Origin of the sequence: Rhodococcus triatomae (assembly GCF_014217785.1) — a bacterium.
Taxonomy (GTDB): domain Bacteria; phylum Actinomycetota; class Actinomycetes; order Mycobacteriales; family Mycobacteriaceae; genus Rhodococcus_F; species Rhodococcus_F triatomae.
Genome location: NZ_CP048814.1, coordinates 4,286,775 through 4,344,445, shown reverse-complemented (window position 1 = coordinate 4,344,445; position 57,671 = coordinate 4,286,775). Strand labels below are relative to the sequence as shown.

Below are 57,671 nucleotides of genomic sequence, written 5' to 3'. Positions count from 1 at the left end.
GAACCTGCACACCGTGTTGCGTGCGTATGCGGCGCTGCGGGACGAGGGCCTGATCGACCTGCGCCGCGGCCGCGGTGCCGTCGTCCGCCCGGACAGCGCACCGCAGCACACCCGCGCCGTCGAAGCGGCGCGGACGTTCGTGGCCGAGGCACGCCGACTCGGACTCGACACCGACCAGATGCTCGACCTCGTCCGCCGGACCACAGAGGAGAACACTCGACCATGACGTCATCGACCCGCCCCGGCCCCGCGCCGAACCGCGTTCGCCTCGTCGCCGCGGGCCTGGCGACCGCCGCGCCGCTCCTGGCGCTGCTCGCTGCCCGCGCGGCCTGGGGCGATTCCGTCCCCGGCACCGTCGCCACCCACTGGTCCGGAGTCGAGCCGGACGGATTCACGTCGGGCGCCACGTTCTTCGTGATCACTCTCGCCGCCTGCCTGCTGAGCACCGCCGTCGCCGCCCTGGTCGTCGTGCGGGCGAGCTCGGCCGGCCACGACGCCGACGCCGCGCTGTGGCTTCCCGGCACCGCACTGGTGTCCTGGGTCGCGGCGAGCACCTGCATCACGTCCGTGGCGTTGACCATGCGGGCCGGCAGACCCGAGGACGCCCACCTGAGCTGGTGGATCCTGATCCCCCTCCTGGGCGTGCCCTGGGCGATCGGGACATTCCTCCTGACGCCCCGCGGACCTGCCACCAGCTACGGCCCGGCGCCGCAGCTCGACACCCCGATCGCCCCGGGCGAGACCGCCGTATGGATCAGTCACGCGCGCGGGCGATGGGCCGGCGCACTGGTCGTCGCGATGGTCGTGACGGCACTGGTGACGGCGTTCCTCGGTAGGCCGTGGATGGTCGTCCTGTTCGCGGTACTCGCAATCCTCGCCGCCGCCTTCGCGTCGATCACGGTGCACGTGGATCGCCGAGGACTGTGGCTCTCCTCGTGGGGACTGCGCTGGCGCACGATCCGGCTCGACGACATCGACAGCGCGGAGGTCGCGCATCTGCGCCCGGTGGAATGGGGTGGGTACGGCTACCGGCTCAGCCCGCGGGGCACCGCGGTGATCGTCCGCGGTGGAGACGGCCTCGCTCTGCGACGTCGCGGAGGCGGCGTGTTCGCCGTCTCGGTCGATGATCCGGGAACCGGTGCCGCCCTGCTCAATTCGCTGGTGGCCGCGGAGCGGAACGCGTGAGGGGCCGGTAGGCGCGCCCGACCGGCGGCAGCGTTCCCGGACGAGGTCAGCGTTCCCGGACGAGGTCGACGAACAACTCGTGGACGCGGCGGTCACCGGTGACCTCGGGGTGGAAGGACGTGGCGACGACCGCCCCCTGCCGCACCGCGACGATGCGCCCGTCGGCCGCTCCCCCGCTCTCCGGGACGCGCGCCAGCACCTCGACCCCGTCGCCGACCCGCTCCACCCAAGGTGCCCGGATGAACACCGCACGTACGGGATCTCCGGCCACCCCCGCGAAGTCCAGATCGGCCTCGAACGAGTCGACCTGACGTCCGAACGCGTTGCGGCGCACGGTCATGTCGATGGCATCGAGATGCTGCGCATCGGGCCGGGTGTCGAGGATCTCGCTCGCGAGCAGGATCATGCCCGCGCAGGACCCGTAGGCCGGCATCCCCTCGGCCAGTCGGGTCCGCAGCGGCTCGACGAGGTCGAAGATCTTCAGCAGTCTGCTCATCGTGGTCGATTCACCACCGGGCAGCACCAAGCCGTCGACCTTCCCGAGTTCCTCGGGCCTGCGCACGCCGATCGCATCGGCACCGGAATCCTGGAGGGCATGCAGGTGTTCCCGGACGTCTCCCTGCAGCGCCAGCACACCGATGAGAGGTCGGGTCATGCCATGTTTCCTGTCTCGATGTCGCGTCTGCTCTGGTCCCGCTGGATGCGCTGGAGGCCCTCCTGGACCACCGCGGCAACCATGTTTCCGTCGGCATCGAACATACGCCCCTGGGTGAGGGCGCGCCCGAACCCCGCAGACGGCGAGGTCTGATCGTAGAGCAGCCATCCGTCGGCGCGGAATGGCCGCAGAAACCACATGGCGTGGTCGAGGGAGGCGGTCTGGGTGACGACACCCGGGTGCGGAACCTTCGCCGCCCCGAGCAGCGTCATGTCACTGAGGTAGGCGAGGGTGCAGATGTGCAGGATCGGATCGTCCGGCAACTGTTCGCGGTAGCGCATCCAGACCCGCTGCTGCGCGGCCAGGCCCGGGACCTTGGCCGTCTCCTCCGCCGGCACGATCCGCAGGTCCCAGTTCTTCCACTCGCGATACAACTCGCTCGCGGCCAGGACCTCGTCGGCCTGTGCATCGGGCAGTTCGGCGGGCGCGGGCACCTTCGGCATCCGGTCCTCGTGCTCGATCCCCTCGTCGCCGTCCGCATGGAAGGACGCCGACATCGTGAAGATGGCCTCCCCGTCCTGGATCCCCGTCACCCGCCGCGTGACGAACGATCGCCCGTCACGCACGCGGTCCACGAGGAAGACGGTGGGGATCGTCGGGTTGCCGGGCCGGAGGAAGTACCCGTGCAGCGAGTGCACGGAGAACGCCGCATCGACGGTCCGGACCGCCGACACGAGAGCCTGCCCCGCCACCTGGCCGCCGAAGGTGCGCTGGAGCACCGTCGGATGCACCGAACCGCGGAACATGTCGCGTTCGAGACGCTCGAGCTCGAGGATCTCTTCGATACCGGCCACGTGGCCTCCTGTTCTCGTCGTCTCCTGCCCCCAGAGAATCCTGCCCGGAGAACCCTGGTCAGCGAAGCCTAGCCAGCGACGCCCGGCCAGCTCCCGCCGACTGCCGGAAACCCGACCTCCGGTCTCGATCGCCACATGTTAGCTATGCTCATCAACCCCCGCGGAAGTCTCCGGACCGACACCCGTTCGCAGAGCGGTGGATACCAGTTACCTCGGGTAGCAGTTTCCTTTGCCGATCAATTGCTCTAACTTGGTGACAGCTCGCCCCGGCTTTCGGGCCCGGTGGACACTTTCAGCCCCTCCGGGGTGGCACGGTCGGGAGCCTGCCCCTCGAACCGAGAGCTCGTTTCCATGCCGTCCCTCGACGACCTCATCCTCGACGCCGTGCTCGATCTGCTCCAGACCCGCAGTTCGACCGATCCGGCGTTCCGGGATCGTGCATGCGCCCAGCTCCTGCGACTCCTCCAGGCCCGGCAACAGCAGCGGGAACCGATCTCGGCTGCACGCACCGTCACACTCGCCACCGGCACCGACCTCAGCCCGCTCGGCCGAGACGCACTGCGCCGATCCGCCGCCAGGTACAACGACACCGTGACGGTCGATCTCCTGGCCGCCCTGGAGGCGACCCTCACCGAGCGGGACGAACTGTCCTCGGCGCTCGCCGTCACAGCAGCGGCCCGGCACCCCACCGTCCAGCCGTGACAGGACCGATCTCACCACCGTGGTGACCTTCCGGCCGGTGAGCCCCGACCTCCTGATCACGACCGTCGCCGCGTTCTGCCGGGCGACGGCGGGACGCGTCGTCGTCGCGGTCGACGGCGCGGACGCCGCGAACCCCGTCACGCTCGCCACGGCCGTTGCCGCAGACCTGCGCGCCGCCGGCCGGCCCGCCGCGGTCGTCGATCTGCACGACTTCGTCCGGCCGGCATCCGTGCGTCTCGAACACGGCCGCCACGACCCGCACGCCTATCGCGACGCCTGGTTCGACTACTCCTCCCTGCACCGGGAGGTTCTGGCCGGGCTGCACACGCGCGGCGCCTATCTGCCGCGACTGTGGGACGAGCACACGGATCGCTCGGCGCGGGCCCGCGTCCGCCCGGCGGCACCCGACCACGTCGTCCTGGTTGCCGGCCCGATGCTGCTGGGGCGGAGCCTGCCGTTCGACGTCACCGTGCTCCTGGAGACGAGCACGGCGGCGCTGCGCCGACGCACACCCGCGGAGGACGGATGGACCGTTCCCGCGCTCGCCGAGCACGGGAGAACCGTCACCGAAGCGCCGGACGTCGTGGTGCGCTACGACCACCCGGACCGGCCCGCGATCCTCGTCGCCCGCTGACCCTCACGAGTCAGTCACGCTGATAGCGGGTGAGCCCCTCCTGCACGACGGCGGCGACGAGGTTGCCCGTGCGGTCGAAGATACGGCCCTGCGTCAGGGCGCGGCCGAAGCCGGCCGACGGCGAGAGCTGGTCGTAGAGCAGCCACTCGTCCGCGCGGAAGGGACGCAGAAACCACAGGGCATGGTCCAGCGAGGCCGACTGGAGGTGCTCGCAGGGATGCGGAACACTCGCCGAGCCGAGCAGCGTCATATCACTCATGTAGGCGAGGGTGCAGACGTGGAACACCGGATCGTCCGGCAGGACGTCCCGGGAACGGAACCACACCTGCTGGCGCGCAGCATTTCCCGGAAACGGAGCGACGTCCTCCCTGCGGACCAGCCGCAGGTCCCAGTCCGACCACTCGTGAGCCAGCCACGCCGTCACCGGATCCTCTGCCTCCGTGGCGGACGGGACCTCGTCCGGATCCGGCACCTGCGGCATCTCGTCCTGGTGCTCGATGCCCTCGTCGCCGGAGTGGAACGACGCCGACATCGTGAAGATCGCCTGCCCCTGCTGGATGGCACTGACCCTGCGGGTCACGAAGGAACGTCCGTCCCGGATGCGGTCCACCAGGTACACGATGGGCAGCACCGGGTCCCCCGGACGCAGGAAGTACCCGTGCAGGGAGTGGACCGTGAACTCCGGGTCGACGGTGCGCACGGCGGACACCAGCGCCTGCCCGGCCACCTGGCCCCCGAAGGTGCGTTGCAGCATCGTCTCCGTCGCAATGCCGCGGAAGATGTCCTTCTCGAGCCGTTCGAGCTCGAGGATCTCCGTGATGGACGCCATCGACTCCCTTTCCGCGGTGGGACGGCACGTGCCCCGGGACGACGAACGCCCCGGTCGCCGCGCTCAGGCTAGCAACCGGGGCGTCCCCGTCAGACCGGAAGGTGCCGGACCGTCACCACCCGCGCTCGGCGAGCCGGTGCGGCTGCGGGATGTCGTCGACGTTGATACCGACCATCGCCTCACCGAGACCGCGCGAGACCTTGGCCAGCACGTCGGCGTCGTCGAAGAAGGTGGTGGCCTTGACGATCGCGGCCGCACGCTCGGCCGGGTTGCCGGACTTGAAGATGCCGGATCCGACGAACACGCCCTCGGCGCCGAGCTGCATCATCATGGCGGCGTCGGCAGGGGTGGCGATGCCGCCCGCGGTGAACAGGGTGACGGGAAGCTTGCCGGCCTTGGCGACCTCGACCACCAGGTCGTACGGCGCCTGCAGTTCCTTCGCGGCGACGTAGAGCTCGTCCTCGGGCAGCGAGGTCAGGCGCCGGATCTCCTGGCGAATCTTCCGCATGTGGGTGGTGGCGTTGGAGACGTCGCCGGTGCCGGCTTCGCCCTTGGAACGGATCATCGCCGCGCCCTCGTTGATCCGGCGCAGCGCCTCGCCGAGATTGGTCGCGCCGCAGACGAACGGAACGGTGAACGCGAACTTGTCGATGTGGTTGTCGTAGTCGGCCGGGGTGAGGACCTCGGACTCGTCGATGTAGTCGACTCCGAGGCTCTGCAGGATCTGTGCCTCGACGAAGTGCCCGATCCGGGCCTTCGCCATCACCGGGATGCTGACCGCCTCGATGATGCCGTCGATCATGTCCGGATCGCTCATCCGGGAGACCCCGCCCTGCGCACGGATGTCGGCAGGCACCCGCTCGAGCGCCATGACCGCGACCGCACCGGCGTCCTCGGCGATCTTCGCCTGCTCCGCGGTGACGACGTCCATGATCACACCGCCCTTGAGCATCTCGGCCATGCCGCGCTTGACCCGAGCGGTGCCGGTGGTGGGGGTGGTGTCGGGCGTGCTCACAGCGAACTCCTCGGTGGAAACGTCGATGACGGTGTGACGGTGGTCGGGTGTCTGTGCGCGGTGGACCGCGCTCACGCCCCGATTCTAGGCGGGACCGGCCGCAGTCTCCGTATCCAGTCCAGACCTTCCGGACTGGACTGCTCGTGCCGGACGCTCGCCGGCCTCACCCGGCCGACGATCAGTGCACCGACCGGACCTCGACGTCACGGACGCCGTCCGCGACCGCGGCCGCTTCGTCGAGCAGCTCGGGGAGTTGTTCCGGGTACACCGTCTCACCCGCCTCGGCGAGCTCGCGCATCTCCTGTGGACCGCACCAACGGTATGCGGTGACGGCCTGCTGCTCGAGCTCGGTGAACCCGTCGTGGTGCGGTTCGAACTCCTCGGTGCGCAACGCATAGAACAGTTCCTCGGAGCGGATGAGCCGACCGCACCAGTTGAACACCGCCACCCGGCGCCACATCGGCCCCCGCAGATCGTCCTCACCGACGGCGAGCCCGGTTTCCTCGCGCACCTCGCGCACGGCGGCCGCGCGCAGCGACTCCCCCTTCTCCACCGCGCCGCCGATCGTGAACCAGAAGTGCACGTCCGGCACCGACGGATCGTGGCCGCGCAGCAACAGCACCCGTCCCGCGGAATCGAGCAGCACCACCCGCGACGACGTGCGGGTGGCATCGGCGACGGGGCCGTGCGCGCGATCACCCGCCGCACGCTCGGTGATCTCGAAGTACGTGGGCAGTGCGGCGGTTCCGCCGAGATGCAGCCAGCGCACCGGCCGCCGGGTGCGCAGCGCCAGGGTGTCGCGGACGGCGTCGTTGTGGAAACGCCGGGCGATGAGCACGCGCGCCTCCGCGTCGGCGAGTTCGGCGACCAACTGCGGGCGCACCCGGGTGATGTCCACCGTCGACACGGCCGAGGACAATGTGTTCTCGGCGACCTCGCGATCGCCGCGATCCGCGCGCTCGGCGTGGTCGGCGAGCGCAGCCAGGGGTTTCGCCTCGGCGGCCGGCAGGTCGACCGCGATGGCACGGACCACGACCGCGCGTCGCGCGAGCGCCGAGTCCAGCGCCTGCCAGGACAGATCGGACCGCACGTGCAGCCGGTCGAGCCGATTGGCGGTGCCGTACGCCCACAGGCCGATCAGCAGGATCGCCAGGGCCACCAGCGCGATGACCGCGATGGTGAGCGCGGAGAACGTCACGAACGCACCTCACGGACGTGGACCTTGCGGCCGCCGACGGCCACCGTCTCGTAGACCCGCAGGATCTGTTCGGCAACGACGGGCCAGTCGTACCGGGTGACCAATGAGCGTCCCTCGGCGACGAGGGCATCGCGGCGCGCGGTGTCGGACAGCACGGTGTCGAGGGCCTCGGCGAGCGCCTCCCCGTCTCCGATGGGGACGAGTATTCCGGCGCGCCCGTCCTGGAGGACCCGACGGAATGCATCGAGCTCGCTGGCGACCACCGCGGTGCCCGCGGACATCGCCTCGACCAGCACGATGCCGAAGCTCTCGCCGCCGAGATTGGGAGCGCAGTACACGTCGGCGCTGCGCAGCGCCGACGCCTTCTCCTTGTCGTCGACCTGACCGAGCAGGGTCAGGTGTCGTGCCGTCGGCCCGGCTTCGCGCCGCAATCGCTCCTCGTCGCCGCGCCCGATCACCAGGACCTCGAGATCGGGGTGGCGTTCCACCAGTGCCGGCAGCGCCCGGAGCAGCACCGCCATCCCCTTGCGGGGTTCGTCGTAACGGCCGAGGAACGCGATGGTGCCGCCGGCACGGGGATAGCCGGGCAGCGGCGGTGCATCCGCGAACGAGGCGACGTCCACGCCGTTGGGGATCTCGACGGCGTCCGACCCGAGCGCCTCGACCTGCCACCGGCGCGCCAACTCCGACACCGCGATGCGACCCGAGATCTTCTCCAGGTACGGCTGGAGGACGCTCTGGAACGTGCTCAACACCAGCGACTTCGTCGTCGAGGTGTGGAACGTGGCCACGATCGGCCCCTCCGCGACCCGCAACGCGAGCATCGACAGGCTCGGCGCGTTGGGCTCGTGGATGTGCAGTACGTCGAAGTCCCCGTCCGAGATCCACCGCCGGACACGCGCGTTCGCGGTCGGGGTGAAACTCAGCCGCGCCACCGATCCGTTGTACGGCACCGGGAGCGCTCGGCCTGCCGACACCACGAAGTCGGGGAGTTCCATGTCCTCGGAGGACGGCGCGAGCACACTCACCTGATGGCCGCGTTCGATGAGGACGCGGGCCAGGTCGACCACGTGTGCCTGGACACCGCCCGGTACGTCGAGCGAGTACGGGCAGATCATCCCGATCCTCACCGCCCCTCCCCTCGCTCCTGTCCTTCCGCGGGTTCCTGTGTTTCCGTACGTCCTTCCATGCGGGCGAGGCGCGCCTGCGAGAGGTCGGACAACCACAGCGGCTGCAGCATGTGCCAGTCGGCGGGGTGGGCGGCGATGTTGGCGGCGAACCGATCGGCCAGCGCCTGGGTGGCCGCTGCCACCCCCACCGAGGTGTCGACGGCCGGGTCGATCCGGAAACCCCAACCGCCGTCGACGAACCAACAGTGCACCGGCAGCAACGCGGCCCCGGTCTCCTCGGCCAGTTTCGCCGGGCCCGCCGGCATCCGGGTCGGCTCGCCGAAGAAGGTGACCGGAACACCCTTGGCGGCGAGGTCTCGTTCACCGAGCAGCGTGACGATCTTGTTCTCGCGCAACCGCTGTGCCAGTACCGGGAAGGGAGGCGCCTCGCCGCCGCTGAGCGGGATGATCTCGAACCCGAGGCTCTCCCGGTACGCCACGAACCTGCGGTACAGGGACTCGGGCTTCAGACGTTCGTTGACGGCGGTGAGCCCGCCCCAGTGCTGTACGCACCAGACGCCCGCCATGTCCCAGTTCCCGCTGTGCGGCAACGCCAGTACCGCGCCCTTGCCTGCCGCCTTGGCCGCTTCGAGGTGCTCGGCACCCTCGATGAACGGATCGAGAGCCTCCCCCGTCTTCGTCAGGTCCATCGACGGGAGCCGGAACGCCTCGCGCCAGTACCGCGCGTACGAGCGCACCGAGTCCCGGACCATCGCGTCGGGGACCTCGTCGGCATCCACGCCCAGCACTCGGGCCAGGTTCTTCCGCAGTTGCTCGGGGCCGCCCTTGCGGACCGCCAGATCCGCGCCGAGGTCGAACAACCGGGTGGCCACCGACTCGGGGAGGGCACGCACCAGCCGCCACCCCGCCGCGTACCCGGCGTCGGTGAGTCGTCCGGAGAGGTTCACTGCTCGGTCGCCTCGCCGTCGGGGGTGCGGGTGTCAGCGGGCGCCAGCGGCAGCAACTCACGGGCACCGTCCGCGCTGCGGACTGCCCACACTCGCTGGAACACCGTGACCACGCTGCCGGCCGCGAGCAACCACATGGCGATGTGAACGGCCCACCCCAGACCGAGCCCGGTGAGACCGGCACCGACCAGCACGATGACCAGCCGATCCGGGCGCTCGATCAGGCCGCCGTCCGCCGAGAGCCCGCTGGCCTCCGCCCGCGCCTTCGCGTAGGAGATGACCTGCGAGGTCACCAGGCAGACGAGCGTGGCGATCAACAGGGGCTTGCTGTCCTCGTGATAGACCGCCCACCACGCCAGGCCCGCGAAGATCGCGCCGTCGGCGATGCGGTCGCACGTGGCGTCGAGCACGGCACCGTAGCGGGTGCCCCCACCACGCGCCCGGGCCATCGCGCCGTCCAGCATGTCGAACATGACGAACATCCAGATGACGATGGTGCCCCAGAACAGATGACCGCTGGGGAACAGCGTCAGCGCCGCGACCACGGTGGCGATCGTGCCGATCACGGTCACCGCGTCCGGGGTGAGTCCCGTCTTGATCAGGGCACGCCCCAACGGCGCCGTCACCTTGGCCACCGACGCCCGGCCGAAGAAGCTCAGCACCTCGGAAACCCCATCCTCACCGAGACGCAGGCACCGCGTCGTCGAGTCCTCGGTTCGTTCATGCCCCTGCCTCGTTCTTCACAGCTCGGCGTTCTCCAAAGCTCGGCGTTCCTTCACCGCTCAACCAAGTGGCTGATGGTACCGCCCCGGCGCGGGCCGATCCTCGTCCCACGCCTTCGCCAGCAGGCTACGGGTCTCGCGCAGCAACTGCGGCATCACCTTCGTCCCGCCGAGCACGGTGATGAAGTTCGCGTCGCCGCGCCACCGGGGCACGACGTGCTGATGCAGGTGCTCGGACAGCGATCCCCCGGCCTCCGCGCCGAGGTTGAGGCCGACGTTGAACCCGTTCGGATTCGACACCCGCTTGATCACCCGTAACGCCTGCTGCGTGAACGCCATGAGCTCCGCGCTCTCGCCGTCGGTGAGGTCCTCGAGCGCCGCCACCTTCCGGTACGGCACCACCATGAGATGTCCCGGGTTGTACGGATACAGGTTGAGCACCGCGTACACGTGCTCACCCCGCGCGACGACCAGGCCGTCCTCGTCGCTCATCCGGGGGATGTCGAGGAACGGTTCGCCGGTACCGCCCTCCGGCTTGGGCGCCTCGGTGATGTAGGACATCCGGTGCGGAGACCAGATCCGCCGCAGACGGTCCGGATCACCCGCACCGACGTCCACCATCTCGGCGGTTCCGGGCAGCTGATCGTCGTGACGAGTCATCCGGTCACGCCCGTTCCGACGAGGCGATGGTTCCGGACGGGCGGACGAGTTCCGCCGTCGGGCTGGCGTTCTCGCGGCGCGAGATCCACTCGGTGACCACCGCGACGGCGTCGTCCACCGGCACCCCGTTGACCTGGGTGCCGTCGCGGAATCGGAAGCTCACCGCGCCCGCCTCGACGTCCCGCTCCCCAGCGAGCAGCATGAACGGCACCTTCTGGGTGGTGTGCGTGCGGATCTTCTTCTGCATCCGGTCGTCGCTGACGTCCACCTCGGCGCGGATTCCGGCTGCCTTCAACTTCTTCACGACGGCGAACAGGTGATCCTCGAAGGCCTCGGCCACGGGGATCCCGACCACCTGCACCGGCGCGAGCCAGGCAGGGAACGCGCCGGCATAGTGCTCGGTGAGCACGCCGAAGAACCGCTCGATCGAGCCGAACAGGGCCCGGTGGATCATCACCGGACGCTTCTTCGTGCCGTCGGAGGCCGTGTATTCGAGGTCGAACCGTTCGGGCAGGTTGAAGTCGAGCTGAATGGTCGACATCTGCCACGTGCGTCCCAGTGCGTCCTTCGCCTGCACCGAGATCTTCGGGCCGTAGAACGCGGCCCCACCCGGATCCGGGACCAGGTTCAGGCCCGACGCCTCCGCGACCTCGGCGAGTGTGGCGGTCGCTTCCTCCCACACCGCGTCGTCGCCGACGAACTTCTCCTCGTTCTTCGTCGACAACTCCAGATAGAAGTCGTCGAGACCGAAGTCCTTCAACAACTCCAGCACGAACTGCAACAGACTCGCGAGCTCGTCGCGCATGTCCTCACGGGTGGTGTAGATGTGCGCATCGTCCTGGGTCATGCCACGGACACGGGTCAGCCCGTGCACCACACCGGACTTCTCGTAGCGATAGACCGACCCGAACTCGAACAACCGCAGCGGCAGTTCCCGGTAGGACCGGCCGCGGGCGCGGAAGATCAGGTTGTGCATCGGGCAGTTCATCGGCTTCAGGTAGTAGTCCTGACCCGGTTTGCGAACCGTGCCGTCCTCGTTCAGCTCCTCGTCGACGTGCATCGCCGGGAACATTCCGTCCCGGTACCAGTCCAGATGGCCCGACACCTCGTACAGGTGCCCCTTGGTGATGTGCGGGGTGTTGACGAACTCGTAGCCGGCCTCGATGTGGCGCCGACGCGAGTAGTCCTCCATCTCGGTGCGGATGATCCCGCCCTTCGGATGGAACACCGGCAGGCCCGAACCGAGCTCGTCCGGGAAGCTGAACAGGTCCAGTTCCGAACCGAGTTTGCGGTGATCGCGGCGCTCGGCCTCGGCGAGCAACTCGAGATGCTCGTCCAACGCCTCCTTGGACTCCCACGCGGTGCCGTAGACGCGCTGGAGATCGGCGTTGTTCTGATCGCCACGCCAGTACGCGGCGGAACTGCGGGTGAGCTTGAACGCGGGAATGAACTTCGTGGTCGGGATGTGCGGGCCACGGCACAGATCGCTCCACACGCGCTCCCCGGTGCGCGGATCGAGGTTGTCGTAGATCGTCAGCTCCTTGCCGCCGACCTCCATGATCTCGGGGTCGTCGGAGAGCGAGGAGTCGGCGACCGACTTGTCACTGATCAGCTCGAGCTTGAACGGCTCCTTTGCGAGCTCGATCCGCGCGTCCTCGACGTCGTCGACGACCCGGCGGGAGAACCGCTGCGCGCCCTTGACGATCTGCTTCATCCGCTTCTCGAGCTTGGTCAGATCCTCCGGGGTGAAGGGGCGCTCCACCTGGAAGTCGTAGTAGAAACCGTCCTTGATCGGCGGGCCGATTCCCAGCTTCGCGTCCGGGAACTCCTGCTGAACGGCCTGGGCGAGCACATGGGCGGCCGAATGCCGGATCACGGACCGGCCCGCCTCGGTGTCGGCCGCGACCGGCGCCACCTCGACGTCCTCGTCGGGCGTCCACGAGAGATCGCGCAACTGCCCCTCGGCGTCCCGGACGACGACGACGGTCTCCGGGCCCTTCGTCGGGAACCCTGCCTCACGGACCGCGGTGCCCGCCGTGGTTCCCGCAGCCACCCGGACGAGTACGGTCGGTGCGTCGGGTGCAGGCGTCGTCACGACGGTCTTCTCCTTCATGTGTGAGACCCGGAGGGGGCCGGGCGCCGATGAGGCTGGGCACCGGGAGGTGCCAGACCATGCTATCGGCACGGAGCTGCCCCATCTCTCGCGGCACTCTCGCGCCCCGGGCGGGAACGGGGCGGTGCGGATCAGAGCGCGCGGATCCCCGCGAGGACACGCTCGAGGAGCTCACGTCCGGGCCCCGCATCGCCGGCGGTGTCGTGGAGACGGACGGCGCCGTCCGCGACGAGATCGCCGACCAGGACCCGGGCCACTCCGATCGGCATCGAGGTCAACGCCGCGAGTTCGGCCACCGAACGCGGGCGAGCACACAGCACATACACCGAACGATGATCGTCGTCGTCCCGGGCGGTGGGCGGATCGGCGACGGCCGAGACCAACGTCTCGAATTCGAGTTGGACCGCGGGGCGCGTCCGTCCGCCGCTGCGGACGAACGGCCGGACGAAGGAGATCGCCGAGCCGTCCGGGTCGTCCGGCGCAGGAATCCCGTCCGGGTCGCCCGGCGCCGCTGTCACAGCGGACGCCGGAGCACGAACCTCGTCCACCGCGGCGGAGACGCGAGTGGCCGAGCCGGGCTCCCGATCACCACGCTGCGGCGAGTTCTCGCCGTCCGCGAGATGGCGCGGACCGGCCTCGCCGGAACGCTCGGCACGGGTGCGTCTGCGGCGGCGGGCGCCTGATCCGAACCGTGCTCCGGTCGCGCCGATCACCGGCCAGTCGTCGTCGGCGACAGTCATCCGCTCGCTACCTCCTCACACGTCCCGGGTGCGCGTGGAGAAATCGTTCCACCTCCATGTTTCCGGAGGATGACATCCCGGGAGGGTGTCGGAAAGCACAGGGACCGCGCCTGAGTCGGGGCCGGCGTCGGCCGACTACGAGAACGGGCTGCGCAACCAGTCGTGATCGAGGCCCACCCAGGGGCCGACCAGGCCGAACGTGCCGAGTACCCACAGCGTCACCACCACGACGAGCGCGGTGAAGAGTGCGCCCGCCACCCGGATCACCAGCGACTGGGCGACGTACCAGCCCATGAACCGGTCGTAGCGGACCCGTACGAATCGCAGGACACGATGGGCCCACGCGAACTCGGACGAGAGGATGCCCAGACCGGCGAAGACGATCAGCCATCCCGGCCCGGGGTAGGGAATGGCGATGACGCCGACCACGAGCACGATCGTGCCGACCACACCGACCGCGGTCCGGTAGGCCAGGTTCAGGGACCGGTTTCCCGCGACCCGCATCCGCCACCGCATCCACCGCCCGGCACTTTCCGGATCGGCGACGTCCGCACGATCCGCGCGGCGCGGGTCGTCGCGGTCCTCTGCGTCGTATGCAGTCACGTGGGTTCCGTCCCGGGATCGTTCCACTGGCTCACTTCGACAGTACCGACTCGATCGTCCGGGTCGTCCGGCACCACGACAGCACGCTCGGGCAACATAGAAACGACAGAAGGCGCGATCCGGACAGTGTCCGGATCGCGCCTTCGGTGGTGGTCCCGGCTGGGATCGAACCAGCGACCTCCCCGGTGTGAACGGGACGCTCTTCCACTGAGCCACGGGACCGCGAGGACGCGACGAGCACGCCCTCGAACGAGTTGGAACACTAACACGTACCCGGGGCACGGACAAAAAACACCGCGTGAACCCCCCGAGGGTGGAGCGTCCGGCCCGAGTCGGCGGTGCCACGGAGCCGCACGTGCCTCCACGACCCGCTCGTGACCTGCGGATTTGTGGATGCGAGTTGCGGTCGGCTAATGTTCTCAACCGCACCAGGGAGAACAATTGCGCTCTCCGGTCGAACGGTGCAATGCGGATGTAGCGCAGTGGTAGCGCATCACCTTGCCAAGGTGAGGGTCGCGGGTTCGAATCCCGTCATCCGCTCGAGAGGTTGGACTCAACCTTCGCGGTGGAGTGGCCGAGTGGTGAGGCAACGGCCTGCAAAGCCGTGTACACGGGTTCGATTCCCGTCTCCACCTCGCGCGATTAGCTCAGCGGGAGAGCGCTTCCCTGACACGGAAGAGGTCACTGGTTCAATCCCAGTATCGCGCACCATGATCGACAGCGGGACCGGGCGACGGGAGACCGTCGCCCACATGCGGATGTAGCGCAGTGGTAGCGCATCACCTTGCCAAGGTGAGGGTCGCGGGTTCGAATCCCGTCATCCGCTCCACCTCTCCACCCGGCGCGATTAGCTCAGCGGGAGAGCGCTTCCCTGACACGGAAGAGGTCACTGGTTCAATCCCAGTATCGCGCACCACAGGTACACGAGGGCGGCCCCCGGCACTTGCCGGGGGCCGCCCTCGTCTCCCCCCTCCCCTTCGTTCGCCACCCTCCCTCGCCACCCTCCCCTGCCTCCCGCCCCGTGGGTGAAGGTGCCCTACGCCTCCACAGACCGGGCGAACGGTCCCTTCACCCGGGGCGGGAGAGCAGAGGGGTGCGGGAGATGCGGGGTGCCGGGAGCTCGGGTGCGGGCCGGTGCGCGGGACGCTCAGCCGTGCAGGCGGTTGGCCGCGGCGACCATCGCCCGCAACGCGGATTCGGTGGTTCCCTCACCGAGACCGAATGCCCAGCCACTTCGACCGCCGGCCTCGCACAGGACCAGGGTGGCCGTCCGGCCGTCCCACTGCTGCTGATGGAAGCCGAGGATCTCGATGGGACATCCGCTGTCGTGCAGCAGGGCGGTCAGCGCAGACATCGGACCCGGCGCGACGGCCTCGGCCCGCCGGATCGACGTGCCGACCCCGAACGTGGTCCGGAACTCCCACTGCCCCAGGCCACACTTGCGTGCCGACCACGAGCCCAGGCGGATCGGCCCGCCGGTCGGCGCATAGGTTGCGGTGAACTCCGCCCAGGACATACCCGCCGCCTCCTCGCGCAGGCCCCGCGGCAGGCGCAGTCCGGCCGTCTCGACCGAGGTAGGGGCGAACGAAGCAGAGGCATCGGCGGACGACGCGTGAGAGGTGAAGGAATCAGAAGCAAAAGTGGTGGTCATCGTCGTGGTCTTCCAGATGTAGCGGGGAGGACCAACACGTAGCAGAACGACCCGCAGCGAGGGGTCGGTCCGAATCAGACCCCGCTACGGCGGCGAACTACTACGAGGATGCGCTTCATGATTCCGCCACTCTAGCGCCGAGCACCCGCGGCGGCAAACTCGAACCCGATTCGAATATGAGGTTTTCCTCATGTATTGTTCGTGGCAGTCATCCGCTCCCCGGATGGCGTCGGAGCCCCAGCCGTGACCCCCCATCCTCGGCTGGGGCTTTCCCATCCCCACGAGCCGTCCCACGACCCACGACGGGTCGGCGAGCTCCCCGAAGGCGGCATCCCCGTCGCCACCGCTCCCGTGGCCTATCCTTCGAGACGACCGGAACACACACGGGACGCGAAAGAACGGTGAGGCCGTGACTGTCCAGATCGACGCCGCGGGGATCTGGGATTCCGAGACGATCGCCGACGTCGCCGCCGCGACGTTTCCTCTCGCGTGCCCACCGGAGGCATCGCAGGACGACATCGCCGCATTCATCGACGAGATGCTCTCCGCGGAGCGCTTCTCGGAATATCTCACCGACCCGAATCGCACGGTCCTCAAGGTCACCGAGAACGGTGCGATCGTCGGCTACGCGATGCTCGTCGACGGCGAGCCCACCGATCCGGACGTGGCCGAGGTCGTCACCCTGCGGCCCACCACCGAGATCAGCAAGCTGTACGTCGTCCCCGGGCACCACGGCTCCGGGGTGGCCGCTGCACTGATGGACGCCATCGTCGAACGTGCGCGGGCGGCCGGACGTGCCGGGATCTGGCTCGGCGTGAACCAGAAGAACGTTCGGGCCCAACGTTTCTACATCAAGCACGGCTTCGCGCAGGTCGGGACGAAGAGCTTCGTCGTCGGCACGCAGCGCCACGACGACTTCGTGATGGAGCGTCCGGTCGAGGCCTGATCCCACCGGCGAGGCTCGCCCCACCGGGCAGGGTCAGCTCGCGGTGACCTCGAAGCGGGACAGCGCGAGCAGACGCGACGTGGCGCGCAGGTACTTCTTCTTGTAGCCGCCGGCCAGCATCTCCGGGGTGAAGATCTCGTCGAGCTTCGCGCCGGAGACCGTGACGGGGATGCTCTCGTCGTACAGGCGGTCCGCGAGGACCACCAGCCGCAGGGCGACCGACTGATCCGGCGCCGCGTGCACGCCGTCCAGGTAGACGGCGGTGACGCCCTCGACGAGCTTCTTGTAGCGCGAGGGATGCAGGGTGCCGAGGTGGCGGCACAGCTCGTCGAAGCTGTCCAGCGTGGCACCGTCCACGGTGTCCGCGAGCTCGTGCAGTTCGTCCGACGGGATCGGGTCCGGCGCGGGCGGGAGGTCGCGGTGCCGGTAGTCCGGGCCGTCCACCCGCAGCGTCTCGAAGATCGATCCCAGCTTCTTGATCTCGCGGAGGAAGTCCTGCGCCGCGAAACGCCCCTCACCGAGCTGTCCGGGAAGCGTGTTGGACGTGGCGACGATGGACACGCCACGCTGCGAGAGTTCGGCCAGCAGTCGCGAGACCAGCATCGTGTCGCCCGGATCGTCGAGCTCGAACTCGTCGATACAGAGCACCGAGTGGTTCGACAGCTGTTCGACCGCCTGATTGAAGCCGAGTGCGCCGACGACATGGGTGAGCTCGACGAACGTCCCGAACGCCTTCGGCGACGGGGAGCTGTGGTAGATCGACGCGAGCAGGTGCGTCTTGCCGACACCGAAGCCGCCGTCCAGGTAGAGGCCCGCACCGGTGGCGGGAGCCTTCTTGCCGAACAGCCCGCGGCGGCCGCCGCCGCGGATCTTGGCGACCTTCTGCGCGAACTCCTCGGCCTTCGCGACCGCCACCGCCTGACTGGGCTCGTTCGGGTCGGGGATGTACGACGCGAAACTCACCTCGTCGAACATGGCCGGGGGCACCATCTGAGCTGTCAGCTGATCCGCCGGTACCACAGGAGTGCGATCGACGAGGCGTGAATGCATACAAACAGAGTATCCACGTGCTGTGATCTTCTCTGTGTACCTGCTGGATAATGCGACCCACCTCACACCCGCGTCCCCGGCGACCTCCGGGAATGCCACCGAGTACGGCCGAGGAGAACTCACCCGCGACGAGCTGACCAGGCTGTACGCCTACCCCGACGTCACCCGCCCCTGGCTGCGGATCAACTTCGTGGCGAGCATCGACGGGGCGATCGCGGTCGACGGTTCCAGCGGCGGGCTGGGCACCCCCGCGGACAAGAGCGTCTTCGGGCTCCTGCGGCAGCTCGCCGACGTGGTCGTGGTCGGAGCGGGCACCGCCCGCGCGGAGAACTACGGCGGCGTCCGTACGAGCGCGGCGGCGCGCGACCGTCGCGTCACCGGCGGCCTGGCGCCGGTCCCGCCGGTCGCCGTCGTCTCCGCCCGGGCGATGATCGATCCGGACTCGAGGCTGTTCACCGATACGGCCGTCCCGCCGATCGTCGTCACGAGCGACGATGCCGACCCCGTCCGGGTCCGCCGGCTGACCGAGGCAGGCGCGGACGTCGTCGTCGCCGGGGAGCGCACGGTCACCAGCGCCGGGCTCGTCGACTTCCTCGCCGAGCGCGGGTTCACCCGGGTGCTGTGTGAGGGTGGCCCCGGTCTCGTCGGCCAGCTCATCGCCGACGACGTGGTGGACGAATTGTGCCTGACCACCTCGCCACTGCTGGTCGGTGGCGGGGCCGCGCGGCTGGCCGTCTCGGACCACACCGCCCGGATCTCGATGGCTCCCGCGCACGTCCTGGCGGACACGGACGGCACGATCCTCACCCGATGGGTGCGTGTGGCTGCGGGGTGATCGAACCTGGCAGGCTGTGCTGCATGCGCAGACCGGTGTTGCTGGCGATCGTCCTGGCGGTGTGCTGTGCGTGTGGGGCCGGCCCGTCGGTGCGCCCGCACGTCGCGGTCGAACGGGAACCCGGCCCGGTGGCACCGGAGGAATCCGTCGACGATCCCGCCGTGGACACGCCTGCACCGCTGGGCGTTCCGGAGCAGGATCTCGCCTGGGGACCGTGCGACGCGCAGCTGCCCGCGCCGCAGGGCGTGACGCTCGAGTGCGCCCAGTACGAAGCACAGATCGACCCCGGTGGTGCCCTGCCCGGATCGTTCACGATGGGCGCATTGCGGGCGCGCGCGGCGAACACCCCAGAGGACGCCGCGCCCCTGGTGTTCACCTCGGGCTCCGACCGGCCGTCGACGGAGCTGATCGGCGAACTGGCCGCGGGCGGTCTCGGACCGCTCCTGGCCGCGCATCCGATCGTCGCGGTCGATCGCCGCGGCACCGGCTCGTCCACCGAGATCGACTGCCTGCCGGTCCAGGATCGGCACGACCTCGCCGATCTGGGGCAGTTCACGATCGGCAGCAACGACCGCGTCGAGCGCCTGTCCGCGATCTCGATCGAGGCGACGGTGGCGTGCACCGACTATCTCCAGCCTCAGGAACTGACGTTCGACACCGCCCATGCCGCGGACGACATCGAGGCCTTGCGCCTGCTGTGGGGCGTGGACACCCTCGGACTGATCGGCTCCGGGAACGGGGCCTCGGTCGCGCTGGCCTTCGCGGCGAAGTACCCCTCGAACATCGGCCGGCTCGTGCTCGACTCGCCCGAGGCCGTCGCCGTCGACGCCGGGACCGCGGCGGAGCATCGCGTCCGCGGCGCCGAGGCGGCACTGGACGCGTTCGCCGCGCAATGCGTGGCGCTGGCCTGCTCCCTCGGACCCGACCCACGAGCCGCGCTGACCGACCTGGTCGTCCGCGCCAGGGAGGGACGGATTCCGGCGACGTCGTCCAACGCGGTGCTGACCGCCCTCACCGGCACTCTCGCGGGCGGAGCCGGCGATCGCGCCGCGCGGGTCCGCGGACTCGCCGACGCTGCCTCGGCGGCCCTCGCCGGCGACCCGACACCGATCGGTGCCCTCGCGAACGCCGCGGGGGCCGACGGGGACGGCCGGTTCGTGGCGCGCTGCACCGATGCCCAACAGCTACCGTCCGGCGATCGGGTGCGCGAGTTCCAGGCCGAGTGGGCCGAGCGCTATCCCGTGTTCGGTCCCGAGGCCGCGCTCGAACTCGTCTCCTGCACGGCATGGCCGGCCACGCCGCCGCCCGCCATGCCCGCGGAACTGGACGTTCCCGTGCTCTTCCTGGTCGGTACCGGGGATCCGGTGGCCGGTGGCGAGGGCCTTCCGGCCGTCACCGGGGCCGTCGGCAACGCGGGCGCCCCGCACTCGACGATGACGTGGCACGGCAGCGGCCATCCGGCGATCCAGTCCGAATGTGCCCAGCGTGCCGTCGTCACCTATGCCGCGGACGGCACGCTCCCGCCGGGCGGCAGCGCCTGTCCGGCGTGACCGCGCGCATACCCGGAGGTGACCGGCACGCGAACAAGCAGGGGCAGGTCACCGCGGTCCGGTCCGCGCCGGTGTACCGTGCCGTAGTGTTCCTTCGACGTCTCGAACCGCGCACGGCGCGAACCACCAGCGAAGTGGTCAACTTCGTGTTGTGGCCGATCGCTATCCTCACCGCGCTCAACCGCGTGGTCATCAAGGCGGTCAACGGTCACTACATCACCGACGACTTCCGCCCGGTCTACGACGCGGCGCTGGCCTTCCTCAATCGCCGGCCGGTGTACACCGCGGACTTCGGTTCGGTGGACCCGCACTATCTGTACCCACCGTCGGGCACCCTCCTGATCGCTCCCATCGCAATCCTGGACCCGGAGCGGTCCCGCTGGCTGTTCATCCTGGCCAACGCGATCGCCATCCTCATCGCCCTGTACCTGCTGCTGCGCCTGTTCGACCTGGCGATCACGTCGATCGCGGCGCCGATCCTGCTGCTGGCGACGTTCAGTTCCGAGACGGTCACGAACACTCTCATCTTCACCAACATCAACGGTCTGGTGTTCCTCGGCGAGATGGTGTTCCTCACGCTGTTGATGAAACGCAAGGACCTCTGGGCGGGCGCGGCGATAGGCCTCACGTTCGCGGTGAAACCGATCCTCGCCCCACTGCTGCTGTTACCGCTGGTACGGGGCCAGTGGAAGGTGTTCGTCACTGCCGCGGGCATCCCTCTGGTTCTCACCGCGGTCGCCTGGCCGCTGTCGGTCGACCCGATGGACTTCGTACGCCGCACGGTCCCGTACCTGAGCGAGTCGCGGGACTACTTCAACAGCGCGATCGTCGGCAACGGGATGTACTACGGGCTGCCCACCGCGCTCATCTGGGGCATGCGTCTCGGCTTCCTGGCCATCGTCGTCGCGTCGCTGTGGCTACTGTGGCGCTACTACCGCAAGGACGAGCTGTTCTACGTCGCCACCACCACCGGCGTGCTGTTGACGGCGTCGTTCCTGCTCGGGTCGCTCGGCCAGGGGTACTACTCGATGATGCTGTTCCCGCTGCTGATGACGGTCGTCCTGCGGAACTCGGTGATGCGGAACTGGCCGGCATGGCTCGCGGTGTACGGGTTCATGAGCTACGACAGCTGGCTGTCGAGCCGCTTCCTCACGTCGGGCCGGGCCGCAGAGTACATGCGCACCACGCTCGGCTGGAGTCTGCTGCTCCTCGTCGTGTTCGCGGTGCTGCTGTACCGCTATCTCGCGGCGCGGCGCGACGGACGCCTGGACGAGGGTATCGATCCACCGTTCCTCCGCGAGGACGCGCCGGCGCGCCGCGACCGTGCCCCCGATGCCCCCGAGCCGGAGGCGACTACCGCACCTGCCGGACGCTGACGCCACCACGTATTAGCGTGGAGCCATGAGTTCCGCACAGCAGGGTCCGGGCGAGCCCGAAGTCGCCTTGTCCGACGAGGAGTGGCGGGCACGTCTGTCACCACAGGAGTACGCCGTGCTCCGGCAGGCGGGCACGGAGCGTCCGTTCACCGGGGAGTACACCGACACCACCACCGAGGGCGTGTACTCGTGCCGGGCGTGTGGCGCCGAACTGTTCCGCAGCACCGAGAAGTTCGAGTCCCACTGCGGATGGCCGTCGTTCTTCGATCCCGCGGACACGGACGCGGTGATCCTGAGGGAAGACGATTCGCTCGGTATGCGCCGGGTGGAGGTTCTGTGCCGCAAGTGCCACAGCCACCTCGGTCACGTCTTCGAGGGCGAGGGCTACCCGACGCCCACCGATCAGCGGTACTGCATCAATTCGCTGTCGTTACGGCTCGAGCCCGTCGAGAGCTGACAACGCCGCGCCGAAGACCTCCTCCTGGACGGGCCGCCCCTCGCACCACACCACGTTGCACCGGGACGACTCGTACGGGCCGACGCCGAGAAGGATCGCGGCGACGTTCTCCACATCGAGGATGCGAGCCAGGTCACCGGGTTCGCGGACCAGCGGCACCCGCGGATCCTCGATCCCGTAGGGATCGACGAACGGCTCGCCGGGCACATCCACCACGGCCGCAGCGACTCGGCGGAAGTACTCCTTGACGTCCGGATTGGAGGTGCCGGTCAACACCCCGGTGAGGTTCCCCGGGTCGATCCTGGTCGGCACGCCCATGCGGACGATCACCAGATCCCGGCTCGGCACCACCGCGACGAACTGCCCGAAGGCACCCGAGAACGCGTACATGTCCCGCGGTGAACCCGCGAACACGGGATACGGATAGTGGTGGGCATCGGGCACGTTCACCCCGCGGTACGAGTCTCCGGCATTGAGCCACGTGAGGAACCCGTAGCCGCCGTTCGCTTCCGTCGGTGTCCGCAGTTGCCGGAGGTAGCCGGGGTCGATCAGGTTCCGGTCTCCCCAGCTGCCCTCGTTCAGCATCAACTGGCCGATCCGCGCGAGGTCGGAGGGCCGCATCGCCATGCCACCGTTGACGGCGGTGTTCCCGCTCCGGTCGCGGAGCCATACCCACCGGTCCCGCTCCACGCCCAGCGGACTCAGGAGTTCGCTGTGTACGAAGTCCTGGAAGTCACTGCCCGTGGTGACCTCGACGACTCGGGGCAGCAACGTGAGCACCGCCTGTGCGTACTGGAACCGGGATCCCGGCGCATAGTCGAACGGCGCGTTCAGGTTCTGTGACACCTGATCGGTGGCCAGTCCGGCCACGTCCGCCGGCCAACTGAACCGCAGCCCGGTCGTCTGGGTGAGCACCTGCCGCACCGTGAGGGCGGCGTGCTCCGCGTCCGCCTCGGGGAAGAACCGCCCCAGGCGATCGTCGACGTCGAAGTACCCCAGCGTGATCGCACGTCCCACCGCGAGCGCGGTGACGCCCTTGGAGGCGCTGAACAACGGCAGCAGCGCGTCCTCGGCGGACCCGCGGGAACCGACCAGGCACCCGTGTCGATAGATCTGGACGGCATACCCGCCGGACCGCTCCCCCAGGGCCAGTGCGTCGTCGACGGCTGCGGCGTCCATACCCACCGACTCCGCGTCCCGGCCGTCGAACTGCTCCCCCACCCCCGGAACCGCACACGCCGCCGTGTCCGCCACCGGCCCGGCCACCGCCGGTACTCCCGACGACGCCACCACGATCAGCGCGAGCGAGGCCGCCCATCGCACCGCACGCCCACACCTCATCGCCGTGGAACCTCCGTGTCCGTCCGTGCACATGTGATACATGCGCGTCTCAGAAGGGGAGACTATGACGATGTGACGTGAAACACAAGAAGGAGTGGGTCAGCGGGCGCGGATCACCGGCGGGTCATAGGCACGGATCGGAGGAAGATCGCCGGTCCACGGCTCGATCTCGACCAGCACGTGCTGACCCGTGCACCCCTGGGACAGCGAGGAGCTACCCACGTCGGCCGTGAGGACGTTCGGGTTGCCGTGCACGCACAGGGCATCGGGGTCGGACGGATCGAGCGGGTCGTACCAGGCACCGGTGGACAACTGCACCACCGAACGGCGCACTCCGTCGTCGAGAACCAGCCCGGCCAGGCAGGCGCCCCGATCGTTGAACACGCGGACCACCTGCCCGTCGGTGAGACCTCGCGCGGCCGCGTCGTCCGGATGCATCCGCAGCGGCTCGCGGCCCTGCACCTTCGAATCCTGGCTGGTGGCCCCGTGATCGAGCTGACTGTGCAGCCGGGTGCGCGGCTGGTTGGCGATCAGGTGCAGCGGATAGGTTCCGGCACGGTCTCCGCCGAGCCACTCCTGCGGCTCGTACCACTGCGGGTGCGGGCCACAGTCGTCGTAGCCGAATCCGGCGATGTCCTTCGAGTAGATCTCGATCTTCCCGCTCGGTGTCCGCAGCGGATTCCGTTCCGGGTTCTCGCGGAAGTCCTCGAACAGGACGAGGTCGTCCTCGGTCCGCATCCGAACGGAACCGCGGGCACGGAACTCGTCGTAGTCCGGCGCGTCGCCTCCGTCGGCGAGGACGAACTCGCGCCACTGCCCGTAGAGGTGCTCGAGCCACTGCCGCGACGAACGTCCCTCGGTGAACTGGTGACCCACCCCGATCTTGTACGCGATCTCGGCGAAGACGTCGTAGTCGTCGCGCGCGTTCGCGTGCCGGGGCACCGCCGCGTGCATGGCCACGAGCAGCGGATCGTTGCGGGTGCAGCTGAGGTCGTCGCGCTCGAGCGAGGTGGTCGACGGCACCACGATGTCCGCATGCCTGGCCATCGGGGTCCAGTACGGGTCGTGCACGACGATCGTCTCCGGCCGCGCCAGTGCACGGCGCAGCCGAGGAAGGTCCTGGTGATGATGGAAGGGGTTACCGCCCGCCCAGTACACCAACCGGATGTCCGGGTAGGTCAGACGCGTGCCGTCATAGTCGAACTGCTCCCCCGGCTTCAGCAGCATGTCGGAGATCGCCGCGACCGGGATGAAGTCCGGGACCGGGTTGGTGCCCTGGGGAAGGGTCGGCAGCGGATACGGCACGGGCGCCAGGCCGGGTTCGTTCATCGATCCGTAGCCGTGGCCGAATCCGCCTCCGGGAAGCCCGATCTGGCCGAGCATCGCAGCCAGGGTGATTCCGGCCCACGGTGCCTGCTCGCCGTGGCGCACGCGCTGCAGCGACCAGGTCACGGTGACCATCGTCCGGCGCGACGCCATCTCCCGCGCCAGATCCTCCAGGTCACCTGCCGGGATGCCGGAGAGTCCTTCCGCCCACGCGGGGGTTTTCGGGACTCCGTCGGCTGCGCCCAGGAGGTAGGCCTCGAACTCCTCGTACCCGGTGCAGTGGGTGTCGAGGAACTCGCGATCGTGCAGCCCCTCCGTCGCCAACACGTACGCGAGGGCGAGCATGACCGCCACATCGCTGCCGGGCACCGACGCGATCCAGCGGTGCTCGCCGCTCACGTCGTCGCGGAGCGGGCTGAACGAGACGATGCGCCCGCCCCGACGTCGCAGCGCGTCGAGCGCGCCGCGGGTCGGGTGGTTGCTCGTGCCACCGTGATTGATGCCGGTGTTCTTCACCGGGATGCCCCCGAAACACACCAGCAGATCGGTGTTCTCGGCGATCACCGGCCAGGAAGTGGAGCGCGCGAACAGCTTCCAGTGGGTACCGATCACCCGCGGCATGATGACCCCGGTCGCGCCCAGCGAGTAGCTGTGCACCGAGCGCGTGTATCCGCCGAGGGTGTTGAGGAAACGATGGACCTGACTCTGCGCGTGGTGGAATCGTCCCGCGCTCGCCCACCCGTACGAGCCCCCGTAGATCGCGGAGTTGCCGTGCCGGTCGACGACGCGCCGCAGTTCGCGGCCGAGGAGGTCGGTGAGCTCGTCCCACTCGACCGCGACGAACTCGTCGCTGCCCCGCGCGGTGCTCGGTCCGGGCCCGTTCTCGAGCCAGCCGCGCCGCACCACCGGGCCGGTGACGCGCGCTCGGCCGGTCGATCCTGCGATGTTCCCCAGCACCGGCGAGGGGTCGGCGTCACCGTGATACGGGTGCGCCGCGACGACCTCGCCGCCGGCCACCTCCGCCTCGAACATGCCCCAGTGGGACATGTGTGGGACCCGCAGGTTGCCGGTCATGCCTGGGCCGGCCATGTCACTGCCGGCCATGTCACTGCCGGTCATGTCACTGCCGGCCATGTCACGGCAGCGCGCGGACGAGCTTGCCGACGTCGACGCGGGGTCCGGAGTAGAACGGGATCTCCTCACGCACGTGCCGGCGGGCGTCGGTCGCGCGGAGATCCCGCATGAGGTCCACGATGCGGTGCATCTCGGGCGCCTCGAAGGTGAGGATCCACTCGTAGTCGCCGAGCGCGAACGCCGGCACGGTGTTGGCCCGCACGTCCGGATACCCGCGCGCGGCCTTCCCGTGCTCGACCAGCATCGACCGGCGCTCCTCGTCCGGCAGCAGGTACCACTCGTACGAGCGGACGAACGGGTAGACGCAGATGTAGTCGCCCGGCTCCTCACCCGCGACGAACGCCGGGATGTGGCTCTTGTTGAACTCGGCGGGCCGATGCAGTGCCACGGTGCTCCACACCGGGGTACTCGCCCGTCCGACCGCCGTCGTGCGGCGGAAGTCGGCGTAGGCCGCCTGCAGTGCCTCGAGGCTCAGCGAGTGCGTCCAGATCATGAAGTCGGCGTCCGCACGCAGGCCGGCGACGTCGTACAGACCCCGCACCACGACGTCCCTGTCGGCGAGACCCTCGAAGAAGAGGCGGGCCTGCTCGATCGCCGCCTGCCGATCGTCGCCGAGTATCCCCGGCCGGGCCTGGAATACGGAGATCATCGAGTAGCGGACTTCGGAGTTCAGCTTGTCGTAGTCGAGGCGTGCCATGGGTCTATCGTGCCACCTGGGCCAGCAGACGAGTTGTGGCAGTGGTCGCACTCGCGACGCAGGCCGGGACACCGACTCCGTGCATCCATGCTCCGGCGACCTCGAGCCCGTCGAGTTCGGCCACGGCGGCTTCGACGGCACCCACCTTCTCGTCGTGCCCCGGACCGTACTGCGGCAGTCCCTCGTGCCAGCGCTGGACGAACGAGGCGACCGGCTCCGGCCGTGTCCCGGACACCACCGCGAAGTCCCGGATCGCGGACGCCACCAGCGCCTCGTCGGAGTCGTCGACGACGGCGGAATCACCGAATCTGCCGTACGAGGCGCGCACGAGGGTGACGTCCCGCCGGGCGAGGTGCGGCCACTTCCGGCTCGACAGGGTGAACGCCTTCGCCGTCGCGCCCGGGCCGAGTGGTGAGTCGGTGGCGACGAGGATGCCGGAGTTGTCCGGCACCCGCGCATCGGCCGGCAGCGCCAGCGCCACCACGACAGAGGACGCCAGTGGGATCGCCGCGGCCGCCGCGGCCGCCTCCGGTGCCACGTCGTCGAGCAGTGTCGCGAGTTGGCGGGCAGGCACCGCGAGTACCACGCCGTCGACGTGGCCCACGGGCTCGACGGACCACCCGCCACCGTCTCGGCGCACTCGACCTGCCTCGTCCGTGACGAGGCGGGCACCGGTCGCCGCGACGAGCTCCTCGAGGAGCACGCCGTAGCCGTCGCGCAGGGTGCCGAACACCGGGGTCGACGAGGGAGCGGGCAGCGCCTGTCGCACCGCGGCCGTGAGGCTGCGAGCACCGCCGTCCAGGGCGACGGCGAGGGTGGGCAACGCGGCGCGCACCCCGATCGAATCGGACAGACCCGAATACACTCCGCCGAGCAACGGATCGACCGAGCGCGCCACGACCTGGTCACCGAACCGCGAGCCGACGAGGTCGGCGACCGACCGGTCCGAGCCGGGCACCCAGTCGAGTGGCTCGGTCTCCTCCCGCGCGATCCGCGCCAGCGTCGCGTCGTCGACCAGCCCGACGAGTGATTCGCCGTCGGCAGGGATCCCCATGAGGGTGTGGCGCGGCATCGGGACCGGCCCACCCTGCGACCAGATCAGCGGACTCGCACCCGCCGGGTGCACCAGTTGCTCGGACAACCCCAACTCGTCCACCAGGTCACGGACCTCGGGACGGCGGGCGATGAACGCCTCGGCACCGACGTCGACGGGCCCCCCGGCGAGGTCCACCGTGCGGAGTTTGCCGCCCACGCGACCCGAGGATTCGATCACGACGATGTCCGCGCTCGCGCCGAGCCTGCGCCGCAACCGGTACGCGGCGACCAGCCCGGCGATGCCTCCGCCGACGACCGCGACGGTGGTCACAGCGAGTGCACCAGCGCCACGAGGTCGGTGAGCACGGTCGGGTCGGTGTCCGGCAGCACTCCGTGGCCGAGGTTGAAGATGTGCCCGGTCGCGCCTGCGGCCACCGCGACGTCGGCCTCGGCGGCGATCCGCCGCGCCTCCCGCTCGACCGCCCCTTCACCGGCGAACAGCACCGCCGGATCGAGGTTGCCCTGCAACCCCTTTCCCGGTCCGACCCGTCGCTGAGCGACGTCGAGAGGAATTCGCCAGTCGACACCGACCACGTCGGCCCCGGCCTCCCCCATCGCACCGAGCAGCTCGCCGGTACCGACGCCGAAGTGGATGCGGGGCACCCCCGCGTTCTCGACCTCCGCGAACACCCGTTCCGAGTGCGGGAGCACGAACTCGCGGTACTCGGCCAGCGACAGCGCACCGGCCCACGAGTCGAACAGCTGGACCGCGTCGACGCCCGCGTGCAACTGCGTCTGCAAGAACGTGATGGTGGTGTCCGCCAGCGTGCCGAGCAACGCGTGCCACGTCTTGGCATCCGAGTGCATGAGCGCCTTGGTGCGCTCGTGGTTCCGACTGGGTCCGCCCTCGACCAGATACGACGCCAGCGTGAACGGGGCACCGGCGAAACCGATCAGCGGGGTGTCACCGAGTTCGGCCGTGAGCAGCTGTACCGCCCGGGAGACCGCGCCCACCTGATCGGGGACCAGCCGCGGCAACTCCGCGACATCGGCGATGGTGCGCACCGGTTCCGCGACGACCGGCCCACGTCCCGCGACGATGTCCAGGTCGATCCCGGCCGCCTTCAGCGGAACGACGATGTCGGAGAACAGGATTGCCGCGTCCACACCGTGCCTGCGTACCGGCTGCAGGGTGATCTCGCAGACCAGCTCCGGATCGAAGCAGGATTCGAGCATCCCCACGTCCGCGCGGATCTCCCGGTACTCCGGCAGCGAACGTCCGGCCTGGCGCATGAACCACACCGGACGGCGCGACGGCGTACGCCCCGTCGCGGCGGCCAGGAACGGCGCATCCGGGAGCCGCCTGCGGGACGGGTATTCGGCCCGTTCGGTCATTCCGGCGTTCGTGCTCTCCAACCCGCTCATCCCAGTCCTCGTGTTCTCCGGTGCCCGCAGGCGCGGGCCCCTGGTGTCGGCCTGGCTTCATGCTGCCACGTCGTTCCCGGGCCCCACGTCGCGCCTGCGAGATCACGCGTCGGCGCGCCTCCGTGTACCCGCAGGAGTTCAGGTCTAACGTCCTGCCCCGTGACGACTTCCGGATCGGCCGCGGAGCCGGCCGAGTTTCGGGCCGCCGTCGATGCGATGGGTACGGCCCGGGTCCGCCGCGAGATCGAGGTGGGCCCCATCCGCCCGCCGCAGCGGCTGGCCCCGTACAGCTATGCCGTCGGCGCCGAGGTCGTCCACCCGGAGTCGGACATCGTGCCCGAACAGACCGAGGGCGACGCCTTCGGACGGCTCATCCTGCTCTACGACCCCGAGGGCGACGACGCGTGGAACGGCACCATGCGGCTCGTGGCCTACATCCAGGCCGATCTCGACGCCGCCGTGGCCGCCGATCCCCTGCTCCCCGAGGTCGCCTGGAGCTGGCTCGTCGACGCGCTCGAATCGCGACCGGAACCGATCACGGCTCTCGGTGGCACGGTGACGGCGACGAGTTCGGTCCGCTACGGCGACATCGCCGGACCGCCGCACGCGTACCAACTGGAGCTGCGTGCGTCGTGGACCGCGCAGACCACCGCGCTGGGCAGCCACGTCGAGGCCTTCTGCGAGGTCCTCGCCTACGCCGCGGGTCTACCGCCCGCCGGCATCACCGAGCTCCGCGCGTTCGGCGACTGACTCCTGCTCCGGCTCGGGCATCTGCCGCGCCCAGTCCAGGAACCGGCCGACGGCCTGGACGACCCCGATGCTCCGAAACGACGGGAACACGTCGAACGCATGCTGGGCACCGGGCAATTCCGCGTAGGCCACCGGCCGCTGCGAGACCTCCCGCAGCGCGCCGACGAAGGCCCGCGCCTCGGCGACCGGGATCAGCGAATCGCTGCGGCCGTGGATGACGAAGAACGGTGGAGCGTCCGGGTGGATCCGGGCCAGTGGCGACGCCGCCCGGTAGTCGTCCGGGTAGCGCGCCGAGCGCCCCAGCACCAGCCGCATCAGCGGGCGTCGTTGCCGCACCGCCTCGAGCCCGGTGTCGCCCGCGATGTCGTAGACGCCGTAGTGCGGCACGCATGCCTGCACCGAGGTGTCGGCCTCCTCGAAGCCGGGTTGCAGAGTGCTGTCCCCGGCGGTGAGCGCCACCATCGACGCGAGATGCCCGCCCGCCGAACCTCCGGTGACCGCGACGAACTCCGGGTCGCCTCCGTACTCGGTCGCGTGCTCGCGCAGCCAGGCGAGGGCCCGTTTCGCCGCGATCAGGTGAGCGGGCCATTTCGAGCGCGGCGCGAGCGGATAGTTGATCGCGACGCACACCCACCCTCGCGAGGCCATTTCCTGCATCAACGGCAGGCCCTGCTGGTCCTTGTTGCCGATCACCCAGCCGCCGCCGTGGATCTGCAGCAGGATCGGAGCGCCGGCGGGCATGTCCCGCCGGTGATAGACGTCCAGGCGGTACCGGCGACCACCCGGCGCGTAGTCGAGATTGCGCACCCGCACCACGTCCTCGTTGCGGATACGGAAGGGGTTCGACAGCTGGCGCCACACGGGCCGCCCCACCCGGGTGATTCCGCCCGCCTCGGCGCCGTAGTCCGGCCCCAGTTCCTCTTCGAGCGCACGCTCGGCGACGGCACCGGCACCGCGGCCGGTGCCGATCACCGCACCCAGGCCCGCCACCGACGCGGCGGCGAGGCCGAGGCCGACGCGAGTGGACGTGTCCTTCACACCGTGCCGGACGAGGTGCTGGCCCGCATCGACCGCGGTGAGTACCGCCAGCTGCGGAGCCAGCTCCGCGGTCAGCCACCCGGACATGAACGTCGCGACCGAGGCCGGGGCACCGGGAAGCGGGCGCAGGGCATTGGCGGTCAGGGCGGCGCCGACCACTTGGCGGAGTACGAATCCTCGAGTCACACCACCAGCCTAGAACGGGTTCATTTCGCACGACGCCGACACCGAGGGAACACACCCTCGATCCGCCCTGTTCCACCAGGGTCATTTATCTGTAACCTGGGGTTCCATCCTGATCATCGGACAAAATCTAGAACATGTTCTAGTATGGATGCATGCAGCGACTCAGCGGACTCGACGCCACCTTCCTCTATCTGGAGACCCCGACGCAGCCGCTCCACGTCTGCGGGCTGATCGTCGTCGACCCCACCACGATTCCCGGCGGATACAGCTTCGAGCGGTTCCGCCGCGACCTCGAACTCCGCAGCAGGAGCATCCCCGGGTTCCGGCGGAAGGTGCGGGATTCGCGATGGAACCTCGACCACCCGGTCTGGGAGGTGGACGACGACTTCGACATCGAACGCCACTGCCACCGGGCCACACTGCCCGCGCCACACGGCGACGCCGAACTGCGTGAGCTGTGCGGCGACATCGCGTCGACGCCGCTCGAACGCGATCGCCCGCTGTGGGAGATGTGGGTGATCGAGGGCCTCGCCGACGGGTCGATCGCGATCATGGCGAAGATGCACCACGCGGGGGTCGACGGGGTGACCGGCGCCGACATGATGGGACGGTTGTGCGGGCTCTCCCCGGACACCGCCTGCACCGAACCGGACGCCGAGGGACCGGACGCCGAAGGGCCCGACGCCGAGGAGCTCGGCGCCGTGGACGAGCGCACACCGGGAACGCTGGACCTCGCCGTCGGCGGGCTGGTCGCACTCGCCGCGCGCCCGCTGCGCCTGGTCCGCATGCTGCCGGGCGGGCTGGCGGTTCTGCCGCGCTGGATCGAACGTGCGCGCCGCGGATGCGCGATGCCCGCACCGTTCACCGCGCCACGCACCTCGCTCAACGGCACCATCTCCGGGGAGCGCACGCTGGCCTATACGCAACTCCCGTTCGAGGACGTCCTGCGGGTGAAGCGGGCGTTCGGGGTCACGGTCAACGACGTGGTCCTCACCCTCTGCTCGGCGGCGTTGCGACGTTATCTGCAGGACCGGGACGAACTCCCGGACCGCCCGCTGGTCGCGGTGGTCCCGGTCTCGGTACACGGCAAGTCCGACCGGCCCGGCACCAACCAGGTCTCCGGCATGTTCGCCCGGCTCGCGACGGACATCGCCGATCCGGTGGAACGGCTGCGGACGGTCGGCGCACACAACTCCGTCGTCAAGGACCACAGCGACACTCTCGGCGCCCACCTCCTCCAGGATCTGTCGCAGTTCTCCGGTCATGCCTTGTTCTCCACGGCGATGCGCGTGTACGGCGGTCTCGGCCTGGCCGAGCGCCATCCGGTGATCCACAATCTGGTCATCTCGAACATCCCGGGACCGCCGGTCCCGCTCTACTTCATGGGCGCCCGCATCCGCGGGATGTACCCGTTGGGGCCGATCTTCCACGGCGCCGCACTCAACGTCACCGCGATGTCGCTGGACGGCCACCTCGACATCGGGCTGGTCGGGTGCCGTCGGCTCCTCGGCGCACTGCCCGACCTCGCCGACGCCTTCGGTGAGGCACTGGACGAGCTGGTCGCGGCGGCACGCGCGGAGGTGCCGGAGGCGGTGGGCGCACGGTGACCGCCCTCGCCGCAGCACCCCGATCGCCGAGGTCGAACCCGGGCCGATCGGCCTCGTCGTAGAGTCGAGTTCCATGCACGACCCCACGACCGCGCCCGACTCCCCCGCGGAGTCCGCCACCACGACCGAGCCCACCGCCGTCCCACTGCTGGCGCCCCGCGACGGGGTGCCCGACGTCGTCGCGACGCCGGAGGCGGTCCGCAGGGCCGCCGCGGCACTCGCCGGAGGAACCGGACCGCTGTCCGTCGACGCGGAACGCGCGTCCGGATTCCGCTACTCCGCGCGGGCGTACCTGATCCAGCTGCGCCGCGAGGGCGCCGGAACCGTGCTGCTCGATCCGATCCCGGTGGCCGGGCAACTGGCGCCGCTCGCGGAGGCGATCAACCCGCTCGAATGGGTGCTGCACTCGGCAGATCAGGACCTGCCGGGACTCGCCGAGGTCGGCTTGCGCCCGTCGGTCCTGTTCGACACCGAGCTCGCCGGACGCCTCGCCGGGTTCGAGCGGGTCGGCCTCGCCGCGATCGTGGAGCGCACTCTCGGATTCGAATTGCGCAAGGGGCACGGTGCCGCGGACTGGTCGAAACGGCCACTGCCCGAGGCGTGGCTCAACTACGCCGCGCTGGACGTCGAACTCCTCGTCGAGTTGCGGGCCGCCATGGTCGACGAACTACGGGCGCAGGACAAACTCGAGTGGGCGCGCGAGGAGTTCGAGCACATCCGGCTCGCCGGACCACCGAAGCCGAAGCCGGACCGCTGGCGCCGGACATCACACGTCACGACACTCAAATCGACCCGCCAGCTGGCCGCGGTGCGGGCACTGTGGCAGGCACGGGAGGACATCGCCCGCAAGCGGGACATCTCACCCAGCCGGATCCTGCCGGATTCGGCGATCATCGACGCCGCAGGCAAGGACCCTCGCAGCATCGAGGCGCTGCGGGCGCTGCCGGTGTTCGGCGGCCCCCGGCAGCGCCGGTACAGCCGCGTCTGGCTCGGGGCCCTCGAATCCGCCAGGACGCTGGACGAGTCCGAGCTGCCGCCGCGTACCCCGCCGATCACGGGCCCCCCGCAGGCGAGCCGGTGGGCCCGTACCGACCCCGAGGCCGCCGAGCGGCTCACTGCCGCGCGCGCCGCTCTCGCCGACCTGTCCGAGGCCGTGGCCGTGCCGGTGGAGAATCTCGTGAGCCCGGAACTCGTGCGGCGACTGTGCTGGGACTGGGATCCTGGTAGCGAGGACGCGGCAGCCGTCGTCGACCAGGTCCTCGCCGCGGGAGGGGCACGCGGCTGGCAGCGGACGCTGGCCGGTCCGGTGCTGGCGAAGGTGCTGGCGGACCACTAAGTTACCCGCGGGTAATGCGGGGGTAAGCTGACGGCAGGCCGGACGCTTTTGGCCGTGATCCGGAACCGAACAGCTCCACCAGGAGGAACTCGCGTGGCTTCACCCACCCAACGCAACGTCGTCTTCGTCGACGGCATCCGTACCCCGTTCGGCAAGGCCGGCCCGAAGGGCATCTACGCCGACACCCGCGCGGACGATCTGGTCGTCAAGACCATCCGTGAGCTGCTGCGCCGCAACCCTCAGCTCGATCCGGCCGCGATCGACGAGGTCGCCATCGCCGCCACCACCCAGACCGGCGACCAGGGACTCACCATCGGCCGCACCGCCGCGATCCTCGCCGGCCTGCCCGAGACCGTCCCCGGCTTCGCCATCGACCGCATGTGCGCCGGCGCGATGACCGCCGTCACCACCACCGCGTCGGGCATCGGCTTCGGCCAGTACGACGTCGTGATCGCCGGCGGTGTCGAGCACATGGGCCACCACCCGATGGGCGAGGGCGCCGACCCCAACCCGCGCTTCCTCGCGGACAAGCTGGTCGACCCGAGCGCGCTGGTCATGGGCAACACCGCGGAGAACCTGCACGACCGGTTCCCGTCCATCACCAAGGACCGCACCGACGCCTACGCCGTCGCGTCGCAGAACAAGTACGAGGCGGCGAAGAAGGCCGGTCACATCGGTGACACCCTCGTACCCGTCGCCACCCGCTCCGAGTCGGGCTGGGGCCTGGCCACCGAGGACGAGCCGCCCCGTCCGGGCACCACGCTCGAGGATCTGGCCAAGCTGAAGACGCCGTTCCGCCCCGCGGGCCGCATCACCGCCGGCAACGCCGCGGGTCTCAACGACGGTGCCACCGCGGCACTGCTCGCCGGCGAGGACACCGCCGCCGAGCTCGGCCTGCCCGTCGGCATGCGGATGGTCGGATTCGCCTTCAAGGGCGTCGATCCCGCCGTCATGGGCATCGGCCCGGTCCCCGCGACCGAGAAGCTGCTCGCCCGCACCGGCCTGAAGATCGAGGACATCGGCCTGTTCGAGATCAACGAGGCGTTCGCCGTGCAGGTGCTCGCCTTCCTCGAGCACTTCGGCATCGCCGACGACGACCCGCGGGTCAACCAGTGGGGCGGCGCCATCGCGTGCGGCCACCCGCTCGCCTCCTCCGGCGTACGCCTGATGACGCAGCTGTCGCGGCAGTTCGCGCAGCGTCCCGACGTCCGTTACGGCCTGACCACCATGTGCATCGGTCTCGGCATGGGCGGCACCGTCATCTGGGAGAACCCGAACCACAAGGACTACGAAGCGGGAGTGAAGTAACTCATGTCGGACATCGCCAACGCTTTCACCGACGAGGTCGTCACCCACGCGTACACCAAGCTGGTGTCGGTGCCGGGCCTCGACGGCCAGATTGCCCTCGTCACCCTCGACAACGGGTTCGACCACACCAAGCCGTCGTCCTTCGGGCCGGCCGGTCTCACCGAGTTCAACCGTGCGCTGGACGAGGCGTTCGCGGCGAACCCGGTGGCCGTCGCCGTCACCGGTAAGCCGTTCATCTTCGCCGCCGGTGCCGACCTCAAGGGCGTCCCGGCCATCACCTCGCGCGAGCAGGGCGTCGAGCTCGGCAAGCTCGGGCACGACGTGTTCCGTCGCCTGCGCGAGTCCGAGATCCCGACGTTCGCGTTCGTCAACGGCGTCGCGCTCGGCGGCGGCCTCGAGGTGGCGCTGCACAGCCAGTACCGCACGGTGGCCGACAACGTCGCCGCGCTCGGTCTGCCCGAGGTGTTCCTCGGCTTGGTGCCGGGTTGGGGCGGCACCCAGCTGCTGGCCAACCTCGTCGGGCCGAGCAAGGCCGTGACCCTGGTCATCGAGAACGCGCTCAACCAGAACCGGATGCTCAAGGCGAAGCAGGCCACCGATCTCGGCATCTTCGACAAGCTGTTCGGCTCCGCCGACTTCCTCGAGCAGTCCCTGCTGTGGGCCGCCCAGGTCGTCAAGGGTGAGGTCACCGTGGAGCGCCCCGAGATCGACCGCGGCAAGGAGTGGGACGACGCGATCGCCCGCGCCAAGGCCGTCGTCGAGGGCAAGACCCGCGGCTTCTCCCCCGCCGCGGTGCGTGCCGTCGAGCTGCTCGAGCTGGCCCGCACCACGGACCTCTCGGACACGGCATCGCTCGACGCCGGGTTCGGTGCCGAGGACGAGGCGCTCGCCGACCTGCTGCTCACCGACGAGCTGCGTGCCGGGCTGTACGCGTTCGATCTGGTGAACAAGCGGGCCAAGCGTCCTGCCGGTGCGCCGGACAAGTCGCTCGCGCGCAAGATCACCGGGGTCGGCATCGTCGGCGCCGGCCTGATGGCCAGCCAGCTGGCGCTGCTGTTCGTCCGCCAGCTCAAGGTGCCGGTGATCCTCACCGACATCGACCAGGAGCGCATCGACAAGGGCGTCGGCTACGTCCACAGCGAGATCGACAAGCTGCAGGGCAAGGGCCGGCTGTCCCCGGACGCCGCGAACCGCCTCAAGGCGCTCGTGTCCGGTTCGCTGGACAAGGCCGCGTTCGCGAAGACCGACTTCGTCATCGAGGCCGTCTTCGAGAACATGGACGTCAAGAAGAAGGTGTTCGCGGAGCTCGAGCAGCACATCGCTCCCGAGACGATCCTGGCGACCAACACCTCCTCGCTGTCGATCACCGAGATGGCATCCGAGTTGAAGCACCCGGAGCGGGTCGTGGGCTTCCACTTCTTCAACCCGGTGGCCGTGCTTCCGCTGCTCGAGGTCATCAAGGGCGAGAAGACCGACGATGCCACCCTGGCAACGGCTTTCGCCACCGCGAAGTCGCTGCGCAAGTCCGCGGTGCTGTGCGCCGACAAGGCGGGCTTCGTGTTCAACCGTCTCGTCACCCGCACCCTGGGTGAGGTCATGACGGCTGTCGACGAGGGCACGCCGTTCGACGTCGCGGACAATGCCGTTGCGCCGCTGGGCATGCCGATGTCTCCGTTCACGCTGCTCGCGCTCGTCGGCCCGGCCGTCGCGCTGCACACCGGCGAGACGCTGCACGCCGCCTACCCGGAGCGCTTCACCCCCTCCCCCGGCCTCGAGGCCCTCGTGGAGGCGAAGAAGCCGGGCGTGTGGACCTACGACGCCGAGGGCAAGCAGACCGTCGACCCCGAGGTCGCCGCGCTGTGGCCCCAGGGCGACAAGGCGTCCACCGCGGAAGAGGTGCTCGAGCGCACCCGCCGTGCCTTCGCCGAGGAGATCCGGATCATGCTGGAGGAGGGCGTCGTCGCCGCTCCCGAGGACATCGATCTGTGCCTGATCCTCGGTGGCGGCTTCGGCTTCTGGAACGGCGGCATCACGCCGTACCTGGACCGCGAAGGTGTCTCCGAGGCCGTCAACGGCAAGCGCTTCCTCGAACCCGGGGTCGCCAGCGTCAAGTAGACGATCTCTGTTCGCTGTCACGGGCGTCGCGCGGGAGACCGCGCGGCGCCCGTTGCGTTGTGGTGGGTCGGCGTGTGGCCCCTCGTGGATCCGCACCCCTTTTCCCAACCGTGCTCTCGAACCTTCGACGGCGAGGCTCGGACCATCCGCGCGGATTGCGTTATCCACAGGGCCGATTCCATCCACAGGTGGGCTCTCCGACCGCGGGGCGCGCCCCTCGCGCGTGTCACTGTCGAGCCATGCAGTGGGTGACGACGAACGGAATCATCCGGCGGCGTGAGGCGATCGCGCACGGATTCACGGACGAGGAGCTCTGGCGGGGGCGACGACGCGGGGAGCTCGTCTCGATCGGGCACGGCGCGTACGCCGAGGCGGACACGTACGCGCCACTGGACGCTACGGCGCGGCATCGGCTCGCCGTCGCTGCGGTCGCGGCCCGGACGACGAACGGTGCCGCCGTCAGCCACGCGTCCGCGGCCGTGTTGCACGGACTCGATACCTGGAACCTGGATTTCGACCGTGTCCACCTCACCGTGAGCCGACGCTCCGGCGGAAAGATCGGGGCCAGGCGCACCTTGCACGCGGCACGGCTGCGGCCGGACGAGGTCACCGACATCGGTGCCCTACCCGTGACCACGGTGACGAGGACGGTGATCGACCTCGCCTGCACGGTCGGATTCGAAGAAGCCGTGGTCGTCGGAGATCACGCGATCCGCTCCGGGGCGACAACCCCTGACGACTTACAGCGCGCGCTCGAGCAGGCGCGCGGGCGAACGGGCATTTCCGGGGCGCGCCGCGTCGTCGCGTTTCTCGACGGCCGAAGCGAGAGTGTCGGCGAATCCCGGAGCCGGGTGCTCCTGCATTGGCTGCAGCTCCCGAAACCTGAACTGCAGCAACCTGTCCACGATATCCACGGCAACCTGATCGGGCGCGTCGACATGCTCTGGTGCGACCAGGGCGTCGTCGGCGAGTTCGACGGCATGGCCAAGTATTCGATGGTTCCCGGCAGGACCGAATGGGACGTCTTCCGGGCCGAGAAGGCGCGCGAGGACGCGCTGCGCGCCGTCGGCTTCGTCGTCGTGCGGTGGAACTGGGCGGACTTGTCCTCGCCGGAGCGGCTGCGGGTAGCGATCGAGCGCGCCTTCGCCGTCGCGCGCCACTACCCGCGCCGATAGTTCCAGCCTCGCCCTCGAAGGTTCGAGAGCACGGCTGGAACAATCGGTGCAGATGAGTGGGCGGTGCCACGCACGGCTACCTGCGCACTTGTCGGAGCCGCGTGACAGCATGTGGGCTCGAGCACGAGAGACGATCGAGAGGAGCACCCGTGTCTGCAACGGCCGCCGTGCACCGTCTCGTCCGTCAACGGGACGCCCACGCCGGCTGGGCACTACTTCGCGCGGACAACGCCCATGCGATCCTCGCGCTACTGACCCGGCATTTCGGCCAGGAGATTCGGCGGCGGCCGGCGCCGGAGTTGTTCGAGTTGCTCGACGACGATCTCCAGGAACTCCGGGAATCCGGCTTTCACCTTCCACGTACCGGTCAGGGATACTGCACTGACTGGGTCCGGGCCGGATTCCTCCAGCGCAGGGCGGACGGCGCTGCCCGCGAGGAGACACTCGAACCCACGGATGGCGCCTACGCGGCGATGACGTTCGTCGAGGGGCTGACGGCACCGGTCAGTGCTGCCACCGAGTCCCGGTTGGCGACGCTGTCCACACAGTTGCAGTCTCTCGCCCGGGATTCGGACCCTCGTAGCGAGACGCGCATGTCGGCACTGCGCGCTGAGCGCGACGACATCGACCGACAGATCACTGCGGTCGAGAAGGGCGAGTTCGCGGTCCTCGACGGCGCCCGCGCCCTCGAGCGTTCCGCAGAGATCCTGCACCTGGCCTCGGAGGTTCCGGGAGACTTCGCGCGAGTGCGGGCAGGCTTCGAAGAACTCAACAGGGATCTTCGCGCTCGTATTCTCGAGGACGACTCCGGTCGCGGCGACACTCTCGGCGACGTATTCCGCGGCGTCGACTTGATCGGGCAGTCCGACGCCGGGCGAAGCTTCACCGCCTTCTACGACACCATCCTCGATCCGGCGCGCTCGTCACAGATCGACGACTGGATCGAGTCGATCCTTGCCCGCCCTTTCGCCGCACAGCTCGACGCCGACCAACTGCGCAGATTTCGGCGGTTGCTCACCGATATGGAAGCTGCTGCCGCAGAGGTGCACTCGACGATGTCGTCGCTGTCGCGATCGTTGCGACACTTCGTGCAATCCCGCGCGTACGAGGAGCACCGTCATCTCCAGCGGCTACTCCGCAACGCGCAACACAAGGCGGTCGACGTCGCTCGTGTCCGTAAGCCGTTCGACAACCTTGATCTCCACCTCATCCGTGTCGGTATGAGTATCGAATCCGTCGCCGCATTCGCGCTCCACAATCCCAGCGACGATCTCGTCACCGTCAAGGTCGATACTCCTCCCACCGGAGTCGTCGATCTCGAGGAATTGCGCCGGCTGGTCCGCGAGTCCGAGATCGATTTCGACGAGCTCACCGCGAACGTGGCGGCGACGCTTCGCGCACGGGGACGTGCCTCCGTGGCCGACGTACTCGCCGTCCACCCCGCCACCCAGGGCCTCGCGAGTGTGGTCGGGTTGATGGCGCTCGCCAGCCGGTACGGGCACTCCACCACCGACACCGATCTTGTCGAGTGGACGTCGACGGCCGGCATCACACGCCGTGCCGTCATCCGCCGCCAACTGTTCGATCCGACGGCCGCGGAGTTCCGCCGCCAGGAAGGATCCTCACAGGGATGACCTCCATCGACATCGCTCCAGATGACACCGACGACCGTGGGCTCTACCCGGACGACCGCAGCGAACTCGACCTCCCCACGCGGCGCGCGCTGGTGCAGTTACTCAAGGGTCCGCTGATCACGTCAGCCAGACATCCCGAGATCTGGCGAACCGTGGTTCGCGAGGAGCGTCTACTGCGCTCACGCCTCGCCGACCTCTTCCTCGTTCTCGTCATCGACGACGAGAACGAACTCGCGTTGACCCGACCCGCCGACACCGGAGAGCTGAACACCCCGGCGGTGCTACGCACCGAACGTCTGACATTCATGGACACGGTCATGCTTCTCGCATTGCGGCAACGTCTCCTGCAGGCGCAGCCTGGCGAGCGCGTCATCGTCGACCGTGACGAGATCGCCGAGCAACTCGAGGTGTACCGGGGATCGGACAACACCGATCCCAGCGGGTACGCCCGGCGTGTCAACGCCTCGTGGTCCAAACTGGACAAATACTCGATCCTGTCCAAGACCTCGACCGAGGATCGGAGGGAGATCTCGCCGGTCCTGCGGCAGCTGTTCGATGCCGACCAGATCACACTGGTATCCAAGGAGTTCCGACGCATCCTCGAGGGGGACGGCGCGTGAGTGTGCACCCCGGTCAATTCCGGCTGGCGCGCGTGCAGGTCGTGAACTGGGGAACTCTGCACGGCTACCGAGACATCCCCGTCGCACGCCGGGGATTCCTGATCACCGGTAGTTCGGGCTCCGGGAAGTCCACGCTGATCGATGCTGTCTCCGCAGTGTTGATGCCAGGAGATCGGGTCCAATTCAATGCGGCAGCACAGGAATCCGGCAAGTCGGGACGAAATCTGGTCAGCTACCTGCGTGGGGCGTGGCGCCGGGAGGCGGGTACGGAGACCGATGGTCTGGTTGCCTCCTACCTGCGAGAGGGTGCCACGTGGAGTGCCATCGTACTGACCTACCGCTCCGGTGACGACCACCCTCCGGTCACGCTGGTGAAGCTGATGCACCTGGCCCGGGGCCGGAACGCAGTGTCCGACATCACGCATCTTCATGTGATTCTCGACGACGAACTCGATGCACGCGATCTCGAGGCATTCACGGGCCGTGGAATCGACAATCGTGCCATTCGACGGCGATGGCCGTCCGCGAGCGTCAACCCGTCCTACGCTCCATTTGCCCGCAGCTTCCGTTCCAAGTTGGGCATCGAGAGCGAGGCGGCGCAGCGGCTCCTGCACCGCACGCTGTCGGCGAAGAGCCTCGGTAGCCTCGATCAACTGTTCCGCGACTACATGCTCGACGCGCCTTCCACGATCGGTATGGCAGACCGCGCCGTCGGCCAGTTCCACGACCTACGCGAGGCGCACCGTGTCGTCGTCGATGCGCGCGAACAGATCGAGGCCCTCACGCCGCTGGATCAACTGTCCGTGGCCCGCCGAAGCACCTCGGCCGCCCTGTCCGACACCGACGACGAACTCTCCCACCTGGACGCCGTCCGTGCCCAACGCTCCCTCGAACTACTCCTCGACGAGCAGGCCGAGCTTGCGGCCCGCACGGCACTGCTCGACGAGTCCGCACGCGAGGCGGAGGAAGCGGCCCGGCGCGCCCGCGAACACACTCTCGATCTGCGCGTGCGGCTCGAGGGAATCGACGGTGGCCGACTGTCGACACTTCAGGCGCAGCGTGATGCCGAGGCACGGGTCGTCGCGCAGGTGCGGCTCCGACGTGATCGTGTGATCGAAGCGGTGTCCGTCTGGCAAGGTTCGCCACCGGCCAGTGCCGAGGACTTCCTCAGCCTCCGCAGCGATCTCGAGGATCAGCTTGCTCAGTCGAGCAGCGGACACGAGGAACGCCGCCGCGACGTCTATGAGATCTCCCATCGTCGTGCCGAACAGATCCGCGCACGCGAACGCGCCATTGCCGATCGCGAAGCCCTGGCACACCGAACGTCCAACATCGATCCATCGCTGTTGCGGGTGCGGGAACTGGTGTGCTCGGCCACCGGGCTCACCGAGGACCAATTGCCGTTCGCCGGCGAGTTGATCGCCGTGCGCGACGAGTACACCGACTGGAGCGGCCCGATCGAACGAGTTCTCGGCGGTCTCGCTCGAACCCTCCTCGTTCCGGAGACGCTGTATCGCGCGGCGTCCTCGGCAGTCGACGGCGCGCACCTCGGTACCCGTCTGGTCTACCGCCGGATTCGCACCGGCGACGACGCGCCGACACCCCAGTCCGGCGTCCAGTCATTGGTCCGTCGTCTGGACGTTGCCGAAGGCCCGTTCGCCCGCTGGATCCATCGCCACCTCGCCGAACAGTACGATTACGCGTGCGTGGAGACCGCTGAGGATTTCCCCGATCACCGCCGAGCCGTCAGCCGGGGCGGGCAGGTCAAGCATTCCGCTGAACGCCATGAGAAGGACGACCGTCGACACATCGACGACCGCAGCCGTTGGGCTCTCGGCTTCGACAACGAGCCCAAACTCACCGACCTACGGCGACGAATCGACGAACTCGAGAAGGACATCTCGGGTCTCACCGCCCGGCTCGAGGATCTCGATCGTCGGGATCAGTCGGTTGCCCACCAGAATCGGGCTGCGCAAACCGTTCTCGATGCCCAGTGGAGTGACATCGATCTCGCCTCCGCCGAGGCCGCGCTGGCTGCCGTCGAGTCGCGGCTTACGCACTGGCAGCAGGACAACCCGGAGCACGAGGCGCTGCGGCACGCGGTCTCCGCCGCGAACACTGCCGAAGCCGAAGCAGCCAAAGCTCATGCGAGCGCCGAGTCGCTGCTGGTCGCACACCGGAAGCATTACTCCGACGTCGAGACGCGGATTGCGGAAGCGCAGGGCGCCGCGACCGCTCCGGTTCCCGAGGAGGTCGCCGCCAGGATCGATTCCCGGCTGGCACGCGTGTCCAGACGTATGACGGCGACGAGCATCGACGGCGCGATGTACAAGGTCCAACAGCAGATCACCGCCGAGAACAGGAGAGCGCGAGAAGAGTTGTGAGGTGCCGGAACTTTCTCGGACAGCGACCCAAAGTAAGATTTGGGTGACTGAACGGAGTTGTTTGTGGCACAGAAGAAGTCGCGTCAGTTCAGCCCGGAGTTCCGGGAAACGGCGGCACGTGAGGTGTTCGAGAAGTCTCGGCCGATCGCCGATGTCGCGCGCGATTGCGGGGTAACCGATCAGACGATCCGGAACTGGGTGAAACAGCTCCAGCGCACGAACTCGGCAGCGGATACCGGGTTGTCTTTGCCGGAACGTGCCCGCTTGAAGGAATTGGAGCGGCGGGTCCGGGAACTGGAGGACGAGAACCGCTTCCTGGGAAAATCGGTGGCCTTCTTCGCGAAGAAGCACCGGTAACGGTCAAGTACGCGTTCATCGCGTCCGAAGAAGGCAATTACGCTGTGGTCGATATGTGCCGGTGGGCAGGAGTTTCCCGCTCAGGATTCTATGACTGGCGAAGCCGGAAACCCTCGGCCACCGCGCGGTGGCGGGAAATCCTCGAAGCAGAAGTCCGGTTCTGCTTCGATCATTCCGACAGCACCTACGGTTACCGCCGCGTCCACGCCCAGCTCGCCCGGTGGGGAACCCAGGTCGATCCGGACACCGTTCGGAAAATCATGCGTGAGCTGGGGTTGGTGCCGTGCCAGCCCCGGCCGTTCCGACCGGTCACCACCATCGCCGGCGACGCCGCCGACCTGCCCGACCTGGTGGCACGCGACTTCACCGCCGACGCGCCGGGACGCAAGCTCGTCGGTGACATCACCTATATCCGTACCTGGGAAGGGTGGCTTTATCTGGCCACCGTGCTCGACTGCTATTCGAAGAAGGTGATCGGGTACGCGATGGCGGACCATATGCGCACCGAATTGGTGACCGACGCCCTGCGCATGGCCATCCGGAACCTGCCCATCATGGTCGAAGGAACAATATTCCACAGCGACCGCGGCAGCCAGTACCTTTCCGCTGAATTCGCCTCAGTGGCACAAGAACTCGGCATCGTGCGATCGGTAGGCCGCACGGGAACTTGCTATGACAATGCCTGGGCGGAATCTTTCAATGGAACCCTGAAGAATGAGCGCGTGAACCGCACTCAATACCCGACCCGGGAACACGCTCGAAGGGATATCACCCGCTATATCGAGTTGCGGTACAACCAGATTCGTCTGCACTCCGGAATTGACTACCACACGCCGAACGAAGTAGAGTCCGCGTGGTTCCAGCAGAATCAGGCGGCTTGAGATAACCAAATCTCGCTGTCCGAGAACTTTCCAGCCCCTCATTGTCGACGACGAATGCACGCATCATCGGCGTCCTCACGAAGTACCTGGCCGGCTGGTCCGGGCGTGGTGGCGACCTGCGCCCCGAACCCGAGTACGTCGACGACGCACTCGCGCTGCTCCAGAGGCTGCGGGCAGACGGGCTTCCCCGGTACGAGGAGAGGTTCTTCGAGCTCCTCGACGACCAGTCTTCTCGGAACATCGGGGAGCTCGCGCGTGCGATCCGCAGGGCGCCCGGTGAGATTCGTTCCCGCATCGACCCGGTGAACGAATCACTGCGCCGCTCACCGTTCGATCGGGACCGATGGCTGAGGATCGATGTGCGTGAACGTCGTTCTCCGGCTGCGGCCGAATTCCTCGACAGCTTGAACAGAATCACCAGCGGCGAGTGGACGGAGGAGGACCGTCCGGCATCGGAACAACGTTTCACTCACATGTCTGCGGTATTGGACCGGCTCGCCTCCAGCGAACCTGCTGATCAACGATGGCGTCGGCAGGTACTGGACACCCGCCTGCACGTCGGGTTCGTCGGAGTGGAGGTGGACTCTGACGGCGAGGTGCGCAACTATCACGATTCCAGCTCCGGCCTGTCCGGCGGACAGGCTCAGAAGCTGGTGTTCTTCTGTCTTGCCGCGGCCTTGCGGTATCAGTTGGCGCCAGACGGTGCGGAGCGTCCACGCTATGGCACGGTGATCCTCGACGAAGCCTTCGACCGAGCCGACTCCGCCTACACGCGGCGCGCGCTGGACGTGTTCGCACAGTTCGGTTTTCACATGGTTCTCGCCACCCCGTTGAAACTGCTCCAGACCCTCGAGGAGTACATCGGAGGCGCTGCGACAGTCAGCAACAGCGACGGCCGCAGCTCACACATCGCGATCATCGATTGGGAGAACGCCGAACGGGGGAATGTCGCAGACGAGGTGCCCGCAACCCGGGAGGCGGGCATCCGGTGAAGCACCTACCACCCGTTCCGATATCTGCAGTCGCTGCCAAGGCGTCGACCGCATACCGATCGCGGCGACAACGCTGGCTCGCAGATCCTGTCGCCGCCGGATCCGATTCGCTGTCGATTGCTCTGCATCCGCCGACGGAGAATCGAGTCCACGAGGATCCCGACGGCGCGCGAGCGTGGGTGCGTACCTGGCTTGATTACGCCGGGGCCGGGACAGTGGAGTGGGCCACCCGCCGCTGGCCGAGCTACGGAACGCAAGAGGTTCCGATTCGGATCGAGTTGAGGGGCGCTGAACAGATCGCGCGGTCCGCAGGCGTGGGCACGCAGTGGGGCACGCTACTCGACCGTCGCGCTCGGTTGCTGGGATCCACAACGGATTCGCGCGCTGCCCTTGCCGTCTCGTCGACTGTCGCGAAGTGGGAGACGCTGACCGACACCGATTTCGATCGCCTGCTCGCCACGCTGACGTGGCTGCTCGAGAACCCGCACTCGGCACTGCTGATTCGACAGCTCCCGATTCCCGGTGTGCACACCAAGTGGGTGGGTAACCGTCGCGGACTGCTCGAATCTCTCCTCGAGGGATTCCGCGGCAGCCGCGACCTGGGCATTCGAACATTGCCGACACTTGCTGACGTCGCGGTACTCGACCGTCGCCTACTGCCCGGTGCACCGCGGGTGTTCGCGGCGTCACTCGACGAGTTGGCTGCGCTGCCCTTGGCACCGAAAGTGGTTCTGGTTCTCGAGAACAAGGAGTGCATACATGCACTTCCTGACCGCACCGCCACGATGGCCATCCACGGCAACGGCTACTCGGTGACCGAGTTGATCTCCCTACCGTGGCTCCCCCGGGCCGAGGTCTGGTATCGGGGAGATCTGGATACTCACGGATTCGCCATCCTCCACCGGTTCCGGCACCACATTCGCGACGTCCGCAGCCTGATGATGAACCCGGACACCCTGAACCGATGGAAAGATCTGGCAGTGCCGGAGCCGAAGCCCACCGGAGTGGAACTCACCGACCTCACGCCGGACGAGTTCTCGGCATGGGAAATGGTGCGCGCGGAGAACCTGCGACTCGAGCAGGAGCGCATCCCGTGGCCGTACGTTCTGGGAAACCTCGAGCGGATGTCCTGAGTCTGGAACGGTCCGAGAGCCCGGATGCTCGTACTTTGTTCGGCCTTCGCCCTCGAAGGTTCGAGAGCACGGCTGGAACAATCGGTGCACATGAGTGGGCAGCGACTCTACGGCAGGCCGTCGAGGTCGTAGTCGACGACGACCGGTGCGTGGTCACTGATCCGGCGGTCCGGCGCCGGATCTCGATCGGTGCCCGCGGAGATCGACGCGCGGGCGAGAGCGGGAGTGGCGAGGTGGTAGTCGATGCGCCACCCCACGTCGTTGGCGAAGGACTGCCCCATCCACGACCACCACGAGTACGGGCCGTCGACGTCCGAGTGATGGCGGCGCACCACGTCCACCAAGGTGCGCGGGGACACGATCGAGGAGAACCATTCGCGTTCCTCGGGGAGGAATCCTTCGGCCTGGTTGCTGCGGCGCCAGTTGCGCACGTCGTGGCGGGTGTGGGCGATGTTGAGGTCGCCCATCAGCAGGAACTCCCGGCCCGCCGCGCGGGCGGTGCGCCGCGAGCGGGCGAGTTGACGGGCGAACGCATCGAGGAAGCGAATCTTGCGTTGGTATCGTGCTCCCCCGTCCGGGGCCTCCCGCATGCGTCCTGGCTTCTGCAGGTGCTCGGGCAAACCGCCCTTGGGGAGGTAGAGGGAAGCGACGGTGATCGGCGCGTCCGCGAGATCGACCTCGACGTAGCGTCCCTGATCCGCGAACTCCTTCAGCCCCCGAGCGAGCGGAGCGGCCTCGAGGTCGATCGCCTCGACATGATCGTCGCCGGGATGGCGCAGTAGAGCCGTTCCACTCCACGACCGCACCGCCTCGGGCTCCTTGCGGGTGAGGACGGCGACGCCGTTCCGGCCGGGAACCGTGCCTTCCTCGTAGGTGAGATGGTGCTCGCCGAAGACCCCGTCCGGGATCGCCGACGCCGGAGCGCGCACCTCCTGCAGGGCGACGACATCGGGCGAGCGGGCTCGCAGCCAGTCCTCGAAGCCGCGGCGCTGCGCCGCACGGATCCCGTTGATGTTGAACGTCGCGATACGCACGACAGTCGAGTCTAGATGCGGGCGAGTCTAGATGCGGGTGCCGGAACGCGGACAGCTCACCTGATCGCCGCCGCCACCCGGCCGGCCCTCTCGAAGTCGATCTCCATTCGATCAGCCATCACACACCTGTCGGATAAAGGTGAAGTGCCGCCACACTGATCTGGACTCGGCTCCCGTAGTCGACTGGGCCTGAGTCCCACTCCACGAGCACCACACCCGGCCGGAGGTCGAGCACCACCACTCCCATATCCGGCTCGGCCAGCACGACACCGGTCACCACAAGCTTCCCGCCTCGGACCGCTACTCCGGTCGGCAGGTTCGAATCGGCCACACGATGACCTGTCACTACTTCGGGGATATCGAGTTCGACGTCCACCTGACCGCCTGCGGCATCGATGTCTTCGCCGTCCCACACCGCGTCGAACGCGACTCCATCCCGACGTACCCGGACGAGATGGCCACGTCGCGCGACGCCGCCGAGCTCAACTTTCACCCGGATCTCCTTCGGCGACTCGCGATCTCGCTTCAGCTCTCGGAACCGACACCAGACTTCGTATCCCAATGAAACTACGCCGACTTCAGGAGCTTCGACACTCACCGTGACGATCTCGGCATCGACTGAAACGGGGTACGGGCCATCACCGGCACCAGGTTCACGTCTTCATCCAACAGCAGCCGACTCCGCGATTCGCCGCTACTGTGGCTGTCGTGACTGCTGATCGGACCTGCTCCGTGGTGGTGGTCGATGCGGCCAACGTCGTCGGCTCCCGACCGGACGGCTGGTGGCGCGACCGGCGTGCCGCCAACGAGCGCCTACGCGATGCGCTGGCCGACCTCGTCCACACCGGTATCGCAGACTTGGCGCCGCCCGTGACCGTCGTACTCGTCGTGGAGGGCGCCGCCCGCGGTGTCGATTCCACTCCTACTGTTCAGGTGGTCAGCGCCTCCGGTTCAGGCGACGATCGAATAGTCGAACTCGTGGCCGAGCTGGAAGGTCGCCGATGTGTCGTGGTCACCGCCGACCGGGAACTGCGTACGAGAGTGGAAGCACTCGGTGCAGACGTGACGGGCCCACGGAGCGTTCTCCCGGCAGATCGCTCCCGCGGGAACAATCGAACTAGTTGATTGTTGAACCACCTATGAAGAAGATCGGGTTCTTGTCATTCGGCCACTGGAGCGACGCGCCGGGGTCGGCGACGCGTAGCGCATCGGACTCGCTGTTGCAGGCGATCGACCTGTCGGTTGCGGCCGAGGAGGTCGGTGTCGACGGTGCCTACTTCCGCGTGCACCACTTCGCCCGCCAGCAGGGTTCTCCGTTCCCGCTGCTCGCGGCGATCGGAGCGCGGACATCGCGGATCGAGATCGGGACCGGCGTCATCGACATGCGGTACGAGAATCCGCTCTACTTCGCCGAGGACGCGGGGGCTGCCGATCTGATAACCGGTGGGCGTCTGCAACTCGGGGTGAGCCGGGGATCGCCGGAGCAGGTGATCGAGGGATACAAGTACTTCGGGTACGTGCCCGAGGACGGTCAGACAGACGCGGACATGGCCCGACAGCACACCGCTGTCATGCTGGCCGCCGTGTCGGGGCGCAAGTTCGCGCAGCCCAATCCGGACCCCATGTTTCCCAACCCCGACGGCCCCCTCCGCATCGAGCCGCACTCACCCGGCCTGCGTGAACGCATCTGGTGGGGCGCGGGTTCACGAGCGACCGCGGTGTGGGCTGCCGAGCAGGGCATGAACCTGATGAGCTCGACCCTTCTCACGGAAGACAGCGGCGTGCCGTTCCACGTTGCCCAGGCGGAGCAGATCCGAGCGTTCCGCAAGGCGTGGTCGGATGCGGGACACGCGCGGGAGCCACGGGTATCCGTAAGCCGCAGCATCTTTCCGCTGACCACGGATCTCGATCGCGCCTACTTCGGACGCGACGTCGACAGCGCCGATCAGATCGGCCATATCGACGGTGGGGTCGCCGTCTTCGGCCGCAGTTTTGCCGGCGAACCCGACGAGCTGATCGCACAGCTCGCAGGTGACGAGGCCATCGCCGAGGCAGACACCCTCCTGTTGACGATCCCGAACCAACTCGGTGTCGAGTACAACGCGCACGTGCTCGAGAGTGTGGTCAAGGACGTTGCGCCGGGGCTGGGCTGGCGGTGACGCGTCGAGCGGAGCCACCTACTCGCTACGGATTCTCGATGCGGCGGAGCAGGCTCTCGCTGTAGTACTCCGCCTTTGAGCCGTCAGCCAGTTTGTCGGCCATCCTGGCAGCGAGCGAAATCGGACCATGCCCTGCCTCGTTGATACGCGGACATCCGTAATCGGCCCAAAGCCTCAGATACAACACCCGATCACTCACGATGCCTCAAGTACGACGCCGCCATATTGTGGCATCCAGAATGTCATCGACCGCCCAATGCAGCCATGATCTGATATCTGGGAATTCACGCCTCCGCTCCCAGCCCCATGTCGAAAAATCGTGGAGGACGCACACAGTGGGAAACGGCGGGGTCCAGCATGCGATATCGTCGTTGTCCATGCGTTTCGCGAATGGCAGAAGAACCGCTTCGGGATATCTCTCCCGCAGGCCACGAATCCGCATCTCCAGACTTTGCTCTCCAGGGAAGAACCAAGGGCCGATCTCGTCCACTCGAGCAGATTGCAGGGCAAGGTACTCCCTCGGCACGATAAAATCTGCCGGAATTGACTCATCTCCATACATCGGTTGTCTACACGCTCCTTCTTCATTCACCAGTCTCCGAGGAACCCTCACTCCCCGTCGTTGTCATAAATGCCGCCTGGAGAAGTGGCGCCTTCGCGTCCGTATCTCACGTAGTCGAGGCTCCCTGGATCTCGATACTTGTGTCCCAGGACTGAACCCCCTCGACAACTTCCGTAACTGACGCGGAGCCGAAGTCAGGCGGCGCCGCGTCCATACCCGGGGCAGTCCCACGAAAGAACACCGCACCAGACCCTTGAAGTATCAATCGGGCAGCACCACTACACGACATGATCAACTCGTATCGACCTTCCGAAACAGAAGGGGTCGACCCGACAACGACACGCGCAATGAAGGGTAGATCCGTTCGAGCACCATTCCAGCTCAAATTCTCTACATTATCGAATACAATAACACCCGTATTGGAGTTGGGATCCAGTTGTAGCGAATTCTTGAGATCAACAATTGCGCCGACCCGATTACGTACGACGTCGAACCTCAGACCTACGATCGAGCACTCTGCAAACCCACCCTCACTCAGGAGAGGATTGTAGAAATCGACGTCGCATCCAGTCAGCAGAATTTCAGATTCCAGGATCTCCACGAGTGTTGTCATTATCAACCGGAACTGGCAGGTCCCCGATAGTCGGTCCGGTCGGTTCTAGAGCCGGTTCCTACGTGCAGTCGATCAGTCGATCTCGCACGCCACGGGCTGGTGCTGGTGGGTGCATCCGGCAGCGTACTCGGCGGGGGTCTTGTAACCCAGTGCCGAATGCCGGTGTCGGTGATTGTGGTCGTCCTTGAAATCCTCGATCACCACGCGGGCCTCGAGCAAGGTGGGCCAATAGTTGCGATTGAGGCACTCGTCGCGCAGCCGGTTGTTGAAGGACTCGATGAACCCGTTGTTCCATGGCGTGCCCGGCGGAATGTAGGACACCCCCACCGACCCAGCACAGAAGGCTCGCAGGGCTTCTGAGATGAACTCAGGCCCATTGTCCATGCGAAGCACGAGCGGGGGCCCACCCCACATCGCGAACACCTTCTCCAAGCCCTCGATCAATCGATCTGCAGTGATCGAGCGGTCCACAATGTTCAACAACGACATCCGGGTGTGTTCGTCGACCATCGACGCGATCTTCACCGCCTTGCCGTCGACGGTCGAATCGAACTGGAAGTCCAATGCCCACACAACATTCGGAGCATCCGCGTCGACGACCGGAACGGAGGACCGGCCGGCACGCTTGCGGCGTGGAGCACGCCGCACCTGTAGTCCCTCCTCCTTCCACAGGCGGTGCACCTTCTTCTTGTTCACCGCGACGCCCTGGTCGTAGCGCAGCCACGCCCACGCCCGACGGAACCCGTGCCGTGGATGCTTGCAGGAATACCTGCGCAACTCTGCGCGCAGATCGGCATCCGGGTCGTCCGGTGTCTGCGCCAACGGCAGCCGTCGGTAAACCGATCGGGAGAGCCCAACAACCTTGCACGCGAACCGCTCCGACATCTGCAGGGTGCCGGTGAGCATGGTGATCGCGGCGCGTTTGGCGGTCGGGCTCAGAATTTTCCCTTGGCGATCTCCCGCAGCGCGTCCTTCTCCAACTCGGCATCGGCGAGCAACCGCTTGAGCCGGCTGTTCTGCTCCCGCAGTTCCTTGAGTTCTTTCGCGGCATCGGCGTCCATACCGGAGTACTGGCGACGCCAGTTGTACAGCGTTGCCGCCGACACCTCGAGCGCGGCGGCGATCTCCTCGCCGTTCTTGCCTTCCGCTGCCAACTCGTCGGCTCGGCGCAGCTTGCGCACGATGTCCTCTGCCGAGTGACGTTTGCGTCCCGCCATGATCTCTATCGTCCCTTCTTCGCCCTCACCAGGGCAATTAGGACTCTAGAACAACCCGGACCTACTCACAGGGGACACGCCAGAACTCAATCCTCTGAAAGGGCATGGGCCAACACGTCGTCGTGTATCTGAACGGCAGCAGGGTCGCCGTCGAAGTACCTCTCCCAGAATCCGACTTCCGCGAATTCTGGGAACGTGACTTGGAGTCCCCCGGACAGTTGAGGGAGTATCGCCCAGCCGCTGGGCGTGACAGCTGACACGATTATGAAATCTGCAACCGAGGCGAGGAAGCTCCCGCCGTCCGGGTCTACGATCCGATACTCCGATCGTCCGCTAACGCCGATAAGTATTTCTATCACGTCGGCCACGTCGCCGTCGGAGAGCGGAATTCTGCCGAGGCGCTGCGAGATCCTCTCGGTTTCGGGCTTCAGCTTCACTCTCACGTGCCGCTCGCCTTCGTCTCATAGTCACCTGCGGAAGGATTCCGAACAATTGGAGGGATCTCACACCAGGGACGTGGCCGAGTTCCGATCTGCTCGATTCCGAATGTCAAGGCGTCGCGAAGTGCTTGACCATCAGCATTCAACGCCCCGGAGTGACGGTCACGAGAATCTCGTCGAGGCCGAAACGCACTGAAATCGACCCAGCCCTCCCCTGCCGATTGATAGAGCTCCCTGCCAATCGGCTCGCCGTCATAAGCCGCTGCCAAGCGTATATTCAGCGTGGCGAGAACTGCGTCTCCGTACCGTTCGGCGGCGCCGCGCGAACGCGACCAGTCGACAGCGTGTTGGAGCACTGCGTGGTAATCAGGTATCGGGTACTTACTACGCACAACGACCGGTTGCGGCGCAGGAACTCGCGAGAGCTCACCACTACTCCAACCAGCTCGTGCCAAGTCGGCACCCGTCGCCGAGCGAACAGTCCCCGGTTTCGCCCGGTCACCTCCGCATACCAGCCAGTCCGGAGGACGGGGTACCGACACGCGATCGGTACCGAGATCCGCGGGATCACACCAGACAATGGAGCATTCGTCGCATATCAGCACTACTCGCTGGCTTTCGAGAACGACAGCCTCGACGTCTCCTTGGCCACAGCTCTCACACGTGCCCATCGAGTACATACCATTCACCTTCGGCTTCGAGAAGGGCCGGAACGGCTGTCTCGTCCATACTTCCATGTCAAGCCGCACCGGATCGGGTCCGAGCGTCCGTCGACCACCGCCGTTCCGGTGTCACTCCCGCTGCCGTGTGGAGTCGATGTACGCCTGGATACGTGCGACGAACACCGACTCGGCGACGATCTCCATGTGCGGTGCCGGCTCCACCCACGCGACGACCGTCGATGGGCCCTTCCTCTCGATTCTGAGATCGGCGAACATCTCACTGCTCCATCCCTCCAGCTTGACCGACCTCACTCCCGAGAATCTCAGTTCCAGTTGCACCGTGTTCGATCCGGCTGCAGTCCATTTCACTGGAGGCCGTTCCGGGAACGAGGAGAGGTCGAAGCGCAAATAGATGGTCGACGCGTTCCTGTCGAACCTTACTTCGTGAATACTTATCCCCACTAGCGAAGGGATACCATCACCGTATACTCGGACTATGGGCTGGGAATCGGCCAGTGCATCAACCCAACTCACAGTGAATCCTCCAGATAAAACGACAGATGAAGATTTCCACTATTCATAATCGAGCGCCGCGACAAGTGACATTGCAAAGAATCTCCAATCAGGCCCGGGGGCCGGTTCGTTGAACCGGTGAGAGCGCCCATCCATATCCTCAACCCACGCGGCCAACGCTTCCAGGTAGTCTGCGGTGCTCACATTTTCGAAAGCGCCGCTATCTCTAGCCACATCTGCGGAAATGTTCCTCACCAGTTCGACAAAAGACTCTCGGCTGTTCACGAGGTCGAGTCTAATTTCGGCCATACTGTTCCACTTCCTGTGAATCTCGAGTGCCGACTGCCATCCCTCTGATCGAGCACGTATTCACGACTCAGCCCTCGAAGACAAGAATCCATGTCGCGTTCTCCTCGGAAGTCACTCCGACCACCGGAAATCCCCTCAATGAGGCCGTGACGTACTCGGGCTCACCAGGATACGGTGCCAACACCTGCGCCATCCTCAACTCGCTCGCCTTCCGAACCCGATACCACGGCTTCTCCCAGGCGCCCGGCCCTGGAAGGCTCAACAGGAACTCACCGTCCGAGCCGATCAAGCCCAGATCTTCAGACAGCTTGTGCCAGTTTTCGTTAACCGTATCCAGACGGCGGTCGGCATCGTCGCTCACCGTCACCCACAGGCCGGCGTTGCCGCTGATCACCATCCTCCATGCTTGTTCCGGCGTCAGTGTGCCCGCGACATACTGCGAACCCAGCAACTCGAGACCCGCACCACTGAGCTGGCCCCGTATCTCGTCATCCACTACTGCTTACGATTCGAATATGCTTCGCCGGAACATGCTTCGCAAGCCAGATCTCGCCGTCCGGTGAGAAGAATTCGATACCTGATTCTCGCACCGCAGCCTCGGCGTCGACTACGAGAACGGCCAGACTCGAACGGTGGTGCTGCGCCCGACGCTTCGCCATATCCACGTTTGTCGACATGTGCACGTACTGGCGTGATCGCGGCATCAACCCTTCGTCCAGGATCGCCGACAGGTTCACGTCGGGGCTGGCATGGAAGAGATCAGTCGGCGGCTTTCTGGCCACATAGTGGACACCAAGGCTGCCCGAATGCCCGTATATGGCTCGTATACGATCGCCCGACGTCTCGTGACGTTGGTTGCCCTCACTTTCGAGAACAAGGCGCACGTCGTGTTTGTCTTCAGCAGGAAGATTCAAATTCTGGACAATAGTTGCCACCACGTCGTCCAGATCAGCCCAGCCTTCCGCATCGAGTCCGCCCGAAAGCTCGTGAGCACAGTGCCTGAGCAGGCGGGACGCTTCCTTGCTGATCCGGATCGTTTTCGAGGGTGTCATATTTGCGCATCCAGAATGTCGTCGACTGCCCAGTGCAGCCATTCTCTGACATCCGCATACTCTTTCCTTCTCTCCCAGCCCCAGGTGGAGAAGTCATGAAGGACGCACACGGACGGAAAAGGGGGTGTCCAACAGGCGATATCATCGTTGTCGAGCCGCTGCGCAAACGGGAGAAGAACCGCTTCTGGAAATCTCTCTCTCAGACCCCGAAGCCTCCAAGTCAGAATATCTTCTCCAGGAAAAAGCCACGGACCGAGCGCCTCGACTTGCGCATCCTGAAGCGCAAGGAACTCTCGTGGCACAGAGAAATCTGAAGGGAGCATTTGATCCCCATACATCGTGGGTCTCCGTATTCTACTTATGGACGCTAGTTCCTGACACGAGCGTTGGGATCCCTCGAGGTATCGACTGACGTGCAGCTACCGAGTCTCCTCATCTGTCCGAGCTTCCACGGAACTCGATTACAGACGCCAAGAACTCGTCCGCTACGTCGAGAGCTTCCTGTTCAGAGTGCCAATGTGCTGTTCGATTCACCACAACGGAACCGTCCGCGACTGAACCGACCTGTACTTCCGCTGGGCCATTATCCCACAACACGAGAGACCCGATCCGATCACTCACATCGAGATAAATAACGATCGCACGCCGATCGAACTCGGTTCGTATTGTGCTGCTACTGTCGCGGATCGTGACGACTCCAATAGCGATTTCTTGTCCCGAAGCCAATCGTCAATCAAGAAAGCCATGCGACTTCCCTCTGAGGATGTTATCGCCGCCACGTCCTCGGCCAGTCATCGAATTCAACAGCAGGCTCGCCGTCAATACTCAGCGTATACATCGATTCTTCGGGAAAATCCCCTATCTGGATGGCTAATAGGCTTCCGTCCAACTGGCAGCGGTAGGGGTGCACGGCATCGCCCGTCGACTCCCACGTAATGGATCTGAGCAAGATTGGGTGAGTCAATTCAGCCACCTTCCAGTAGACGTCGATTTACTTCTGCATTCGTCCGATTTGAGCTTCCAATAATGTAATTGTATATTTCGTCACCCGCCATTCCCTTACTGCGAGACTTCTCGACAAGTTGGTCGAATGTCGGGCCGTCTGGATTTCCATAGACTTGCCGATCACGTGCCCTCAGTTGCTCAACTTCGAACGGATCTGCCATCATCTCACGCGCCCGAATCCTTGCGTCGTGTCGTATCTCCGCAGCCATCTGTGCACGTTGCTCCAGAGGAATTCCAGATTGAGTCCACTCTCGATTCAACTCGGGAATCGATGACACCTGATCGTTATACCACTGTCGGACTTCGGAGTTGGACTTCGGCTCACAACCGTCCGGCATCAACCCCAACGGATCCGTCCAGGCCGTCGGGTTGTGCGGGTAGCTGTTCGGGTTCGGCGAGGGAGCCAGTCCCAGCGGATCGGGCGTGGTGTACCGCGCCGTATCGGGGTTGTAGTAGCGATGCAGGTTGTAGTGCAGGCCGGTCTCGTCGTCGAAGTACTGGCCCGGGAAGCGGATGGGCGTCGCCGCCGCACCCGCCCAGGCCGTGACACCCCACAGGCTGGTGGTCGAGCGGCCCTCGACCTCCGCCGTCACCGGATCGACCAACTCGGTCGGTGTGCCCACCAGATCGGTGACGATCGCATGGAACTCGGCGTCGACCGCAGCCTGATCGTTCGGGTCGAGAGGCACCCGCGTCTGCGTCAGCGGAGTGTGGGTCCCCGGCTGATACACCCAGCGCGTCGTCGCCTCGGTCGTGTTCTGCTCGACGAGAGTCGTCGCATCCCAGGTGAACGAAGTCCGCTCCGACACTCCCCCGTCCTCGGCGAGCCGTGCCTTGCCCGTGCGGCGGCCCAGCGCGTCGTACGTGTAGCGCCACCGCGCCCCGTCCGGCGTCGTCACCTCGACCAGCTGATCGAACGCGTCGTACCGGTAGTGCCACACATCCGGCTTACGGGACAGCCGAGTGGTGACCTTGCGCACCAGTCGACCGGCCTCGTCGTAATGGAAACGCGTCCGGCCGTCGCGGATCAACAGGCTGCCGCAGTACTCGCGCGTACCGTCGTCGTCCACCATCACTGTGGCCGCTTCCTGCGTCACCACGTTGCTCAGCGCGTCGTACGCATACCGCTCGACGGCTGCGCCGTTGTCGACGACGGAGGTGATCCGACCTGCCACGTCAGGGTAGCAGCAGGAAGGCCTCGTGATCAGGTGTGATGGAGCGGGGAGAACCTCTACTCGTCCGCCCCAACCGCGAGAGTCTGCACCAGCGCCGAGAGCCCCGCGGAAGCGGTGGTACGCCACGAGTGGTGCGCGACAGCGCTGAGAGATGTCTGCTCGGGATTGATCTCCACCACCACGGCTCCGGCGTCACGAGCCATCTCCGGCAGGGCGGCGAACGGATACACCACACCCGAGGTACCCACCACGAGGACCACGTCGGCGGTGCTCGCCGCGTGCTCTGCCACCTCCCAGGCCTCGGGAGGGAGCCCTTCGCCGAACCACACGACACCGGGACGCACCGCTCCCCCGCACGCGTCGCACCGCGGCGGACGCAGGGACGAGACGGGTTCCTCCGGTAACTCGGGCACTCCGTCGAAGGGCTGCTCGCACAGCGAACAACGCGGCGCGAACAAGCTCCCGTGCACGTGTGCGGCGACCACGGTGCCCGCCCGCTCGTGCAGATCGTCGACGTTCTGGGTCACGACCGTCACGGCATCGGAACCGGAACCGGACTGCCAGCGGGCCAGCGCGAGGTGACCCGCGTGCGGCGCGGCGCGGC

55 protein-coding genes and 6 tRNA genes (2 of these 61 cut by a window edge) are annotated in these 57,671 nt (G+C 67.4%); 29 read left to right on the top strand and 32 right to left on the bottom strand.

Annotated features, from left to right (window positions below; all coding sequences use genetic code 11):
* Positions 1-226 carry the 3' portion of a GntR family transcriptional regulator gene (locus G4H71_RS20660; RefSeq protein ID WP_072738258.1) on the top strand. It extends 143 nt beyond the left edge of the window, so 226 of the gene's 369 nt are visible here — the last part of the coding sequence; its start codon lies beyond the left edge, outside the window; it ends in the stop codon at positions 224-226.
* The gene (locus tag G4H71_RS20655) at positions 223-1,185 is read left to right on the top strand and encodes a hypothetical protein (RefSeq protein ID WP_072738131.1); all 963 of its coding nucleotides are present in this window, start codon (positions 223-225) and stop codon (positions 1,183-1,185) included. Before G4H71_RS20660 ends, G4H71_RS20655 begins: the two co-directional genes overlap by 4 nt.
* Positions 1,186-1,231: 46 nt before the next feature.
* Here the strand turns inward: G4H71_RS20655 and pdxT are convergent, their stop codons facing one another.
* Positions 1,232-1,840 (bottom strand): pyridoxal 5'-phosphate synthase glutaminase subunit PdxT, encoded by a 609-nt coding sequence (gene pdxT, locus G4H71_RS20650; protein ID WP_072738130.1) that lies wholly within the window; start codon positions 1,838-1,840, stop codon positions 1,232-1,234.
* Positions 1,837-2,694, bottom strand: coding sequence for an acyl-CoA thioesterase (locus tag G4H71_RS20645; RefSeq protein ID WP_072738129.1), 858 nt, complete (start codon positions 2,692-2,694; stop codon positions 1,837-1,839). The genes pdxT and G4H71_RS20645 overlap by 4 nt, the downstream gene beginning before the upstream one ends.
* A gap of 351 nt (positions 2,695-3,045) precedes the next feature.
* Here G4H71_RS20645 and G4H71_RS20640 point away from each other — a divergent pair, with 351 nt between their 5' ends.
* Positions 3,046-3,396 (top strand): hypothetical protein, encoded by a 351-nt coding sequence (locus G4H71_RS20640; RefSeq protein ID WP_072738128.1) that lies wholly within the window; start codon positions 3,046-3,048, stop codon positions 3,394-3,396.
* A gap of 19 nt (positions 3,397-3,415) precedes the next feature.
* On the top strand, positions 3,416-4,030 hold the full coding sequence (locus G4H71_RS20635; protein WP_072738127.1) for a nucleoside/nucleotide kinase family protein: 615 nt from the start codon (positions 3,416-3,418) through the stop codon (positions 4,028-4,030).
* 10 nt (positions 4,031-4,040) lie between these two features.
* Here the strand turns inward: G4H71_RS20635 and G4H71_RS20630 are convergent, their stop codons facing one another.
* The 11 genes from G4H71_RS20630 to G4H71_RS20580 form a co-directional block, all read right to left on the bottom strand.
* A complete protein-coding gene (locus G4H71_RS20630) occupies positions 4,041-4,859 on the bottom strand; it encodes an acyl-CoA thioesterase (RefSeq protein WP_072738126.1) in 819 nt (272 codons plus the stop codon).
* A 112-nt stretch (positions 4,860-4,971) separates the two neighbouring features.
* Complete coding sequence (gene pdxS, locus G4H71_RS20625) at positions 4,972-5,874, bottom strand: pyridoxal 5'-phosphate synthase lyase subunit PdxS (protein WP_072738257.1); 903 nt, start codon at positions 5,872-5,874, stop codon at positions 4,972-4,974.
* 178 nt (positions 5,875-6,052) lie between these two features.
* The gene (locus G4H71_RS20620; RefSeq protein ID WP_072738125.1) at positions 6,053-7,072 is read right to left on the bottom strand and encodes an NUDIX hydrolase; all 1,020 of its coding nucleotides are present in this window, start codon (positions 7,070-7,072) and stop codon (positions 6,053-6,055) included.
* Entirely contained in the window at positions 7,069-8,202 is a 1,134-nt protein-coding gene (locus tag G4H71_RS20615; RefSeq protein ID WP_072738124.1) for a glycosyltransferase family 4 protein, read from the bottom strand. Before G4H71_RS20615 ends, G4H71_RS20620 begins: the two co-directional genes overlap by 4 nt.
* Entirely contained in the window at positions 8,199-9,149 is a 951-nt protein-coding gene (locus tag G4H71_RS20610; RefSeq protein ID WP_072738123.1) for a phosphatidylinositol mannoside acyltransferase, read from the bottom strand. The genes G4H71_RS20615 and G4H71_RS20610 overlap by 4 nt, the downstream gene beginning before the upstream one ends.
* On the bottom strand, positions 9,146-9,811 hold the full coding sequence (gene pgsA / locus G4H71_RS20605; protein ID WP_072738122.1) for a phosphatidylinositol phosphate synthase: 666 nt from the start codon (positions 9,809-9,811) through the stop codon (positions 9,146-9,148). The genes G4H71_RS20610 and pgsA overlap by 4 nt, the downstream gene beginning before the upstream one ends.
* A gap of 120 nt (positions 9,812-9,931) precedes the next feature.
* Positions 9,932-10,531, bottom strand: coding sequence for an ATP adenylyltransferase (locus G4H71_RS20600; RefSeq protein ID WP_072738121.1), 600 nt, complete (start codon positions 10,529-10,531; stop codon positions 9,932-9,934).
* A gap of 4 nt (positions 10,532-10,535) precedes the next feature.
* The gene (gene thrS / locus G4H71_RS20595) at positions 10,536-12,626 is read right to left on the bottom strand and encodes a threonine--tRNA ligase (RefSeq protein WP_072738256.1); all 2,091 of its coding nucleotides are present in this window, start codon (positions 12,624-12,626) and stop codon (positions 10,536-10,538) included.
* Between the two features lie 149 nt (positions 12,627-12,775).
* Positions 12,776-13,384 carry a DUF742 domain-containing protein gene (locus tag G4H71_RS20590; RefSeq protein ID WP_072738120.1) on the bottom strand — a complete coding sequence of 203 codons (609 nt, stop codon included), beginning with the start codon at positions 13,382-13,384 and terminating at the stop codon, positions 12,776-12,778.
* Positions 13,385-13,519: 135 nt separating this feature from the next.
* Complete coding sequence (locus G4H71_RS20585) at positions 13,520-13,987, bottom strand: TIGR02611 family protein (RefSeq protein ID WP_139183274.1); 468 nt, start codon at positions 13,985-13,987, stop codon at positions 13,520-13,522.
* 147 nt (positions 13,988-14,134) lie between these two features.
* A tRNA-Val gene (locus G4H71_RS20580) sits at positions 14,135-14,209 on the bottom strand.
* Between the two features lie 246 nt (positions 14,210-14,455).
* On the opposite strand from G4H71_RS20580, the gene G4H71_RS20575 reads away from it, so the two are divergent.
* The 5 genes from G4H71_RS20575 (at position 14,456) to G4H71_RS20555 (ending at position 14,903) form a co-directional block, all read left to right on the top strand.
* Positions 14,456-14,527: transfer RNA gene (locus G4H71_RS20575), tRNA-Gly, on the top strand.
* A gap of 24 nt (positions 14,528-14,551) precedes the next feature.
* Positions 14,552-14,622, top strand: a tRNA-Cys gene (locus tag G4H71_RS20570).
* Between the two features lies 1 nt (position 14,623).
* Positions 14,624-14,698, top strand: a tRNA-Val gene (locus G4H71_RS20565).
* A 43-nt stretch (positions 14,699-14,741) separates the two neighbouring features.
* Positions 14,742-14,816 (top strand) — tRNA-Gly (locus G4H71_RS20560).
* A 12-nt stretch (positions 14,817-14,828) separates the two neighbouring features.
* Positions 14,829-14,903, top strand: a tRNA-Val gene (locus G4H71_RS20555).
* 231 nt (positions 14,904-15,134) lie between these two features.
* On the opposite strand, the gene G4H71_RS20550 is transcribed toward G4H71_RS20555, so the two are convergent.
* On the bottom strand, positions 15,135-15,638 hold the full coding sequence (locus G4H71_RS20550) for a 2-isopropylmalate synthase (RefSeq protein WP_072738118.1): 504 nt from the start codon (positions 15,636-15,638) through the stop codon (positions 15,135-15,137).
* Positions 15,639-16,047: 409 nt separating this feature from the next.
* On the opposite strand from G4H71_RS20550, the gene G4H71_RS20545 reads away from it, so the two are divergent.
* A complete protein-coding gene (locus G4H71_RS20545) occupies positions 16,048-16,584 on the top strand; it encodes a GNAT family N-acetyltransferase (protein ID WP_072738117.1) in 537 nt (178 codons plus the stop codon).
* Between the two features lie 33 nt (positions 16,585-16,617).
* On the opposite strand, the gene zapE is transcribed toward G4H71_RS20545, so the two are convergent.
* Positions 16,618-17,634: a cell division protein ZapE gene (gene zapE / locus G4H71_RS20540; RefSeq protein WP_072738116.1), complete on the bottom strand. Its 1,017-nt coding sequence runs from the start codon at positions 17,632-17,634 to the stop codon at positions 16,618-16,620.
* 22 nt (positions 17,635-17,656) lie between these two features.
* Here zapE and G4H71_RS20535 point away from each other — a divergent pair, with 22 nt between their 5' ends.
* The 4 genes from G4H71_RS20535 to msrB all read left to right on the top strand — a co-directional run bounded on the left by G4H71_RS20535 (position 17,657) and on the right by msrB (position 21,852).
* A complete protein-coding gene (locus G4H71_RS20535) occupies positions 17,657-18,469 on the top strand; it encodes a pyrimidine reductase family protein (protein ID WP_083343117.1) in 813 nt (270 codons plus the stop codon).
* 23 nt (positions 18,470-18,492) lie between these two features.
* The gene (locus G4H71_RS20530; RefSeq protein ID WP_072738115.1) at positions 18,493-20,019 is read left to right on the top strand and encodes an alpha/beta fold hydrolase; all 1,527 of its coding nucleotides are present in this window, start codon (positions 18,493-18,495) and stop codon (positions 20,017-20,019) included.
* Between the two features lie 71 nt (positions 20,020-20,090).
* Positions 20,091-21,395: a glycosyltransferase family 87 protein gene (locus G4H71_RS20525; RefSeq protein WP_072738254.1), complete on the top strand. Its 1,305-nt coding sequence runs from the start codon at positions 20,091-20,093 to the stop codon at positions 21,393-21,395.
* A gap of 25 nt (positions 21,396-21,420) precedes the next feature.
* On the top strand, positions 21,421-21,852 hold the full coding sequence (gene msrB, locus G4H71_RS20520; RefSeq protein WP_072738114.1) for a peptide-methionine (R)-S-oxide reductase MsrB: 432 nt from the start codon (positions 21,421-21,423) through the stop codon (positions 21,850-21,852).
* On the opposite strand, the gene G4H71_RS20515 is transcribed toward msrB, so the two are convergent.
* The 5 genes from G4H71_RS20515 to hemE form a co-directional block, all read right to left on the bottom strand.
* Positions 21,826-23,193, bottom strand: coding sequence for a serine hydrolase domain-containing protein (locus tag G4H71_RS20515; protein ID WP_169847153.1), 1,368 nt, complete (start codon positions 23,191-23,193; stop codon positions 21,826-21,828). The two genes, msrB and G4H71_RS20515, sit on opposite strands and share 27 nt — an antisense overlap.
* Before the next feature lie 99 nt (positions 23,194-23,292).
* On the bottom strand, positions 23,293-25,608 hold the full coding sequence (locus G4H71_RS20510; RefSeq protein ID WP_371842448.1) for a molybdopterin-dependent oxidoreductase: 2,316 nt from the start codon (positions 25,606-25,608) through the stop codon (positions 23,293-23,295).
* A 46-nt stretch (positions 25,609-25,654) separates the two neighbouring features.
* Positions 25,655-26,350: a hydrogen peroxide-dependent heme synthase gene (gene hemQ / locus G4H71_RS20505; protein WP_072738112.1), complete on the bottom strand. Its 696-nt coding sequence runs from the start codon at positions 26,348-26,350 to the stop codon at positions 25,655-25,657.
* A gap of 4 nt (positions 26,351-26,354) precedes the next feature.
* Positions 26,355-27,716 (bottom strand): protoporphyrinogen oxidase, encoded by a 1,362-nt coding sequence (locus G4H71_RS20500; protein ID WP_072738111.1) that lies wholly within the window; start codon positions 27,714-27,716, stop codon positions 26,355-26,357.
* On the bottom strand, positions 27,713-28,780 hold the full coding sequence (gene hemE, locus G4H71_RS20495) for a uroporphyrinogen decarboxylase (protein WP_174561850.1): 1,068 nt from the start codon (positions 28,778-28,780) through the stop codon (positions 27,713-27,715). Before hemE ends, G4H71_RS20500 begins: the two co-directional genes overlap by 4 nt.
* A 189-nt stretch (positions 28,781-28,969) precedes the next feature.
* Here hemE and G4H71_RS20490 point away from each other — a divergent pair, with 189 nt between their 5' ends.
* Positions 28,970-29,560, top strand: a complete 591-nt coding sequence (locus G4H71_RS20490) for a DUF3000 domain-containing protein (protein WP_072738109.1) — start codon at positions 28,970-28,972, stop codon at positions 29,558-29,560.
* Here G4H71_RS20490 and G4H71_RS20485 read toward each other — a convergent pair.
* Positions 29,516-30,784: an alpha/beta hydrolase gene (locus tag G4H71_RS20485; protein WP_072738108.1), complete on the bottom strand. Its 1,269-nt coding sequence runs from the start codon at positions 30,782-30,784 to the stop codon at positions 29,516-29,518. The genes G4H71_RS20490 and G4H71_RS20485 overlap by 45 nt on opposite strands.
* A gap of 152 nt (positions 30,785-30,936) precedes the next feature.
* Between G4H71_RS20485 and G4H71_RS20480 the strand changes: the two genes are divergently transcribed.
* The 11 genes from G4H71_RS20480 to G4H71_RS20430 all read left to right on the top strand — a co-directional run bounded on the left by G4H71_RS20480 (position 30,937) and on the right by G4H71_RS20430 (position 46,326).
* The gene (locus G4H71_RS20480; protein WP_072738107.1) at positions 30,937-32,391 is read left to right on the top strand and encodes a WS/DGAT/MGAT family O-acyltransferase; all 1,455 of its coding nucleotides are present in this window, start codon (positions 30,937-30,939) and stop codon (positions 32,389-32,391) included.
* Positions 32,392-32,464: 73 nt separating this feature from the next.
* Positions 32,465-33,727, top strand: coding sequence for an HRDC domain-containing protein (locus G4H71_RS20475; RefSeq protein ID WP_072738106.1), 1,263 nt, complete (start codon positions 32,465-32,467; stop codon positions 33,725-33,727).
* A 93-nt stretch (positions 33,728-33,820) separates the two neighbouring features.
* Entirely contained in the window at positions 33,821-35,035 is a 1,215-nt protein-coding gene (locus G4H71_RS20470) for a thiolase family protein (protein WP_072738105.1), read from the top strand.
* Between the two features lie 3 nt (positions 35,036-35,038).
* A complete protein-coding gene (locus tag G4H71_RS20465; protein WP_072738104.1) occupies positions 35,039-37,150 on the top strand; it encodes a 3-hydroxyacyl-CoA dehydrogenase NAD-binding domain-containing protein in 2,112 nt (703 codons plus the stop codon).
* A 239-nt stretch (positions 37,151-37,389) separates the two neighbouring features.
* Complete coding sequence (locus tag G4H71_RS20460) at positions 37,390-38,325, top strand: type IV toxin-antitoxin system AbiEi family antitoxin domain-containing protein (protein ID WP_072738103.1); 936 nt, start codon at positions 37,390-37,392, stop codon at positions 38,323-38,325.
* 149 nt (positions 38,326-38,474) lie between these two features.
* Positions 38,475-39,959: a DUF3375 domain-containing protein gene (locus G4H71_RS20455; protein WP_072738102.1), complete on the top strand. Its 1,485-nt coding sequence runs from the start codon at positions 38,475-38,477 to the stop codon at positions 39,957-39,959.
* Positions 39,956-40,579 carry a DUF4194 domain-containing protein gene (locus G4H71_RS20450; protein ID WP_072738101.1) on the top strand — a complete coding sequence of 208 codons (624 nt, stop codon included), beginning with the start codon at positions 39,956-39,958 and terminating at the stop codon, positions 40,577-40,579. The genes G4H71_RS20455 and G4H71_RS20450 overlap by 4 nt, the downstream gene beginning before the upstream one ends.
* The gene (locus tag G4H71_RS20445) at positions 40,576-42,963 is read left to right on the top strand and encodes an ATP-binding protein (RefSeq protein ID WP_246442725.1); all 2,388 of its coding nucleotides are present in this window, start codon (positions 40,576-40,578) and stop codon (positions 42,961-42,963) included. The genes G4H71_RS20450 and G4H71_RS20445 overlap by 4 nt, the downstream gene beginning before the upstream one ends.
* A 63-nt stretch (positions 42,964-43,026) precedes the next feature.
* Positions 43,027-44,201 (top strand): IS3 family transposase gene (locus G4H71_RS20440; protein WP_185280442.1). Its coding sequence is split into 2 segments (ribosomal slippage): positions 43,027-43,282 and positions 43,282-44,201, totalling 1,176 coding nucleotides; the frame shifts between segments, so codons are not numbered across the junction.
* 41 nt (positions 44,202-44,242) lie between these two features.
* Positions 44,243-45,193, top strand: coding sequence for an SbcC/MukB-like Walker B domain-containing protein (locus G4H71_RS20435; RefSeq protein ID WP_083343349.1), 951 nt, complete (start codon positions 44,243-44,245; stop codon positions 45,191-45,193).
* Positions 45,190-46,326 carry a DUF3322 domain-containing protein gene (locus G4H71_RS20430; protein WP_072740399.1) on the top strand — a complete coding sequence of 379 codons (1,137 nt, stop codon included), beginning with the start codon at positions 45,190-45,192 and terminating at the stop codon, positions 46,324-46,326. Before G4H71_RS20435 ends, G4H71_RS20430 begins: the two co-directional genes overlap by 4 nt.
* Before the next feature lie 107 nt (positions 46,327-46,433).
* On the opposite strand, the gene G4H71_RS20425 is transcribed toward G4H71_RS20430, so the two are convergent.
* Positions 46,434-47,360 (bottom strand): exodeoxyribonuclease III, encoded by a 927-nt coding sequence (locus tag G4H71_RS20425; RefSeq protein ID WP_072740398.1) that lies wholly within the window; start codon positions 47,358-47,360, stop codon positions 46,434-46,436.
* Positions 47,361-47,478: 118 nt separating this feature from the next.
* Entirely contained in the window at positions 47,479-47,958 is a 480-nt protein-coding gene (locus G4H71_RS20420; protein ID WP_185280473.1) for a hypothetical protein, read from the bottom strand.
* Between the two features lie 110 nt (positions 47,959-48,068).
* Between G4H71_RS20420 and G4H71_RS20415 the strand changes: the two genes are divergently transcribed.
* Both G4H71_RS20415 and G4H71_RS20410 read left to right on the top strand, forming a co-directional pair.
* The gene (locus G4H71_RS20415; protein ID WP_174561902.1) at positions 48,069-48,485 is read left to right on the top strand and encodes a PIN domain-containing protein; all 417 of its coding nucleotides are present in this window, start codon (positions 48,069-48,071) and stop codon (positions 48,483-48,485) included.
* Positions 48,486-48,499: 14 nt separating this feature from the next.
* Positions 48,500-49,519, top strand: coding sequence for an LLM class flavin-dependent oxidoreductase (locus G4H71_RS20410; protein ID WP_072740394.1), 1,020 nt, complete (start codon positions 48,500-48,502; stop codon positions 49,517-49,519).
* Between the two features lie 1,247 nt (positions 49,520-50,766).
* On the opposite strand, the gene G4H71_RS20405 is transcribed toward G4H71_RS20410, so the two are convergent.
* The 6 genes from G4H71_RS20405 to G4H71_RS20385 form a co-directional block, all read right to left on the bottom strand.
* Positions 50,767-51,911, bottom strand: a protein-coding gene (locus G4H71_RS20405) for an IS3 family transposase (RefSeq protein WP_185280474.1) whose coding sequence is annotated in 2 segments (ribosomal slippage) — positions 50,767-51,644 and positions 51,644-51,911 — 1,146 coding nt in all. Because the reading frame shifts where the segments join, the coding sequence is not laid out codon by codon here.
* Positions 51,912-51,997: 86 nt separating this feature from the next.
* Positions 51,998-52,354 carry a hypothetical protein gene (locus G4H71_RS20400; protein WP_139183356.1) on the bottom strand — a complete coding sequence of 119 codons (357 nt, stop codon included), beginning with the start codon at positions 52,352-52,354 and terminating at the stop codon, positions 51,998-52,000.
* 788 nt (positions 52,355-53,142) lie between these two features.
* On the bottom strand, positions 53,143-53,547 hold the full coding sequence (locus G4H71_RS20395) for an Imm50 family immunity protein (RefSeq protein WP_072740112.1): 405 nt from the start codon (positions 53,545-53,547) through the stop codon (positions 53,143-53,145).
* Between the two features lie 39 nt (positions 53,548-53,586).
* Positions 53,587-53,835: a DUF7660 family protein gene (locus G4H71_RS22970; RefSeq protein WP_425503989.1), complete on the bottom strand. Its 249-nt coding sequence runs from the start codon at positions 53,833-53,835 to the stop codon at positions 53,587-53,589.
* 67 nt (positions 53,836-53,902) lie between these two features.
* The gene (locus G4H71_RS20390) at positions 53,903-54,331 is read right to left on the bottom strand and encodes a hypothetical protein (RefSeq protein ID WP_072740113.1); all 429 of its coding nucleotides are present in this window, start codon (positions 54,329-54,331) and stop codon (positions 53,903-53,905) included.
* On the bottom strand, positions 54,324-54,929 hold the full coding sequence (locus G4H71_RS20385) for an RNA 2'-phosphotransferase (protein ID WP_083343328.1): 606 nt from the start codon (positions 54,927-54,929) through the stop codon (positions 54,324-54,326). Before G4H71_RS20385 ends, G4H71_RS20390 begins: the two co-directional genes overlap by 8 nt.
* Before the next feature lie 53 nt (positions 54,930-54,982).
* Here G4H71_RS20385 and G4H71_RS20380 point away from each other — a divergent pair, with 53 nt between their 5' ends.
* Positions 54,983-55,201 carry a hypothetical protein gene (locus G4H71_RS20380; protein WP_139183357.1) on the top strand — a complete coding sequence of 73 codons (219 nt, stop codon included), beginning with the start codon at positions 54,983-54,985 and terminating at the stop codon, positions 55,199-55,201.
* 118 nt (positions 55,202-55,319) lie between these two features.
* On the opposite strand, the gene G4H71_RS22985 is transcribed toward G4H71_RS20380, so the two are convergent.
* From G4H71_RS22985 to G4H71_RS20370, 3 genes are all read right to left on the bottom strand, one after another.
* The gene (locus tag G4H71_RS22985) at positions 55,320-55,613 is read right to left on the bottom strand and encodes an immunity protein TriTu family protein (protein WP_496560007.1); all 294 of its coding nucleotides are present in this window, start codon (positions 55,611-55,613) and stop codon (positions 55,320-55,322) included.
* Between the two features lie 239 nt (positions 55,614-55,852).
* Positions 55,853-57,067: an RHS repeat-associated core domain-containing protein gene (locus G4H71_RS20375; protein ID WP_254777852.1), complete on the bottom strand. Its 1,215-nt coding sequence runs from the start codon at positions 57,065-57,067 to the stop codon at positions 55,853-55,855.
* A 56-nt stretch (positions 57,068-57,123) separates the two neighbouring features.
* Positions 57,124-57,671: the 3' portion of an SIR2 family NAD-dependent protein deacylase gene (locus tag G4H71_RS20370; protein ID WP_072740115.1), read on the bottom strand. It continues 229 nt past the right edge of the window; only the last 548 of its 777 coding nucleotides appear in the window; its start codon lies off the right edge, out of view — the gene reads right to left on this strand; it ends in the stop codon at positions 57,124-57,126.

What these genes read in the sequence shown, in the direction of transcription:
- G4H71_RS20600 (WP_072738121.1), bottom strand. Translation starts at nt 10,531, where the DNA reads ATGACTCGTCACGACGATCAGCTGCCCGGAACCGCCGAGATGGTGGAC.
- G4H71_RS20640 (WP_072738128.1), top strand. Translation starts at nt 3,046, where the DNA reads ATGCCGTCCCTCGACGACCTCATCCTCGACGCCGTGCTCGATCTGCTC.
- hemE (WP_174561850.1), bottom strand. Translation starts at nt 28,780, where the DNA reads ATGACCGAACGGGCCGAATACCCGTCCCGCAGGCGGCTCCCGGATGCG.
- G4H71_RS20550 (WP_072738118.1), bottom strand. Translation starts at nt 15,638, where the DNA reads ATGACCACCACTTTTGCTTCTGATTCCTTCACCTCTCACGCGTCGTCC.
- G4H71_RS20410 (WP_072740394.1), top strand. Translation starts at nt 48,500, where the DNA reads ATGAAGAAGATCGGGTTCTTGTCATTCGGCCACTGGAGCGACGCGCCG.
- G4H71_RS20530 (WP_072738115.1), top strand. Translation starts at nt 18,493, where the DNA reads ATGCGCAGACCGGTGTTGCTGGCGATCGTCCTGGCGGTGTGCTGTGCG.
- G4H71_RS20590 (WP_072738120.1), bottom strand. Translation starts at nt 13,384, where the DNA reads ATGACTGTCGCCGACGACGACTGGCCGGTGATCGGCGCGACCGGAGCA.
- msrB (WP_072738114.1), top strand. Translation starts at nt 21,421, where the DNA reads ATGAGTTCCGCACAGCAGGGTCCGGGCGAGCCCGAAGTCGCCTTGTCC.
- G4H71_RS20450 (WP_072738101.1), top strand. Translation starts at nt 39,956, where the DNA reads ATGACCTCCATCGACATCGCTCCAGATGACACCGACGACCGTGGGCTC.
- G4H71_RS20475 (WP_072738106.1), top strand. Translation starts at nt 32,465, where the DNA reads ATGCACGACCCCACGACCGCGCCCGACTCCCCCGCGGAGTCCGCCACC.
- zapE (WP_072738116.1), bottom strand. Translation starts at nt 17,634, where the DNA reads ATGCATTCACGCCTCGTCGATCGCACTCCTGTGGTACCGGCGGATCAG.
- G4H71_RS20380 (WP_139183357.1), top strand. Translation starts at nt 54,983, where the DNA reads ATGAAGGACGCACACGGACGGAAAAGGGGGTGTCCAACAGGCGATATC.
- G4H71_RS20480 (WP_072738107.1), top strand. Translation starts at nt 30,937, where the DNA reads ATGCAGCGACTCAGCGGACTCGACGCCACCTTCCTCTATCTGGAGACC.
- hemQ (WP_072738112.1), bottom strand. Translation starts at nt 26,350, where the DNA reads ATGGCACGCCTCGACTACGACAAGCTGAACTCCGAAGTCCGCTACTCG.
- G4H71_RS20385 (WP_083343328.1), bottom strand. Translation starts at nt 54,929, where the DNA reads ATGGCTGCACTGGGCAGTCGACGACATTCTGGATGCGCAAATATGACA.
- G4H71_RS20630 (WP_072738126.1), bottom strand. Translation starts at nt 4,859, where the DNA reads ATGGCGTCCATCACGGAGATCCTCGAGCTCGAACGGCTCGAGAAGGAC.
- pdxT (WP_072738130.1), bottom strand. Translation starts at nt 1,840, where the DNA reads ATGACCCGACCTCTCATCGGTGTGCTGGCGCTGCAGGGAGACGTCCGG.
- G4H71_RS20510 (WP_371842448.1), bottom strand. Translation starts at nt 25,608, where the DNA reads ATGGCCGGCCCAGGCATGACCGGCAACCTGCGGGTCCCACACATGTCC.
- G4H71_RS20460 (WP_072738103.1), top strand. Translation starts at nt 37,390, where the DNA reads ATGCAGTGGGTGACGACGAACGGAATCATCCGGCGGCGTGAGGCGATC.
- G4H71_RS20515 (WP_169847153.1), bottom strand. Translation starts at nt 23,193, where the DNA reads ATGAGGTGTGGGCGTGCGGTGCGATGGGCGGCCTCGCTCGCGCTGATC.
- G4H71_RS22970 (WP_425503989.1), bottom strand. Translation starts at nt 53,835, where the DNA reads ATGGCCGAAATTAGACTCGACCTCGTGAACAGCCGAGAGTCTTTTGTC.
- G4H71_RS20655 (WP_072738131.1), top strand. Translation starts at nt 223, where the DNA reads ATGACGTCATCGACCCGCCCCGGCCCCGCGCCGAACCGCGTTCGCCTC.
- G4H71_RS20465 (WP_072738104.1), top strand. Translation starts at nt 35,039, where the DNA reads ATGTCGGACATCGCCAACGCTTTCACCGACGAGGTCGTCACCCACGCG.